Raw genomic sequence first — 57,671 nt, forward strand, 5'->3', positions numbered from 1 at the left:
TTCCGCACCTTCGACAAATCGCCCCATCTGCGCCTCTTGTTTCAGCGGGTTGATTTAGTCTAGGTGATCACGCGCGTTTTTACACGGCCTCGGCCAGAAACCAATGCCTGACGGACTTCTCCGTGCATTGAGATCAGAATCCCGAAGGAATTATTTGATAACAGTTATCAAATCAGCGAAGCCTGCTTCAGAAGACGAAATTTTATATTTTCAATTCATTTATTCGATGCGTTTGATATGCCCCGTATAAAATAAATTTTCGGCAACCTATTGAATTTCCGTAGACCATTCGTTAATCTTGATTTAAGGAAGCTAATTTTCAGACTAGTCGCGACAGTGTCCAGCGATTGCCAATAAAACGACGCTGCATTTTCGCCGGGTCGGCGCGAGGGCAGATTGCCGTACGTCCGAAATCGGACCGTCCGGACGACGCGAACTGAAACTGAGCCGAGTTGCTACATGCATGTAAGCCGGCACCAAAGGTACGCGGCTACAGGGCAAATCAACACAAGGAACTTACATTTTGACGACTCAAACGAACCACGCAGGAACACTGAACGACGCCGACGAATTGAGTCGGCCGAACCCCGATTTACTGGCAGCTATCGCTGAGCATCGCGCTGCTTCGGCCGAACATATCGCGTATGTCGTTCCGATGTCTGAACTGTGGGAGGACGTAGCGGACTCTAACGAGAAATGCATCGTCATCCCGTTGCCGGGTATTTCAGCCGGTGAAATCGACTACAACGATGAGCGTCTGTACGCGGAGGTCCGCTATTGTCCCGATGGGACTGCGCTGGAATGCATCATGATAGCTCGCGAACGTATCGCTCTGTCGGGCGTTGCAGTCCATTTGACTGCCGCCGAGCATCACGGGCGGCTGTATGTTCTGTGGGACTTCGATGACATGTGGGCATTTTCGGAATACCGATTCAATGGTGAGCTGGCAGAAGATATGTGGGTCGCGTCACGCGTCGCTGAGAGCCATTCAACACCGGGCACCCCTCATCTACAGTTGGCGGACTCGCGACGCGTTATCGATATTTCCGAGCACGTCGTAGTCGGGATTCCGGCAACCTGCTAAGGCCAGTTCGAAACCGAACGCTCAGCACGGGCCATTCGGGAGATTCTCAATACGGCCTGTCGTCGCAAAGCAGCGAAAAAAACGGACAAACCAACGTCAAAGATGCAAACAATCGAAGTTTCAGTTGATAAGCAGAAAACGCAGGATTTCGACGAGGACGACGTCCTCGAAGAGTTCATCGAACGAGTACAGCATCGCGCAGCAGAGCCCGACTCGCCGCGAGTTTTTGTCGTACCGCTGCCCAAACTGTTTGGCCTCTCAGTGGATGATGGGGAAAAGTGCGTGGTCATCCTGCTCGAGAACATGTCGCCTCGATATATCAAATTCCGGTCTGATTATCTGAGCGCCGACGTTCAAACCATGCGGGATGGCAGGAGTGCGGCGTGCCTCTTCCTGGCGGAAGGTCGTGTCATCGTCTCAGAGAAGATTATCCGAGAGGTGTGGCCCGCAGACTACGACCGCCTCATCGTTCTCTGGTTGTTCAGAAATTCGAATGCGAAGCTGTACGAATACTTCTACCACGATGACATCAACCAGGAGTTCTCGACGGCTTGCGAGATTGCGGAGTGCCTCAATGAGGCGCGCGATGAGGCGGAGGGGGAAAAAACTGCATTGGTGTTCGACAGTTTTCAGACTCTCGGCGATACGGAAGAATGACAACTCTAGGAACTGTTTCGACAATCTGATTACGGAGGCTCATGCCTCCTTTTTTTTCAAACAATAGAGCCGCTACCTCGATGAGCGCAGTCATCTAAGACCTTATACGTAGGTACCGACGCCTGAACCGGAAACCCGTCTTCGTCGCTGTCGCCATTCCTTGACGCGACCACGAAGGATGTGCGGCAGCAGCAGCCACAAACCGCTCTTGCGGTAATTCAGGCCGCTTCCAAGGTCGGAGACGTTGGAACCTTGTAGTGCCGCCTTTCCGCCACCTAGTCCGAAAGGAACCTCTGCCACTGTGACTTTGTCAACAGAGGCAAAAGATTCCCCCTCTCGGCCGCCATCCCGAACTACTAGCGGATTCGCGTGTGACTGCCTGGCGCAGTGTTCATGCAGCGTATAGAGGTGTGGTGCGCGGGCAGTGGCTCGCCACCCAGGGCGGCAAGCCGCGCCGGAGTGCGACAGGTACCACGGGCGACGGTGGTAACGCCGTCCCCCTCGGCAGGGACTACCGTTACCCCTGCGACAACAATCTGCATGTGCAGATTTGTGCACCATTAAGTTAGCGGCGTGGCGTGTTGCCTCAAGAAGGAATGTTACTCGCCTGATTGTTGTCGTTTTTCCTTTTTATCTTTTTAATGGCTTGCCGGGCGCGGAGCGACCGCCCCCCCCGGCGACCTTCAGCTTTCCCGCAACTCACACTTCGGTTGGCACATCAGCAGACCTTCGCAGGCCACCCAGAATCAGTTCTTTTACGCGCTCTGCTCGCCACGCCTTGACCCGACGCTGCAGCGTCGGTAGTTGTGCCTGACTTGCATACGCTTCTGGAAACATCGCGGCCAACTGATCCATCAATACGTTGGCCGGCACAGAGGGCTCCGCAATCAGCCATCCTTCGATTAGCGGCCACGCGTCGGCGAACGGATCCACCCGACTTCTCCACCAGTGTTTTGCCTTGGGTTGCTTTCGGTGTGTCGGACGTGCCTCACCTTCCTTCCATGCCGAAGAGAGGCTGGCGAGGAAGACGGCAACGTCTGATTCGCCTGCTGGCGCTGCTTCACCACGCACGCCGTGGGCCGCGAAGTCGCTCAATGTGTGCTGAGCCGTTCGCATCTCCTGCAGCAGCCGCACAGGATCGAGGCTTTTGAACTGCGCCTTCAGGTTCTCTTTGGTAGCGGGTTCGCCGCTGTCGTGTGCCAGAAGCCGATCGCACGGCGTCGCCGGCGCGAAGTAGACCCTGTGCACGCGCGCGCCGTCGCGCGTCTTGGACTTCAGCTTGAACGAAGGCTGGAAGAAGTTAATGTATAACCGCGATGACGCGTATAGCTGCGCCAGCGCGTTCCTGGCATCGGCGCCACTCAGCCGGCCATAACCGACCAGCCGACGTACGACGGAGCCGTTCTTCTGCTCCACCCAGGCCTGGTCGTTCTTCTTGTAGGCCCTCGAGCGCGTCTGCACAAGACCGCGACCCTTGCAGTAGTCGAGGACGCTCTGGTTCATGAACGCACTGTCGTTATCTGAGTCTACGCCAAGCATCGCGAATGGCAGCTCAGCGGCCGCCACCTTGTCAAACGCTTCGATAATCAGCATCTGGTTGCGCGTACGCATGGCCACGCATTCTGTCCAGCCGCTGGCGATGTCGGTCAACGTCAGCGTGTGGACGAACTCACCGTCTGTCTTCGAGCCGCCGCAGTGTTCGACCATGTCGATCTCGAAGAAGCCCGGTGGCGGGTCGCGCCAGTCGGCGAAGGTACGCACCGGGATGCTGCGCCGGATCGCCGAGCCACCCCCCGTGCGCCGTCTGCGCTGCCCATCGATGTGTGCGCGCGCATTGGCTAGCATGCGATCGATGGTCGCCGCGCTGACCTCAAGGAGTTTGGCCTTGATGACTGAATCCAGGTCGAGATGGCCGTGCCGTTCCATGGCGTCAACCAGCTTCGGGATCAACGCCTTCAGGCGCTTGCCGCAAACCCGGTCGGCCGCTTCCCACAACACCGTCAGCGCCTGGCGTACCGCCTCGTCGTATAACCGGTTGCGCCCGCGCGTCCCCTTTGCTGCGCCGGGCTGCTCCCGCAGCAGCCGGATGGCGTGCTTGCGGTGATACCCGGTCAGAGCCACGAACTCGTCGAGAATCCTGATCCGGTCACCGAACGTCGCGCTTCTATACTGCGATTGCAATGCTGCGACCAACTCTTTGCGTGTCGTCATGCTGATTCGCCTCGTCACCTCGCGCCGCTCCTGCCGGACAATCCGGCTGGTAGCAAACTACGTGAGGCAACAGGTCAGCACGAGTTGCAATTCTGATGAGTCAATGCGACCGGCCGTTCTGCTTGACGCTATCCAACAATGTCCCTCGCGTTCGGCATTCTCGTGTTTTTTTGAGGCCTATAGGCACCGCAAGGCGCGGACAGATTGAATCGACGGATTTCGTTTCCAGAAGCGCAATTCATCTCCGCCCTGAAGGACGGAGTTTTCTTGCGGTCCGTGGGATAAAACTCGTGCCTATAAGGTCTGTAGCGGCTCCAACGAAAAACATCGGCAAATAAAATTCGAGAGACCTTTTATGAAAACCCTAAGAACCAAATTCAAAGAAATCGCCCTCGCCTCTCCGGAGGCCCCGCCTGCGTGGATAGCGTGGGCGCTCGTCGCTGTGACTAGCGCTTTCGCATGGACGGGAGTGCCCTATCTGGTGTCATTCGCTCGAACGCTGACTTGGTAGGCAGGATTAGTCGGACGTCTTTGCCGAATGCTCGACTGCGGAGCAAAACTCCGCATCCTCCTTTCTCTTCGCGTTACAGCCAGTTGCAAAGAAAAACGAGTGCTGGATTGCCAGCAAGTCGATCCCGCGCACCGCCGACGAGTCCAGTGTCCAGCCCAGAGGTGGCAATTGCTTCGCGAGCTTGCCTTCGGAAACGATGCGGCTAGAGTCTGTCTGCGTCTCCGCACCGGGCAGTTTTTTTTGGCTGTACCAATGGTCGCCTTGCGCGGGAGACTTCGAGATTCCTGCCCCGGATGTTCCGGCCGGCGTGGATTGCGATGTCTCAACCTGATGACGCGCAACAGCGTCAACAACAGCGGCGTCAGGATCTGCCTGCGTCAAGCTCCATTGGATCAGGTGGCCGGGCTCGAGGTCAGGTCGAATAGACTCCAAAGCGGATTGAGCTCGGCCAGCCCGGGCGGCCTCCATCATCGACAACGGAGCGAATGCGGTTCCCGCCAGGCTAGTCGAATCAAACCGGTCGCCATCCACGTAAGCATGTCCCTCAAGCGGATTACTTGAGATATAGACCACATAAATCTGGTCGTTATTCACGCCGCCTTTCTTCAGCCGGCCGAGGATTTCCTTCGTTGACATTAGACCCGAGTTGTCTGCATAGCCGCCATCCGTGATTGCGATTTTGTTTGGATATTTACCGTGCGGGTCGCAGGGAGCCCCATGAGAATCGGCTTTCGCCACACTCGGCGTGAAGGAGTTTGCGCATACGTAACCAACTGAACTAACGAGCGGAAAACGCGCGCTGTCGTATGCTGCATTTGCAGCCTCATCCTCAGGGTCCAAGGCCAGGGTGTCCGGCATTGCAATTCCGACATTCGAACGGATGGCCCGCCGTCCATCAACCGCTGATGTTGAGTTGAAGACAATTATCGGGTCACGCCCGTACCGCCCAACTGGCATTGCAAAGCCACTGGAAAAGTCGTTCTGGGTGTTGTGACCGGCGGCGTCTGTCTTGAATTCCGCCCAAGCTTCGTCCCAGCTGCTTCGCAGTGCGTCGTCGCGGGCTGCGGGCACATGAACTCCCGGCATCGCGCTTAACGGCAAGTCATGCAAAACAAGAAGGTTGGCCGATTTCGAAAGGAAATCAATCGAAAAGTAACGGCTAATGATGTCACCGCTGGCGAAACTTGGATCTCCTTCGGGACCCATCCGGTGCGGGAGAATTCCCTCTTTACGTCCCGCGTTCCACACCAGGGTGCCGAGCGCTCCTCCTGAAACAGCACTTACGGCAATCACGCGGTCTCCAAACGCTCCGCCGCTAAATTCATCAGCATGCGCCAAAGTCGCGGCCACATGCTGCGCTGCCCTTATACCACCGCCCGCGGCAGACACCACTATGACAGGCCCAGCTGCGTGAAGTCGCATCCACTCTTTCAGATACGCATCAAATTGGTCATCGACATCGACTTCGGATGCCCCATAGCCGGAACCATACTTCAACCAGGTAGGCGAAAGACGCGCGACCGCTCCCGCAAGAAGGAAAAAGCAAAGCACAATGGCCCATGGTGTGGCGTACCCCAAAAAGGCAGCGCCACAGTAAAACCACGACACCATCCTTCGCGACACAGCATTGCACCGCGGTTTAGTAGAAGACAGCGCTGGCTGCGGCTTCTTCGTAGCGACTCCCGGATCCTTGGCGCCCCCCTTTGCAATCATCGCGACAAAAGCGCCCCGCCTTCTCTGGCGGTCGAGCCACTGCCTCCTGCAAAACCTCGCAGTGAGCCGGAAATTCAGAGCGACGACCGCGAGCGCGCTCAGTAACAAAGGGATGGAGCACAGCGCTATCGTTGAGTTGTATTTAAGGATGAACCTGTATGCTCCAGCGACCAGTAGTAGTTCCGAAAGCCCTATCACTATCCACGTCAGCCTGCCTTCTGGTCGCGGCAATTTGAGCAATACCACGGTTACAGCAGACGGCAGCATCCATACGATCGTCAGGACAAGGGCCGGTCCAAAGTCGAAGCCGGTAGAGGGGTGCATCGCCTTGCGCAGATAGACGCTAAGGAAAAGCGCGGTCAGCGTAGCTAGTACGAGGAGCGAAAAATCAGCGACTTGACCAAGACTCACATCTTTCTGCCTGAATCCGAGACAGATCAAAGCGACGGAGCCGAAGAACCACAACGAAAAGGCCAGCGACCATAAGCCGACCATCGAAAGAAGCGACGCCACAAACACAACCGCGGTGGCTAAAAGCCAATCGCGTAAAGGTCGAAAGGACGCCCTCAACAAGGACAGCGTTACAAGGAACATCATCAAAGACACGCCCGCGAGGGACAACGCCATATCAGGCGACGCAATCAACGGCCCCACGATGAGCACGTGCGATGCTACCGAGAGCAGTAACAGGCCTGAGATGCCTGTGCCGACCACAGGCGCTAGGCCAGCCTTTCTGAACTTCAGCAAACCTTCTTGTAATGCTCGTTGATGGTATGTCCACAAAACGGTCAGGAAGAGGAGGTTCAAAAGCACGCAGATCACCGCGTCCAGCGCAGTTGCCTCGAAGCCGCGCATTCCCTTTGTCGTGTTGAAATAAAACGCAGCGCCAAGCGCACGAAGCAGTGCCTTGGATTGGTCTGGCACGTACAGCACCAGTCCGTACGCGATCACCAATGCGGTTGGTAGCAGCAGATATTTCAGGCTAAGCGTTATGCCCGCGAGTCCTCTTTGAACGGGAAACGTCCCCCACCAGCGCAGGAACTCCTGCCTGCGCACGTAGAGAATCGCCAGCAGGCCAACAAAAACGCCGAGAATGACCAGACCGGTCGCCCAGGTAATCCCTTGAATTTTCATATCTTTATTTGAAAATCTAAAACCGGTTGCAATACGTGTGTATCTCGCTATCCAACGAAGGAGTTACCTTGAAAAGATTTCCATGGATGCCGTTCTACATCTTTGCTGCAACGGCCATCCCATTGCTCACCCTCCAGATTACCTGGCAGCTAGCTGAACAATTCGTCACTCACGCGGTTGACCCAAAGTTGCTCCTTACGGCGTGCCGCCTTTTCCCGCTTGCGGCAGCGCTTTCTGTCTGGCAAGTGTGGTACGAAGAGTATTACTTGATACCTCGCTACTCGGCGGCTTACCGACGGCGCGTCGGGCTTCCGGTCGACTGAACAACCGGCGTAAGTGAAACGCAATGCCGCAAGAACTCCAGCATCCGCCCATGGATGGCTCAGGTTGTCCTTGGGTGACCTGCCCGTGCTATCAGCGCACTACGTTGTTGCGCTGACTCACACGAGTCCGGCGGGGTACCTAGCAGCCGAAAACGCCAATGTCTCACGTAGGTGTACCGCGAGAAATCCTCGCGTGCCAGCGGTTCGATCTTCGCTCTGACATGAGCCAAAGCTGCAAGCGCAGTCCGCGCCCAATTCGACGCGCCCTCGCTTTTCTCTCGCCCACTTCAAAACGCATACTCCGTGGACACAAACGAGCCCCGCCTGCGTAGAGCGAGCCACCGCTGCATATCGGCGCCACCAACGGAATCTTTAGTCCCGAAGAAATCGGCCGTTTGAATACCTTCGTGTCACTTTCGCTGCGAACTCATCCGCCCACGGCCTGACCACCCTAGCCAGCTATCGAGTCCACGACGACAAGGAAACGTGTCAGCCTTACCTTCTCGGGAGACCAACGCAAACAAGGCACTCTCACTGGACAATCCGATGCTGTGAAAGATGGTATTGTTAAGTGATGTTGTCACTGCAAGCATAAGCCACCCAAAAATCCTGTGTATCGGTGACGTATTGACTTGGACATATGCTCCATATCTGCGCGGAATAGCGACGCCAGTTGCCGGATTTGCGACAGCGCATCAGCTTGTATGTTTTGCCTCACAATCGACGTCACCGGGGAATGTCATGGATGTAACGCTATATAAGTACATGCCGCTGAGATACCTTTCATCGCTACTCGAAGATGGACTGTATCTCGCCTTGGCCAGCAGGTTCCAAGATGAATGGGAAGGCTATTTTCCGACCGAGAGAGTGCATGTCCTCGCCCCAGACTTCGAACACATGGCACACGCGTTAGGTGAGCAGGCAGATACTGAACTCCGGGATAAAGTGTTCGCCTTGATGAATCGCTTCATGGCGGACTCGCGCGAAGGGACATTTGTCGACTGCTGGCATGAGAACGACCAGTTCTCGCAGTTCATGTGGGACGAGTATGCCAAAGGCGGCGTTTATGTGAAGACGACTGGTATGCGCATGCACGAAGCTATCCCAACTGAATTAAGTCAGCTATTCGAATACAAGGGAAGTCAGCGCAACCCGCTTTTGATGGAAATATCCTATAGAGAATCGTTGGACGATCTCACAAGCAAGGAAGCCCATCGCACTTTGCTCGAACGGAATGCGTACTGGGTCAAGCTCGATCGTTTCCTCAAAGAGAGGGAGCGCAGGCTCATCATCAAGGCATCAAAGTATGCGGTCCTCACCGGAACGCCGCTGGCCAACGCTCACCCGGTCAAGGGTATCGAGGAGTTACAGATCGAGACTCGTGGAAGGACAAAAATACACGAAGTTGACGGCGAGCTTGCCGGATTGTCTGTTTGGGCAGATCCAAAAATTCTGGTCGCCGAAGTCGGTTTGGTCGGCGAATCGAACGAGCAAACGGTTCGCGAGCTCTTTGGCAAATATGGCATCGTGGCTCCTATACGCCGGCTGGATGCCGTAATCGCTGCTGCCTCGCAGTCGCCCTTGTGACGAACAACTTATCTCGGTGCTTTCGAGGCCACGGGCGGTTGCCGGAAACGATTGACACACCACCGTATCGATAACGCATATGCGCCCACGCACTTCAGCGAGCTGCGCGCAGTGGACTTCGCCGACAGCCGTGCAGGCGAACATGCCCGCACCTTCCTTGCCGGCTGGCAAGGCAAGCTGGTGTGCGACGACTATGGCGGCTACAAGACGGGATTCCAGCGGGGCATCACTGATGCGCATTCCGGTCAAGTTTCATCCAAAAGACTTTGATGCAATTTAGCCATTTTTGCGATATCGTGAATGCAGGTCAGCGATGCGAGCATCGAACACGCTGGTCAGACACGACATATCAGTACATTCTTTCGTCACCTGCTCCAGCCAGTTTTGCTGTTCGATGCGGACCCCGACGTCGTTCCCCCCAATACGGCCCTGCGCCGCTTCGTACTCTTTGAGTTCCCGGTCGTACGCAGCTGCCAGCGTCGCACTTTTACAAATGTTGGCCCCCAAAAAAGTGCCATCGTCGGTGCAGCCGACTGTTCCCGGGGCGGTCTGCGTTGGTGCGCTCTGTATCTGCGCGAGAGGGGCTTCTGGCGTCGAACCGGCGGCCGCGGCTACAGTGTCAGAAGTGACGACCCGCTCGTTGGTCCCGAGCGCCATCCCACTGTCAGGTCTTTGCTCGGCTTGTCGCGGGTCAAGCGCGACAACCGGATTCGATGCAGCATCAGTGGGGGTGACATTTGCAGTCTGTGGCGAACTCATCGTATTGACCGGAGCACTTTCCGATGAGTGCTGCGATGGCGAGGTCAATTGGATAACCGCCATTCCGACAATGCAAATCCCAATGCCGTACAACACGCGCTTGCCGGCACGGCCAAAGTTTCTTGTGTCCGGCTCATTGTTTTTGTAGCCAGTCTTGAAACGGCGGTCGACCTTACGGGTATCAAAAAAACCTGCCATACCCACCAACCCGGTGACGACGCCCACCAAAACCAGCACTACCCCGATGTTGTCCATATTTTCTACTTTTCATTGACCTTGCCGAAGCCTATATCAACGCCGGGCAGGTGAAAACAAATTGGTCAATCTTCGATGCGACAACCGTCGGTAACAGGTTACGGCCTCGTGGCCCGCCACGTTATGGTTCGTCTCGCCCACCATTGGGCTGTCGGCATCTGACGATTCGTCGCAGAGCTTTGCTCCAACCCCGAAAAGCGCCGTATCAACGTATGGCAAGCAGCGCGTACTCAGAACAGGTGGGCTCGAACAGGCAGGCTTCACGCAGGGATATTGGCGCGAATCTCCGGTAGACACCTATCGCGCGCTCACTCGCACTAATCAGGGCGTCGGAAGGTGACAACATAGTAAGTCGCTGATTGCGCCTTGCGGCCGAACAATGCATCGAAGCATCCAGGCTGTACGTTTACGCCAATGCTATCGACCCGGTAGAACTCCCACCCATCGCGCGCGTATTCGTTCACAACTCCTTCCAGATACGCGGCAGCCTCGTTGCCTCTGTGCTCGCGAGCGCGAACAGCAACATTGGGCGGCACCTGAACCATTTTGTACTCGAATCCCATACCCTATCCCAAGCCCAAATATGGCTTGACGACATGTACAGCCGAAACTTTAGGCTTTTCTGTGAGAAACAACGTAATCACAGAACCGAAAGCCGGTTAGCCGCGAATCCTTCATAGCACTGAAAACGTTCCTGTGATATCACCGGATATTTTTCGCACTCACTCGCCGTCGATTGCTCAAACGCCTGTTCAGAAGATACGAGTTCTGGAGCCGCGAGTGCGCCACCGGCTGCCTTGAGCCGTTTCAGAAAGAGCGCGTGCTCGATTCCTTGTGCGCTGCCGCGCTTATATTCGCCGGAAGTGTTGAATTCCAACAACGAAGAAACGATCTTTTGGGAACCCGCCAACGATTGCGCGTCGTCTGTTGCGCAGTACAGAACGGTCGTCGGCCTGTTTGCTACCAGAAGAAAAGCGTACACACATGATTGCGGGGCCGCAGCGAAAAACGAAGAAGGTGCCGCCGCGGCGCCCCGAATAGCTACTGCACCCGGTAAATCGACGGGCGAAAGAAGTGCTGCATTCGTAAAACCAGCCTTGGACACAAGGTTCGCCTCATTACCCAACTGACGCGTCAACACGTCAGGCGGCAGAGCACGTAGCAACTGAACAGCGCTATCGAACCATGATATCGGCACAAATCTGTCACGCTGGCTCACAGTCCGGACTTGCCAAATGGATGTGTCCACTGTTCCCGTTGCCGGCTGGCACATTGCCACTTCATCTTCGGTGGGCCCGGGAAGCATGCACGTTGCATTAACGCCAAACGACGGAAGGTTCGCTTTCAGCCGGACGCTTCCAAGGCTTAACGTTTGCGACTTCCACTCGGCTGCCGGAACCGGTTGTGGCTCAGCTGGCGCAGGCGCCACGGCCGCCGGCATACTCGCGGCGTCGAGGGGCGCGACAACGTCAGAGTTCGTGCGTTTGTTCGCCCCGGACAGCAAAACCCCGATTGCCACCGCGCAAACCAAACCAAAATAAGCGGGCGCTTTACTTGTAGACATGGTTCTTGGATTATTATCTCGGAGTCAAATACTAACGCGCGGTTCCGAGCTTAGCCAGCGCCTCATAGCGAGAAGACCATGACTGAGAACAACGACTTTGCTACGCAAGTAGCCTTTGGTACGGACAATTTCGCCGAAAATCCTGAACAGCGCTGTCCATGCGTGCTAATCCTGGACCGTTCGGGCTCCATGGCTGGAGAGCCGATTGATCAACTGAACGCGGGACTTACGCTGTTCAAAGACGAACTCGCAGCTGACTCGCTCGCCATGAAGCGAGTCGATACTGCGATTGTGACTTTCGGACCTCCGGCACTTGAAATGCCGTTCCACACGGCTCCGAACTTCTTCCCGCCAACTCTGACTGCCCAGGGCGATACACCAATGGGCGCGGCAATCAATCTGGCGCTCGACACTCTTGAGGCACGCAAAGCCGAGTACAAAGCAAATGGTATTTCGTACTACCGTCCGTGGGTGTTCCTCATTACCGACGGCGGCCCTACGGATGCCTGGCAATCAGCCGCCGCTCGAATTCGCGAAGGCGAAGCGTCGAAGAAATTTGCTTTCTTTGCCGTCGGCGTGCAAGGCGCCAATATGGATACCCTCGCCCAGGTTTCCACTGCCCGCCAACCCCTGATGTTACAAGGCTTGAGATTCCGCGAGCTTTTCCTATGGTTGTCTACTTCCATGGCGGCTGTCTCACGTTCGACGCCGGGCACCGAGGTCCCACTCGCGGTACCCACGGGTTGGGCCTCAGTGTGAACTGGCGAGTCATTGGCGCTTCGGTTGTCGGCAGTTCACACGTTCAAACGTCAGCACCGTGTCAAGACAGCTGCTTCTATCACGTCGCGAAGGCCGCCGATGGAAGCGATTTTCTGGTCGCTCTTGCGTCTGACGGCGCGGGCAGTGCCCAATTTGGCGAAGTTGGCGCGGAGATAGCGTGCGAGACCGGCGGAAAACTCCTGCTCGCAGCGGTCGAAGCTGCCGACGGAGCACGACTGACTGTTGAACTGGTTAGCGAGTTACTCGAGGGTGTTCGTGCTGAAATCTCGAAGGCTGCGACCGTGCGGGACGTCGCGACGCGCGCTCTCGCTTGCACCTTGCTCGGCGCAGTCATCGGCCCGACACAAGCCCTCTATTTCCAGGTGGGAGACGGGGCAATCGTTGCGAGGCACGAAGGCGGACTCGCGCCTGTCTTCTGGCCGGAGTCTGGCGAATACGCGAACATGACCTACTTCGTCACGGATGCCGACGCCCCAAGCCATTTGCGCGCCGAAATTCGAAGCGCGACTGACGAGGCAGCGCTGTTTAGCGATGGCCTGCAGCGCCTTGCCCTTGTGTTCTCCGATGAAACAGCGCACGAACCATTCTTTGAACCTATGTTCAAGGCGCTGCGCGCATCAACAGATGAACAGACCGACTCGTTACGCTCAGCGCTGGAGCGGTTCCTTGGTAGCAAGGCGATAAATGAACGAACTGACGACGACAAGACATTAATTCTTGCAACGCGCGCGTTGGGGGCAGTTGATGTCAGCGGCGTTTGACGAACTTGGAAACCAGCTAAAGCTGGGTAAAAAGCTTGGCGAAGGCGGCGAAGGGGCCGTCTTCGATGCCATGCATAACGGCGAGAACGTTGCCGCGAAGATTTATTCCCAGGCACTTCCGCCTGAGCGGCAAGCCAAATTGCGGGCAATGGCACAGGTCGGTGACACGTATCTGAAGCAGATAGCAGCGTGGCCAATTAGCGTGCTGCTGACGAATAGACCCGGACCGGTAGCCGGGTTCACTATGCCGAAGTTCTCCGGCTACGAACCCGTACATCAGCTCTATGGTGTCGCAAGCAGACGCCAGACATTCCCCAAGGTCGATTTTTCGTTCCTTGTGGGGACTGCGAGAAATATCGCTGCTGCGTTTGACGCCATACACGCACACGGACACGCGATCGGCGACGTCAACGAAAACAACATCATCGTCAGCCACCAAGGGACAGTCAAACTACTCGATTGTGACTCGTTCCATGTGAACACGAGCACAGCCAGCTTTCCATGCACTGTCGGGGTTCCGCACTATACGCCACCAGAACTGCAGGGCCTCGGCTCGTTTCACGGCGTAACGCGGACCGCAAACCATGACAATTTCGGCCTTGCCGTCCTGATTTTCCAACTACTGTTTATGGCACGCCATCCGTTTTCCGGCGTACCGAAGATAGCCGGCGACTTGCCGTTGGAGCGGGCCATCAGGGAATTCCGCTTCGCATACGGCGCAGACCGGCTCGCGCGATTGAACGACATGCCTCCCAGGGCCCTGGGGTTGGACTACTTGCCGCCGGCAATGGGCGACCTTTTCTGGCGTGCATTTACGGAAGCTGGCGCAAAATACGGTCGCCCCAAAGCCAAGGAGTGGGTTGCAGCGCTAGACAGCCTGCTGCAATCGCTGAGGTCTTGCAGCACCGAGCCTCGTCACAAGTATCCGGGCCAGCTGAATTCCTGCGTATGGTGTGAACGCGACAAGCTAGGAACGCCGTACTTTACCCCTGCATCTGCGACCGGACCGTCCATCAACTTTCAGGCCATGGGTGCGAACATCAGTGCCCTTTGGTCACAGATTCAGGCGCTCAGCGCCCTGCCGCCACTACCGGTATTTACGCCACAGCCCTTCAACGTTACTGGACGGCCAGCGCCAGCATCGGTGAGCAAAGGCCTCGCCAAGACGCGGCTGACGTACGTGGCCATCTGCTTCTTTGCGTTCCTGATGTCGCTCGCTGTACCCAAACTCTGGCCGCTGTGGCTCGTGGTTGGGTCGGTCGCCATCCACGGCGTAAAGCTGCCGACACCAATCGAGTTCATCACGCGGAAAAGTGTTGTCGATAGCACGAAACGTGCGTACGAGCAGGCACTTTCGATCTACGAGAATCTGCGAACTGACCGGAGGCTTTCTGACAAAGCACGCGAGGTAGGTCAAATCAAGGCTCAACTCGATGGCTTGCCACAGGTACTCGCACAAGAGCTGAAACAACTGCAGGCATCGTTAGTTGCCCGCCAGCTGCACGATTTCCTGGACCGCCACTTCATACGCGCAGCAAGAATCGCCGGGGTGGGCGAGCAGCGCAAGCAGACACTGGTCTCGTTCGGCATCGAATCGGCCGCGGACGTTACAGAGTCTGCAATTGCTGCAATTCCAGGCTTTGGTGCCGGGCTTACCGCAAATCTTTTGGCATGGAGACGCAGAATCGAACAGCGCTTTGTTCCCGTTGCCGGCACGAGTCCGACGCCGCAGGACATCAGTGCTGTGAACAGCAAAGTGGCGTCCATGCGAACGCGACTGGAACAGCAACTTAAAGACGGCGCAATCAAGCTGCAAGAAATCCGCAACGACATCGTCGCGAGACAGAATAGCGCCAGAAGTGCGCTTGAAACGACGTCGCACGCCCTCGCGCAGGCCGAAGCTGACCTTGCAGTTATGCAGGTGCGGTGATGACGAGGCCAATCGACTTGAAAAGTAAATTTGTCTTTGTATGGTGTTTCACTGGTTTCCTGGCTTTAAGCACCGCCCTGGCGCAAGAGACGCCCATCCAGGTTGAGCAGTTTCTCAACGCTTTCCGCGGGAAGCCCGTTGGACCAGTCTCGCCTGCTCCCGCAGCGCTACCACCGACAGCGCCTCAAACGTCGATTCCCGGACAATCACAAACGGCCTGGCAAATTGCTCAACCGTCTCCCTCAGCGCAGGGGCAACCAATCTGCCCGCCTGGTGTTGACCGCGTTGGCTGCACGAGTGAGGCCAATCAAAGAGTGCCGACAGACTGCCCTGCAGGGATGGCTCCCGGCCCTTACGGCTGCATACCGACGGCGATGCCCCCAAACGCCCATCGTGTCTCATCAGATGGTCGATGGCAATGTGACGACGGCTATTTGCGGTTTGGCGCGGTGTGCATGTCGATGCAGACGCCGCCGAATGCGCATCTGACGGGGACTGGCAGCAACTGGGAATGCAACACTGGATTTCGACGTCTGGGCAACGCGTGCGTCGCCATAAATGTGCCGCCAAATGCGCATCTTGCGGATACCTGGAACGGATGGGCATGCGACTCAGGCTACCGGTCAATTGGCAACTGGTGCGTCGCCCAATAAGAATTATCCGCGGCTTGCCTGAAGGCCGAGGTCTTCAGGCAAGCCGTGGATAAATTCCCGTTCCTGACTGAAACCGGTTCGAAGAGCGTGCCGACCTGGGCGCTGCCGGACAACTTCAAGAACCACGGCAACTACGTGATCAGCCTCGCGAACGTCACGCGCTGGCTAGGTCAGCAGGTCGAGGCGCTCGGCGTTGAGATTTCCCCGGGCTCTCCTAAGGGGTTCAGTTAAACCACCGGTACACGCCTATTTGCCGACATCGCAAGATTGTCATCCAGCGCCCTAAAGATTTCAGCCCATCCGCCGATATACAGAGGACACTTGTCGGCATCGAAGTTACTGCCGCACAGTACCCTTGAAACACTTAACAGACTGCGGATGAGAATACTCGCTAAACTGACTCGAAATCCATGGCAGACGGTTGTACTTGGTGCGATTGGAACTGTAATCGTAGTCATCGCAATAGCGGTAGCTGGAGGTGAGGTCACGGCGGGCGTCCTGAAATTCAGCTTCAAGGGGATTCTGAACCAGAAATCGCCGGACTTGACCATTCCTCCCGGGTTAATCCCCGCACCAGAAAAGCAAGGTCACGAGCAATCAGCCTCATCCGACACTTTCGCCAACGTGCCACAAGTGGTCGCGCAGCCCATCTCCCTCGAGCAGCCGCAACCACAGGTCACTGCGCCTCTTGTACAGCCCGCCCCCATTCTGGCGGCAACTTCGGAGCTGGCGGTCCCGCTGGGCCGATCCGAGGTCGAAGCAATGAAACTGCTGGATGGCGTCAAGTACGCATGGAGGGTTTCCGAAGGCGGCATGACGCTTGAGTACATGCAGGACGCCTTTGGTAGTGCCAACTGGAACGTCGAAGAACGTTTTGTCGGCAACCGAGCTACATCTGCAACGCTGACGCTCGATACTCAAGCGGCTGAGATAGCCAATCTGATGTCCTCAAATTGGAGCAAACAGTTCAATACCGTTCACGACCTATGTTATGGCCGACGTTACCTGACAATGAAGCGTGACTGGGATAACAATATGCAACTGATCGATGGCAAGATTGATCAGGATGAAATCGACGTTTCCCAGCGCATTAATGTGGATGAGACGCCTCCCTGCCCATCTGCTTCAGACTGCGAGCTAGGCACCTGGTATTCGCAGCGTGCCGACTTGACGTACAAGGTTCCGAATCTTTGGTACGTCTTTGTCAGCATGCAAAAGTCCAGCTTTGTGCGTGACCAAGGACCCGACGAACACAGGCGTTTCACATACAGACGCGATCGGTGTGCGGCCAAGGTTACCTATTCGCTTGACGGCTCCGCGCGACCAAGCCAGGTTGAGCTGTTGCCGTAAGGACACGGCTAACCTGCAGCTGCTGTAAAGGGCCCGGAGGGTTTGCGAATAAGAGAATGGGCCTGCCTGGAGTGTGGCGCGTATCATCACCGCGACATTAACGCGGCAGAAAACATTCTCGCGGCGGGACGTCGCCGTCTAGCAGTAGGAATCCCCGTCCATCCCGCGCCTGGCGCCGCAGCCTCAGGCTGAGGGCCGGGGGGACGTCAAAAACCCTCGTCTAACCTAAGTGTCCTGCCGGCGCACGCCAGTAACAAAGACGTTGCCGCCACGAGAAAATGCATCGCGCCTCCAGGAGTCCCAGATCTCCACGCGGTCGAACGACTCGTCGATGAGAAGCTGACGAAGCACGGTTACATCTGTCACTCGCAGGTCGTGAGTCTCGGCAAATGCTTCGCCATTTGACGAACAGGCATAGGCGTAGTCCGCATGTAGCAAGCTGTCTATAGTCGCGTCCCGACGAAAGCGAAACCGGAGTGAGACGTCGTCTTCTATGCCTGTTGGCCCGCACTCCCAATCCTGCATCCACTCCGAATTCAGATTGGGCGAGTGAGCCACCTGCAGGACAATTCTTCCGCCGGGTACGAGGGCTTTTTTTATCCTGCGGAGGACATCGGCCATCTCTGTCTCGTCAGCGCAGTAATGAATGCACCAAGACAGCGACGCTACAAGATCGTAGCGCTCAGCCGCCTGCAGATCCTGCATCCGACCGACCCAAGCGGCATCTACACCAACCTTGCGTCGTGCAACTTGAACCATTTCCTCCGAGGCATCAAATCCTACTGCGGAAAGCCCACACTTCAACGCCTTCTCAATCAATACCCCTGTGCCGCAACCGACGTCAAGCAGACGGGCGCCGTCGCCATGCTCGCGCAGCAGATCCAGGACCAGTTGCTGGTCTCGAAAGTAGTGGTCCGGTGGCGTGTGCAGGTCGTACCGCTCCGCAAACGCATGAAAAAGATTATGCATGTCACTCGAAAAAAGACGTCAAGCCAGTGAACGCGCGTGCAGCGCGCTCGAGAACCGCCCGTCGCCGCTGTTCATCTACGGGGTCCGCTAGGCGGCCCTTCGACGATCGGAGCGGCTCCAAGCAATCTAGTAAGCGCGCCAGTTCTCGCGCCGACCTTACCCGCGACGGCTGAAGCGTAGCTAGTGCATTTATAAAATCCTTGACGGTGCCGCTTGCAGTCCACCCATAGAGAGAGTCGCGGCCTATCTTCAGCAGCTTTGCGCGGTTAGACAGCCCGGAGCCATCACATACGGGACAAACGGTGAGGTCGACTGGCGCCGCCGCCCCTGCCCTCACTGGCTTCGTCCGGGCGGCGACATCTAGCGTTGCGGCGACAAGTCCGTCCCACGACAGCCAATGATTGACCTCGGTTCCATCAATGCCTTTGCCCAGCTTTAAAAATGTTCCCAAACCCGGCCGCACCCAATGCCCCCAAAGCACGACGGTCTTCTGTTCCTTTGATAAGTCCCGCCAAGGTGCGTCATCCCAAATCCCTTCATCGATCATTCGCCGAAAAAACGGAATCATGACCGTGCGCCGGAAACCCTTCAGTTTCCCCCCTATTTCTCCAGTCAAGAAGTTTTCATCAAGCACCTTGGCCTTGGGGTTCCCGACAATCACGCGCTCCCCCGGATCGGACACAAATCCGCTTCCCTTGCAGGTTTGACAGCATCCCTCTGGACTAGTACGACTGAAGTGGGCTGGCTTGACGCGCCGTGGGCCGACGATCCTGCGGTCAAAGTCGGCGAGACGATCGCTAGCGACCGCGATCCGGTCGCCCGATGGACCGAGCAATTCGACGTATCCGTTGCCGAGCGCCCATGCATCCCGGAGTATTTCGTGCTTCGACGTGCCTCGTGCACTTTGTGGATTCAAGCGACGGCCGGTAACACGGACACGGAGCGGATCGCTTCCCCAACCCCGAAAATCATCGAGTCCCATTGAGACAGCACTGTCTCTCGCAGAATCGACCACCGACATAGGCACACTCGTGCCCCATACAGACACGGCGTCTAATAGCGGGTTGACGTAGAGCTGCGCCTTGCCGTTTCTCTCCCAAAGCCGCAGCAATTCCTCAATGGTCGCGCCCACTGGTGGCAACGTGTCCAAGGCGACTGAAGCCACCGCCTGGTCGAGATCAGCGAGATCGAGTGGTCGTTGCGCTTTTTGCGGGAAACGGAAGATTGCGGCGGCCTGAGCAAACTTTCCTTCGTCAGGCACGGAAACATCGTGTCCAAGGATCTGCCGAATCTCAGCGCGCGCAGCTTGGGCCTCAGCCAGATCTTGTGGCGACTCGCCCCGTGTCAATGCCGGAGCATTACTGCGTGTGTGCAACCTTCTGATGTCTCGCAGCGCCAGACCTGTTGCCGTTTCGCCTTCTCGCAACTCCGCCGGCGTGCCCGACGCTACGACATAGCCGCCGTTTGGGCCTCCCTGCGGCCCGAATTCAACTATGTAGTCGCAATTGGCTAAAAGGAACGGATCATGCTCGACCACGATAACCGTATTTTTTCCATCATCAACAACGTGACGCAGAGCGCGGTAAAGATGTTCTACGTCGGTCGGATGCAAACCGCAGGCCGGCTCGTCAATGACAAACACGGCGCCTTGCGTGTCTTCGACGGAAACGGCGCGGGCTATCCGCAGGCGCTGAATTTCGCCTCCGCTTAGCGTATCAAAGCTCCGGCCTAACGCCAGATGGCCTACCCCAAGTTCCGAAAGTGTGTGCAGAAGGGAACTGTCCATCCATGGAACTGCCGTGTGACCTAGCTCCGAAAGCGGCGTCATCAGCCATTCGGCCATATTCATACCCGCGACAAAAACCGACAGCACCTGACTTCCGAAACGCAAGCCTCCGCACACCGAGCACGTCCCGCCATCCTTCTCGACGCCCAAGCCTAGACAACGTTGGCAACGTCCTCGACCGGCATTGGTACTGAAGTCGGCGGCAACCAGGCCAAGTCGTCGAGCGTCATCCGTTGCGGTGAAGTCCCGTCGCATATTCTCTGCAATACCAAGATAGGTCGCGACGATGCTCCGGACGTGGCCGGCGGGAGCGGCCTGGTCAAGGGCAAAAAGACCCGTTACCTCGTCGGCCCCGTTCAGCCCCGCCCAGGTACCTTTCAAGGTCCGGAAATCATCCACGTCCGAGCGCGAGGCCGGGAGCTGGCCTCGCAATGCAGGCACGAGGGCGCCGCGGACGAAGCTGGACTTCCCTGAACCCGATACACCAGCTATGCAGGACAGCACACCAAGCGGCAACCGGACGCTCTGTTCCTTCACGGTATTGATGTTGGCGCGAAGGACCTCAAGCCACCGCGAACGCGGCGGTAATTTTCGGGTCACACTTTCTGCGGCTCCCCGTCCGTTCGCGTGCCCTACTTGCGCCTTTATGACCCGCCCCCCCGACAAACCCGCGCCAGGTCCCAACTGAACAACCAGTGCAGCTTCACGAACCAGCCGCTCACGATGCTCACTCATAACCACAGTATGGAACTGCGTCGCCCAAACGACAGCATGCGCCAAGTGAGCAAGGTCCGCCTCGTGCAACCCCCTGCCTGGCTCGTCGAGAACGAGCAGAAGTCCAGCCAGCCGACTGTTTAAAGCCGCAGCGAGGCGAATCCTTCTCGACTCCCCGTCGCTCACCTGAAGCAGGCTGCGGCTTCCGGTCAGATGCCCGAGCCCGACCTTTACGAATGATTCGGCCAAGTGAATAACGCCGTCTATCAGCGTGCGCGCCTCCCGCGCCACTGCGCCGGGCTCGATGCTCGCGTCAACTGATTCTCGCCAGTGCGCGGCTTTTTCTGCGAGCAGGGAGAACGGCGTCTCCAGAACCTCGCTAATCGACAGTCCGGCCACCCTTAGCGCACGCGCCTCTTCGCTCCATCGAGTCCCGTCGCAGGCCGGACAGCGACCAACCGTAACAAATCGACCAAGGGCCTCGCCGCTGGCACTAGGACGTCCTGCGCGCTCAAGAATTGCCGACCGAAATCCCGGGAAGGGATGCGGGCTGCTCATTTTCTTGCGCGTCTTCGGATCGACATCCGAAACTGGCTCGGCGCAGCCGTCCAGGATAAGTTGTCGAGCCCCGTGTGACAGTTTGCGCCACGGAATATCGGGATCGAAACCGCTCCGACCTCGGAGCCCTTCAATGGTCGAATGCTGAATGTTGACGTACTTATAATTTTTACTGGACCAAAGCGCCAGTGCTCCCTCGTGCATTGACTTATCTGCGTCCGCAATCAATACCGCCTCGTCGACGTTCGATGCAATACCCAACCCATTGCAGGCGGGACACGCGCCACTTTCCTCGTGTTGCGGTGAGTTGAAGGACAAAAGGTGGACCGTTGCTGCCCGATAAACGCGAGGTGAATCGGGGTGTATCCGATGAAGCCGGGTGCTGAGCCCCGATGTGAAAGCCTGACTCAATGCGGGATGGTCAAAATCAGGCAGCTCAACGAAGACGGCGCCGTTGCCCGCTGCCCATGCCTGCATCAGCAGCCCGTGCAATTTGTCGAAAGCGCTTTTCCGCAGCGTTAGCGCACCAACCTGCGCTTCTATTGTGTGCTTCACGTCAGTCCGAAGCGGCTTGAACTTCGTCAACGAAATCGAAGTGCCCGTTTCGAGTTTCTTCCCTCGATCTGTTTCGCTGAAGATCGTGGCTTCCTTGATGCCAGCGGCAATCAGACTACTCACGGCTTTCACGCCGTCAGTTGGCTGCTGAAACACGGGGACCGCCCACACAATGGCCCTCCCTGCCGCGTGTCGGACCAACCAACTTGCAAGCGCCTGCGGGGTCAAAGAGGGCACGGGCTGATTGATGTCCTCCGCGAAGGGCGCGCCGAACCTGACAAAAAGACGGCGAAGAGTACGCAGAAGCGCTGTAGAGGTCGCGACCGTACTTCGCGTCGATGCTTGAAATGCTCGCTGCCCAACAACCACCGCCGGCGGCAATTCGCCGATGAAAGCCCCTACCTGATTGACAGGTCTGTCCATCGATATTCCGACAAACCTCTGCAAGCGTTCGGACGCTACGGCCGCTATAGTCTTTTCAACGAGCGAGCTTTTTCCGGATCCCGAAATGCCAACAATAGCGGTCAGTTCATTTCTAGGTATACGAACGTCGACACATTGAAGATTGTTCGCGTCGGCTCCGATGATTTCGATTGTTCGCTTCGCTGTCATGCCGGCTCGTCATGTGCATGAAAAACACTTACACGTCTCGCATCGTAGTCGCCCGGAAACACACGAAAGCGCACAGTACACTCGCCTCTCTGATGGAGCGCCCTACGATTACTCACAAGCAACATCTCGCCCGGCTCAAGGTCGATTGGCACCGAAACGTCTAGTGCGGCCTCGTGAATCTTTTTCAGATGTAGCTCGAGTTCAGGCGGATTACGGCCTAGATGCTTCTGCGCTGCCAACAGGCTTTCGGGGTGGAAACGTATCAGCCCCCCTTGAACCATGGCCCCTTCCCATCCGAGCGGCGACATCTCGTTCATCATGGTCACGCGTTGGTGAGTCAGAAACCTGCGCCCGTCTGGATGAGACATATCCAGATGCAGAAGTAACTCGCGAATACGTGCCACGCGAAGCTGTCCGTACCCAGGAGCGCCGGGGTCTCGTTCGAGACACTGCATTGCGGTCGCCGCGGGGGGCATATCCGATGTATTGAGGTCGGTATGAAAGAAGCCGCCGGCCAATGTATGCGAAAGTGCCTTAGTCCACGGCGACATCCGAAAATGCTTAACAATTTTCCCGCCGCGGTAGCGCTTCAGCTCACGGAAGCAGGCTGCTGCAACGAGCAGTCCCGTCGTGCCTTCAGCGCAAAGAGGCAACTCCCTGACGACGACATGGTCGTGTTCACGCCATTTTTGCGCGATGCGCTTTCGTAAATCCGAGAGGCCGCCAAAGGCCACGCTATTCGACGCGACAGACGCCTCGAGAGCCATTTCAATGGCCTCAAGCGATTCAAAACTTGATTGCAACCGACTCAACTCAGCAACTTCAGACTTTTGCAGAAAGACTTCAGGTATACCGCTCATGTTCGGACCAGCCTAAAGAGCAGCTTGTGGCGGAATTGATGGTCCAGTAAGGCCCCGATGGTCGGAAAGGTGAACGGACCGCTAGTCGGGTCAAAGGTCGCCCACCCGCTTTCGCGCAACGGACGTACGCTTGGAAGAAGCCCATGAAGAGCCGCAGCTCCCATCAACCCGATAGGTTCGTGCGTATAGGTGGTTACGCCCTGAAGTTCCAGTGCTTCACGCCATTTCGGCCAAACAGGATTCTCCGAGTGGCATCCCCAAGCGATATATGCGCGGCCGTTGCGCGCCAAAACCCGCGCAACGTTCTTCGCCAGCTCACCAAGATCCGGCAGCAGGAACATAACTTCATGGCAAACGACCAGATCAATTGAGTAGTTTGGAATCAGATCCCACTGATCCGGCGACAGAAGTCTTACTACGGGTGCTGTGGACGAAAGTCGTAGTTGCGCTCGCGCCCGAGCAGCCTGGATCGGCTCGATTCCGTAAAGCTCGCACGCGCCCCAAATCTTTGCGATGCGTGCGAGCAAACCGCCGCGATGACATCCGATATCGAGGACACGGTTGGGCACTTTAGGGAAGCCATCCCGTCTAATGTTATCGAGCAGCGCCTCCCAGAAAATCTCGTTACGAGACTCCAGGAGGTCATCATCACCCGAATCGGAAAAAAACGAAGACTCGGCGACCATTGGGCCGCCTCAAGGGCAGCGTTGCGGGCGGCAAGCCCGCGCGTGTGCGTCCCCTGCCGTTGGGTCTAAGCCGAAGTGCCGGATAAACAGGTCGACGGTGTCAGCGAACGCCTTATCGAGGTCTGCGCGATCGTCGGGCCCACGCATTCCGAAGTACGGGTAATGATGCAGCATTTCACCGAACAGATCTCCGCAGTCAGCGGCGTACTTGCGGGTATCGAGAATGTGAGCGTGCCAGAACTCGTCGACGGGTCCATTCGGGCAGAGCTTCTGCTCAGGATAGCGGATATTTAGTGCCAGAAATTTGCGGTAAATGTCCTCGACTTCCTCACAGGTTTCAGCTGTCCAGCCTGACTCTTCAATCAGCTTTCGACACTGCATGGTGAAATCTATACGTGATACTTTTTCGACCGCGTGTTCGAGCGCTTGGTCGCGACGCACGAACTGCTGCGCCTCATCATAAGTTGTGAGTTGCCCCGATTGTGCCTGCATGTTGGTCTCAGCTCGTTGGTGGTTTTCCTTCGCGGAAATTGTACTTGACGGATACGTTTTTGTATCAATTGCGACATCACTTTAAATTTTATTTTTAGCGGCCAACCTCCATTCGATCAGCCTTCAAATTCATGCAAATTGAACAATTCAAGCAATGAAAAATTCGGCCGACCGATACAGATTCTCAATCCACCGCCCAAAATTAAACACCGAAGAACAATCGTGCAATCATCCCCCCTCCGAACCGCATAGCCGCCGACCTCCGGCTGCGCTACGGCCGACTCCGCGATCCAAACCTGCGCATGAGCTTTCTTCGCATGGTCAAGCTGGCAACCCGAGCCCCGAAAAGGTCAACTGGTCAAAATGGATCTTCATCGTAGGCGTCCGAAAAGCTCTTAACGGACGACCCCGCCTCATCACGAGTCTTGTGCGAATTGAACGCAACCCGACCGCGTGACCGCGCAACGCCCCTCTGCCCGGTTCCCCTCGAAATCCACCAGTAGCCGACTAAACCGCTCACGACGAAAAGTATCGATATGCCCAGCGCCGGCCAAGCGACTGCGAGAGCACCCAACATGCCGCAAGCGACTGCGGCCGCGCCAAACCAAGTGCCCCGTTTCCGCCCCATGCGCTCCCCTTCATACTCTTTTCTATGCGTCAACCACCCGAATCAGGCGCAGCCTTCCTTTCCACAATGATCGTATTAGCTTCGCTAACTGCCCATATTCAAGGCTCCGCGTTGCGTGCCGCAAAGGCACACCTGTCAAGCCGGCTCGGTGCGGGCAACCGATGTGCTCGATCCACTTTGTTCATTTGGCTTTAATGTTAAAAGATCGGCAGTCAGTACGCCATTGATGCGCGTGGCCACGCACAAAACTTAAGAGCGTCATTTCGGCGCAACTTGCGAGATTCAGTCGCTGGTCCGAGTCTTACCCGGAAAGGCGGAACGCCTCCCAAGATATCTTGCGGGACACGCCCCCTGCTCTGTTGAGCTCAGACGAACTACGCGCCTGTACGGCGCGGTCTCAATCGTCGTACTCTTCCACCATCGAACTAAACTGCGTGGCTTCGGCCGAGCCGTATCCTGGTCGAGGAGCAAACCCGCCCCAATGCACTTTGTTGGATCCCTGTGTCGCGAGGACACGTCCGCCGCGTCGCATGAAGGCGTTCAGAACCATTTTTCGTGGATGGGTGCTGTCGTCCATGGGCGCCGAGACAAAGGCTGCGAACTTTTCCGTCCCTTCTGGCTGGATAGGACCAATAAGCGCATTCAGTATGGCCGGCCCAACATTGCTGCGACTACCGTGATGCGGGATCTGAACAAAGCTGAAGTCCTGCAGCGGTAGGCTCATCGCTATCGCGTGCTCTACTGCCCACGATAGCGCTCTCACACCCGCGTCCCCCGTCAGCAGGATGCGCCGATTCTCTCCGACGTCTGCATAGAGCACTACACTGCTTTCGTTGCTGGCTGATGTGTGAGCGCCATCGCGCAGTCGCTCGTTATGCCAGGTTTCTGCAACCCACTTCTGAAATGCAGCAGAAATCGATTCCAAGGCCTTCGCAAACATACTTTTTGACGCTTTCCCGATCCACATTCCCGTAGCCTCAATCGCATCCTGATCAGGGACGGGGGTTTTCTCGAACTGCGGCAAGAGATGCAGGTAGTGAAGGCGACTCGGCGACAGTACAGTAAATGGCCCGATTGTCGTGCCCTGAAACGGGTAGTAAACCTTGGTACCGGCCTCCCACGCCATATCGAGGATTTCGCTCAGAATGTCATACTCTGGCTTGATGGCGTTGGTGAGGCCGTCGGTTGTCCAGTTTTTGTTCTCGAACAGGTGTATTGCCTCAGGCGCCAACATCCAGGGAATGTGCATCCACAGATTTGTAACCGGGATTTCCTTAAACAGTTCGCGCATCCCAGAAGCGTGATCCGCGTCTGCGTGGGTCAGTACCGCGTGTTCGACAGCCACATCATGGCCATAGTGAGCGCGCAAATGTTCGACGAGTTTTTCGCCGCTATCGGTCGTGCCGCCGTCGATCACCATCAGCTTGTAGTCGTTCTCCTCCCCGTAACGAACAATAATGGAATCTCCTGCCCGACTGGCGTCGCCAACCGGCATGAATTCGACTTCACACTTCATGTTTTCGCCCCCTCACTTGCTTCACCCTGTAATGGCTTCTCGGCCTTGTTCTGTCTTTTCGTCGGTAATGACTTCATGGATTCGAAGAGCCGCTCAGCGTAGACATACCCCATCCGCCGAACCTGATCGTCGTTGAAATGCCACCAGAAAAACAGCAATGCTATTGCCACAACGAGCGTCATACCGCCTGCGGCCCCGGGCGAGAGCAGATTGTCGGCATCGAATTTGAGCGGGCGAATCTGCGCAATCTTGCTTAATAACAGACCCAAGACAATCCCAAGCAGGCATGTCAACATCCCCACTGGACGCATCGCAAGCATGTTGCGATGGAATCCGTACGCTATGTTTTCCTTCAACAGCAGCGCGTTTGCCTTTCCGCGCGTCAACTCGCGTAGATGCCTGGTCGCTCCGATATACGTATCGTCGGCCGCGCCCGGGTTTTCCGCCTCCTCGCCTGCAGTCGGAACGACGATCTTCAGCTTCGCCTTGATTTCGTCGTGGTAGCGCTTCTTGCTGACGCCATCCAGAAAAGTGTCACGATGCCGCAGGATTAGAGTTGTTGGCATGCCGCCCCAATCTTTGACCAGTTTGTCCTCCAGTCGCTTGCCGCGACCACGGGCAACGCTGCCAAGCGCATAGATAGCCCCACAGCCCGCAACCAAGCCAAGCAGTGACGTAAGAACAGGACTCTTCGGTCCAAAAATCCAGAGCAGAGGTACCAGCAACGGCAAGACCGTCAGCAGGCCGGGAAACGTACGCGCCTTCCGGTCGTAAGGATCCCTCACGTTATCGAGGATGTCGTTCAGATTCATCGTGCGGGGTTGCTGCCACAGGCAGGCGTCGTGTTTTCTCGTCAGTATAAAGCAATTATTTCCGATGTTAACCAAAGGAGAAAATATTCCATTTTTCGATTTTATCGTTAAAAATACCCCAAATAGACGGCATAAAACACCAACATAAAACAGATACTGCAATTTTAAGTTTATATTTTGGCAACTTTTCGGGGCAGAGGCCGGAGGACAAGGACGAAGCGAGACGCACGCGTGCCCACATCTCGTGCGTCAAATGACAACGGTCGCTCCGCCCAAAACGCGTCGCCGATTACCGAACCGGTCAACACGCGACCGCCAAGCAAGATGGCCCGTGATGTACGTCGCGAATCGCGGCAAGGCCAACCGTGTCACCCGACTAATCGGGTACCCGACCCCGCGTTCGAGATCCTTGAGGCGCATGGCTTCGAGGTGGTACTGGTCAATGCGCGCGACGCGAAGAACGTGCCGGGTCGCAAGACGGATGTGAGCGATGCGCAGTGGCTGCAGAAGCTTCACGCATACGGATTGCTGCGCGCGAGTTTCCGGCCGCGGCGCGACGTGGCCACCCTGCGCTCCTATCTGCGGCAACGGGAACGCCTGCTCGAATATGCCGCGGCACATATCCAGCACATGCAGAAGGCGCTGATGCAGATGAACCTGCAATTGCATCACGTCGTAAAGGACGTCACGGGGGCCACCGGCATGAAGATCATCCGCGCCATTGTGGCCGGCGAGCGTAATGCCGAGGCACTCGTCCGACATCGCGACGTGCGTTGCAAGGCATCGGTTGAGACCATCCGCGACGCGCTGATCGGCAACTATCAGGCCGAGCACGTGTTCGAGCTGACCCAGGCCGTTTCGCTGTATGACTTTTACCAGACGCAGGTCGCGCAATGCGATGAGCGTATCGAATTCACACTCGGGCAACTGCAGACCGGCATCGAACCGCCCGCCGCGCCCTTGCCCACGGCGCGGTACCGGACCAGGCAGCCCAACGGCTTCTCCTTTGATGTTCGCCGTGCACTGTACGCCATGCTCGGCGTCGACCTGACACAGATTCACGGCCTCGGACCCTACGTGGCGCTCAAGCTTGTGGCCGAATGCGGTAATGACATGTCGCGCTGGCCGACGGCAAAGCACTTCACGTCGTGGCTGTGCCTCGCTCCGGGCAATAAGATCTCCGGCGGCAAGATCCTGTCGTCAAAGACGCGCCGCTCCTCCAGCAAGGCTGCTGCTGCGCTGCGTCTTGCCGCAGTCGCAATCGGCAAGACGGATACCGCGCTGGGCGGTTTTTACCGACGACTGTCTGCGCGGATCGGCAACGCCAAGGCCGTCACCGCCACCGCCCGCAAGATCGCGGTGCTCTTCTACAACACACTGCGCTACGGCATCGAATATGTGGATCCCGGCGCCGCGTATTACGAAGAGCGCTACCGGCAGCGGGTTCTGAACAACCTGACCCGACGCGCCGAATCACTGGACTACGTGTTGCAGGCCAAACCAGCCTGATGGCTCGAGTTTCTCAGGAAGTCTACGGCCTTCTTCGTCAAGAAAATGGATCGCCTGCCGAAGTGATCCATTCGCTGAAGAAGGCCTGGCCGGTGAGCGTGATGTGCAAGGTGGCAGGCGTCGCACGGAGCAGCTATTACGCGCTCGGTCGCCGGCCAGTGGCGCGTCGTTCGCCCGCGGCGTTGTTGATGGCGGCGCGCGAGATTCATCGGGAAACCCGCGGCAGTTACGGCAGCCGCAGGATGTCGCAGGCGTTGCGCCAGCGCGGCCATGAGGTCGGCCGTCACCGCGCACGCTCGCTGATGCGCGAAGCGCAGTTGAAGGTACGTCGAACGCGTACGCATCGTTACAGCAAGGCCAGTGGAGAGGCGCTGGTTGCGCCGAATCTGCTGGAGCGCCACTTCGAGCAGGGCAGACCCAATCAGGTCTGGGCCGGTGACATTACGTATGTGAGTACGCGACAGGGCTGGTCGTATCTGGCCATCGTGATGGATCTGCATTCGCGCCGCATCATCGGCTGGGCGTTTGCGCTGCAGGCCGACACGGAACTGGTGATCCGGGCCCTACGGGAGGCCCGCGCCAGACGGCGTGCATCGCACGGTGTGATGTTCCATTCCGACAAGGGCTGTCAGTACACCAGCGCCTACTTCGTGGATGATCTGAAGGCCAACGGCATGGTGCAGAGCATGAGCCGAAAGGGAAACTGCTGGGACACTCAGTCTAAGATCGCTTCTGAGTGTCGGACCGATCTGACCCGTGCTGGGATTGGCCAAGCTGCCTTTGCGTTGACCTGTCGATCGGATTCCGGCGTTCCCCGAGCGTTGCCGGGCTCACCGTCTGTGACCTGATAGGAGCTTTGTTCTGCACCGTGAGTGTCCTGTCCTGCGAGTGGGGTTGGCGATGCGCCCACTACAACGGATATACGCATGGAACAAAACGAAGTGATTCTGGGTGTCGACACGCACCTGGATACGCATGTTGGGGCTGTGATTAGCGACACAGGCAGGCTTCTCGGAACGCTATCGGTATCGACAGACACGGCGGGATATCTTGATCTGCTGTCATGGGCGAATTCGTTCGGCCCTTTACGCCGCGCCGGGGTTGAAGGGACGGGCACCTATGGAGCGGGATTGGCCCGCCTGCTGCGCTATCATGAGATCGAGGTGCTTGAAGTCAATCGCCCAGATCGCGCGATGCGCCGGTCCAGAGGCAAGTCCGATCCCACTGATGCTGAGAACGCAGCGCGCGCGGTTCTTTCCGGCAGAGCTACGGCTATTCCAAAGGAACAGTCTGGCGCCGCCGAAGCGATGCGCGCCGTCTCTGTTGCGAGGCGCAGCGCGGTCAAGGCCAAGACACAGGCTATCAATCAGTTACGGGCTTTGCTCGTGAGCGCTCCTCAGGAAATCCGTGAGCGTCTTCTGAAAGCGAAGACTGCAGAATGCGTTGAGGGTTGCGCACGTCTTCGCTCGTTGGGCAAAACGCCAATGTTGCAAACGCTCACGACTACGCTGCGGTTGCTGGCGAAGCGTTGGCTGACGCTGGCAGAGGAGCTCAAAGCTCTCGATAGCATGCTCGAAAGCCTGACCAGCCAGCATGCCAGACGCCTTCGCGAAAGATTCGGCGTCGGCCCTGAGACCGCTGCGGTATTGGTTGCTGTGGCGGGAGACAATCCCGAACGCCTGAAAAGCGAAGCTGCGCTGGCTGCACTCTGCGGCACAAGTCCGTTGCAGGCGTCGTCCGGCAAGACGGTCCGGCATCGATTGAACAGGGGTGGCGACCGGTCCGCAAACAATGCCTTGTGGACCATCGCGATGGTCCGCATGAGAAGCGATCCCCGGACCCGGGCTTACGTCGAGCGCCGGACGAAGGAAGGTATGTCCAACAAGGAAATTCACCGCTGCCTGAAGCGCTATATCGTGAGGGAGCTGCACCCGCTCATCCTCGCCGATCTGGCCGATTCGACGCTTGCCACTTGACATAGGAGCGTCAACGCGGTCGTGGAGCGGTTCTTTAGAAGCCTGAAAAGTGAATGGCTCAATCCAAAGGGGTACATTGACCACGCCGATGCCGAACGCGATATCGGGGCCTACATCGACGACTTTTACAACTGCCGGCGGATCCATTCGACAACAGACAGGATGCCGCCGGTGCGGTACGAAGCTTTGAGTTTTTAAAAATACCCTTTGTCGGTGTCCAGGATTACTTGATCACTACACTGGCTGACGGTTTTGTGTTTACGGACAACGGCAAATATGTGGGTCCGGGCACCGGCGAGAAGCTCGTGCGCGCGGTCACCGAAGTCCGTATAGAAGCGGCGCGTTACGCCAACCCACTCACCTTCCTGCCTGGCAACATTCCGATTAGTTCGCACATCTCGCGGCTGCTCGACAACAACGCCGGCTTCTACGCCTGCTACGTCGACCTGAATCATTTCAAGCCGTTCAACGACCAGTACGGCTACTGGCAAGGCGACGAAGTGCTCAAGTTCGCGGCTGCTGTGCTGGCAAACGTGTGCGACCCGACCCGCGACTTCCTTGGCCACGTGGGCGGCGACGACTTCCTGATTCTGTTCCAGAGCGACGACTGGCAAGAGCGCGTAATGCGTGCAATTCACGGGTTCAACGAAGGCGCACAACGCTTCTACGCGCCCGACGACCGCCTTTCCGGCGGTATTCATGGCGAAGACCGGCGCGGCAATCCGACCTTCTTCGCCTTCGTCACGATGGCGATCGGCTGTGTGCATGTCGAATCCGACAGCGGCCTGACGCTCTACAGCAGCGAGGAAATTGCCTCGGTCGCGGCGGTCGCGAAACGGCGCGCGAAGGGGGACCCACTCGGGTTTGTAGTGATCGACGCGGATGAGAGCGCCACGCTGGTGCGCGGACACATCGGTGCGTCCCGCGCCGTGCTCGACTCAGGACGACGCGCAGGCTTTCGTCAACGGACGGGTGCTGTACGTGTGCGACAGCATGACTATTGCGGGAGTGTAAGCATGAGCGCGCCGGTATTAATAGGCAGCGACAGGCCATTTCCACCGTGAGTCAATCGGTCGGGACTTTGATGCTGTCACGTGCAGTGGTCGATGCAGACCCGGACTTGGCTGACGAAACATTGAAAGACGGTCGTCAACACTTGTACTTGTTGTGTTATTTGGCCGGCTATTGAGTTTCGTCCAAAACGGAGCCGCCCTGCTTCGTTTCGGCGGATTTCCACATGCGGGATTATATTTTGGTTTGCGCCTGAACATTTACCGGATGCAGCCGATAAACAGGCTGGCCCGGCATCCGCTTCGTCCTGACGATCGCGGTGCCCCACCACACCGCGGACGCGCACTCCGTCGCGGCCGCGATTCCAGCGGAAACCCCGCTCTGACGTCCCAGCAGAATTAGGAGTTCTCCATGAAGTCCGTGCTGTTGTTCGTTTCAAACGTAGACCAGGCCCTCCCTGAGATTGAGAGAGTCACCGGATTTGTTTCGCAGATTCTTTCGCCTGCGGCACTCATCGCCAATCTGCCCGATGAGTTCGATCCATCCTCACTGATGCACGCGTCCCCGCGTGCTCCCCAGACCCTCGATGACATCACGCGTCTGCTCGTCGACGCGTGGCAACTGGCTCTGACCACGTCACGTGATACAGGTCCGGCGGAACTGAACGAGAAGGGCTACGAGCGGCCAATGCGCCCGGGTATCAACTCCGGCCTCACAGTACCTCTGGCTATTGAGCCGCCGGAAACGAGCCTCTATCTGCGTGGCAAGACTGCGCTCGGCCTCGTAATCGTTGCCGGCAGGGCCCACGGACTTGGGTTTACGCCCGACGAGATCACCCACACAATCTCGCAGGTGATGCTGGGAGTCGAGGTGCTCGCCTCGATGGAGCCTCTCGCACGGGTCACATTTGAATACACGGTCTCTATCCTGACCCTTGACGTGCCACCGCCCACCTCGAAGTGCAGCACGTCCGACTACAACATCTGTGAGCAGATCTGGCGGGATCCGACGCTTGCTCTCCTGGGTTGCGGACCAGGATTCCCCGGTGTGAACGAATACAACCGCAAACTTCTGGCCGCGGCGAGAGCGCGCTGGGGGTACACCGCGTTTATCACCAAATATCCCCTGGGCCATTTCGCCTACGCGTGGCGGGCGCACGGCAGCCTGACTATGGAATACTGGGACTCCTACTGGAGGCAAGGCATGGCTGCGGTGTTCGCGCACGAAACTGCGCACCTCTTCGGAGCAAGCGACGAATATGATGGCTCGAGATGCACCTGCGCAGGCAGTGGCTATTTCAATGTGCCGAACTTCAATTGCGACGAGTGCGAAAGCGCGCACCGAAAGCAGGATTGCCTGATGAAGGAGAATGATCGGCTTCTCTGTCCGTGGTCACGCGGGCAGATCGGGTGGCCCTACACATACGAGGTTCTCGGGCAAAGCACCTCGGCCGGGCCGGCTTTTACGGCGTTTCAGAACAGGCTCTTTTGCATGTTCAAGTCGAACGATGCGGAAAACCGGCTGCTGGTGATGTCGTCCTCTGACGCGCTAGTGTGGACGAGCGCCGATTATTTTGGCCAAACGACCCAGAGCGGACCGGCGTTCGCAGTATTCCAGAATCGACTGTATTGCGCGTTCCGCTCGAACGACGAACACAACCGCATCCTCGTAATCTCCTCGCCAAACGGCAAGTTCACGACGCCCCCGGAGATGACTGGACATAGCACGTCGGATGCGCCAGCACTAGCTGAATTCAATGGGCGGCTGTATTGCGCTTTCCGCTCGCAGTCCAGCTCCAACGAACTCTTCGTCATGTCGTCCCAAGACGGGAGAAACTGGGCCCTTACACCGAGGACAGGCGTGCGCACGAGCTCCGGCCCCGCACTCGCTGTCTTTAGGGGGAAGCTTTTCTGTGCATTCCGCTCGAACGATGACAGTAACCGAGTGCTGCTCGTTTCGACGGAAAACGGAAACGATTGGAGCGGTCCTGTGAATACGATGTGGAACACCTACGCAGGCCCGGGGCTCGCGGTCTCAAACGGCCGTCTGCTGTGCGTGTTCAGGTCCGCAGACAAGGAAAAGCGGCTACTCATCACTTCGACCACGGACGGTCAGCAATGGAGTGGCCCGCTGAACGGAAGCCAGCGCACGCGGGCCACACCTTCGGTAGTCCGGTTTGACAATATGCTCTACATCGGCTTTCAGTCGGATGGTTCCGGCAATCGGGTCCTGCTGACCAACACCCTGGGCGCCTTCGACGATCCCGACTGGGCGAAGTCGAACGAGGTACGCACTCCAGCGGAAGTCAGCAAGTGACACCAACGATATAGAGCGATCCGGCAGCCGGGGCACAACCGCCCGGCGCCGGCGCAACCGCTCTTGGCCCGGAGCACTGAGCGACGTCCTTTCCGCGCTTTGCGCGGCAGCCGCAGGCTGAGGGCGGGGAGGACGTCAAGCGTTTACTATCTCCTTGAACGCCTTGCCCGCAGTGAATTTGATAGTTTTTGCTGCCGCGATCTGAATTTCCTTACCTGTTGCAGGGTTGCGTCCAACCGTTTGTTCCAACGTGCGCAATTCTGCATATGCAGATTGTCTTCGCAGGATAAACGGTTGTCCCTGCTGAGGGGGGCGACGTTACCGCCGCGACCAAAGGTACCTTTCGCACTCCGGGTCGGCGAACCGCTCCGGGTGGCAAGCAACGCCCGCGCACCACGCCTCTATACGCCGCATGAACGCCGCGCCAGGCGGCCACACGCGAATCCCGGCCTTTCCTTGCAGGTAGCTCGAGGGCGTGATGGCCGCCCCGCACCGGAACACGGACAGCCGTGCCGGCACGTGGCAGACGTTCAGTCGACTTCTGCCCGCGACGGGCGATCACGCCCGCCGCAGCAGCATGCACACTCCAGCCGCGTCGCGATGCGTATTTCACCGCACCGATGGTCGACGTGTAGACCGGATCGATCCTGATCAGTTCGACACCTGCACGGAAGCATTTGGCTTCGAGCAGCTGCCGGTATTTTGCGTAAAGCAGGCCCGAGAGCATGCGTGCTCCCTTCGGACTGAGTTACGCCATCGTCTTCTTCATTGCCGTGAAGTCAAGGTCTTCCGCAACAACAGGCTTGCGTGCCTTCTTCGCCCACGCCACTGCCGCAGTCAGCGCGTCAGCGAGCACGGCGTTGCGCCGACCTGAGGATACATCCTCGAGCAGCAATGGGAATCGGCGCGTGCCTGGCAGGTTGCGAACGGATCGGTCTCGGTGACGGCGAGATGGTCAACGTTGAAGTCGATCCCAGTGGCGCCGTGCGCGACATCCAGGCTGCTTTTTTCCGCAGCCGGATGATTGAACGATACAAAGGCGCGCCAGCCGCGTTCATCGCGGTGCAGTCGCCAGCTCAGTGCTACATTCGCTTCGAGCGCCGTACCGAGCGCCGCGCGGTCGTAGTCGAATATGACGTCGCAGATCACAAGATATCTGTCATCGCGAGGCGACAACAGCCGGTCCGGCACACGGATCTTCAGCGCATAGGCGCCATCGGCCGTTCTTTGCAACTGGCAGAGCTGGTTACCAGCCGTTTCGTCTTTCGAGCCAACGAAGAACACCTGGTGTGAACGTCTGGCCTGCCATTCGCGCAGCCACGCTCCGCGACGGTCAAAGCGGGCCAGCTCCAGATGATGCTGCTGCCCTAAGAGCTTGCGGGTGCCAAAGCAGATGCCTGGCACGTTGGCGGCGAGCCGTGCGAGGCGACCACGCAGGTGATCCATCAACAGCCGTTGCAGTCCTTTCTTGCGGTAGTTCAGGCCACTACCCAGGTCGGTCACGACCCCAACGTCCGCGAAGCCGGCCTCGACGTAATGCTTCTCCAGGCGAGCCGCCTGCGTCTTCAGCTGTTCAGCCTGATCATGCGAAGCGACACGGGCGTCGCAGACAGTCTTGCCTGCCAGGGCGGGCGCGGTGCCTAGACTGGCACGCAACGCGTCATGAAGGTAACGTCGATGTCCATCAACCGTTCGTCCGGCCGAAGGCAGCCGCCCCTGCCGGTGCCAGCGCCGCAGTGTCCCCACCGCCACGCCCAGCGGGTCTGCCGCTTCGCCAATCGATAAGAGTCGCATCCGGTATCTCCCAAATATACCGGGTGTGGAACTCACTTTTAAACGCCAAGTTCAGATTGTGCAGCTTAGAGGCCTACTGTTGAAAACCCGTGCCGCTCTTGAGCCAGTGCCGAACGAGCCAAACCCGGCTAGGTCGCCGGGCAAGCCCGTGACTCGATCGCGTCACGTCGCTCAGAGGATTAGCAATATCCAGTCGAATGGCGGGTTCCAGAAAGAAGTGGCAGAGGATTCAGAAAAAATCGCCGCCCTGCATTTCAGAATGGCCTGCTTACGTTGCCAAGCGGTCGTATAAAAAAACATATTGAACGACCGAGTTGCGTCCAGACATACCTTACGCGAGCGGTCACAGCCTCCTCCAATCCGCAAGTTGGGTATTGCGACCGAAAGCGGTCGGTGCGCACGGTTCCAGATAACGGCCACTCCCAAGGTACGCTTCAGTGCGTCAGCCTTCTACCCCACGCCCGGTCTCATTCAGCCAACCAACGATGTTGTGCACGGTGTCGCCAGGGAGTGTTCCCATACAACTCCTTCGAGACATATCCGATATACGGGGTCGTGAGCACGTTCGGCAATTCCCCGCGAGGGGTGCTGCCAGGCAACTCGATATCATAGACGTCCACCGCAGCGCCAGCGATCGGCCCGCTCGTCAAGGCCAAAAGCAGCAGCGCGGCCTCGCCGACGATAGACCCGTTCGATCCATTGATCAGTCGGCTCGCCGATTTCATTTGGGTCATTTCGGCTTCGCCAACAACGCACTTCCCTTTACGGGAAATGAAGATTACGATGATACTTCTGATATTTTGGCAGCTTTTACTCTCAACTGATGAATAATGGGACACTCTCAAGCAGAGAAATTGGCGACACATCAGCGAATCGTCAATGTGGCCGCAAGGCGTTTTCGTGAGGTCGGACTGGAAGGCATCAGCGTGGCGGATGTCATGACCGAGGCCGGGCTTACGGTCGGCGGCTTTTATAAACACTTCGAGTCGCGCGATGACCTCGTTGTGGAAGCGTTAGCCGCTGCACTTGCAGACACTGACACTTGGCAGATTGCTCACAGGTCAAATCTTCGCAAGGCCATACTCAGCTATTTGTCGGAGGCCCACCGCGATGCGCTGAGTGAAAGCTGCGCGCTAGCGGCGCTTGTGAACGATGTCAGTCGAAGCAGCGAGGCCGCTCGCGACACCTATACCATACGTCTCAGGCGGGCATTCGAGTTTTTTGAGAAGTTGCTTCCTACGGATCTCGCCGAGAGCAGACGCCCGAAAGCCATGCTCCTCTTCAGTGCGTGCGTCGGAGCTTTGGGGCTCTCCAGAAGCGTTTCGGATCCGAAGTTCTCGAAGCAAATTCTGGCTAATGTCGCTGACGAACTGATCGGGTTATACGCTACCCAACGTGCCCGAAGGTAGCTCCATCGCCAGATGATTGGGTCGGATTATGACAGCAGTTGCCGATGCGGAGCTGCGGTCGCCAGACCTTCGACCGCCGCGACCTCAGATGACACCGTTAGTTTGAAGATGCATAAATCTGCACATGCAGATTGTCTTCGCGGGGGAAACGGTCGCCCCCGCTGAGGAGCGCAAGGTTGCCGCTGCGACCAACGTCTGGAGCAGGTTGCCAGACGGGTCGGTCTCCGTCACCGCGAGGCGGTCAACGTTGAAGTCGACTCCAACGGCGACGTCCGCCACCTCAGCCTCACCTTCCAGCCCTGCTTTTCTCCGGATTGCGTAGTCCTCTGCGATGGCCTGGGTCGTGGCTGAGTGAAGGCGAAGCCCTGCCTTGCCGGCGCCCTTCGTGAACGGATGGAAGTCGCGTATCCCGAGAGGGGCCGCCGCTCCCGCTCCCACACCCTGACCGACAGCTCGTTGCAGTAGTTCCAGAGAAAGTTCACCGCGCGTGCCTGTCTTTGAGCCGGAGGTGTAGAACGCGGGTAATCTGCTGCATATACTGATACAGTTGTTTCTCCGTTTAGGTATGCCTCGAATTCCATTTAAATAATCACGACATCTGCGCTGCGCTGTCTACACCCGCCTTTCATCCCCGGCCTGAGGTCGAGGTCTTCAGGCTACCGTCCGATAACGTGAGCAGGCGACGATGGGATGCAAGCACGCGAACTGAGTGCAAGCCCAGTTGCAGATAATCGGAGTATGCGCGTCCCGTCAGTCGCAGTTATTTCGAGCAAGAAACTGCATCGGTTGCGGGTAGGACCGATTTCAAATGCAAGTCGGTACAGGCAGGCATCGATCAGCAAGGGCCGCTACGCGGAGCAAATCCTAGCCAATCCGGCTTGAGCTAGCACACGCCGGACGATGCCGAAGTGCACACGCAGATGACGCGCGACGGTGCTTTGACGCGCATGTTTCAGCGCCTGTCTGAGTTGGGCTTGGTTACACTGCACAGGGCGGGATCGCAAAAGCGAGGGGTCTGGCTGACTACCTCGGGAGAGCAAGCCTTAAAGAGGCGTTCTCCAGTTGGAAAGCGGCTCAATCCGCAATAGACGCGATCTTGACAGAAGAGAGTGAGGTCCATATGCGCGAAGCAATGTCGGCCATATTGAACTCTAGGTCCAGCGTCAGTCGTCTGCAAGAATCGATGGAAGGTAAACTCTTCCACTTGGCCATCGTCCAAGGAACGCCGACCTGGGCACATGATGTGCGCTGCGCGAGATAAGCTACGCGCCGTCTCCAGTCTTGATAATAACGTAGCGGGCCCGGACCTCGCTGCTCAGCCCCGTGTATGCCCCATAGCCGTCACGTTGATGGCTATGGGGCATATATCTGATCGGATTTGTGCGCTTGTATTTTAACAGCAACGCTACACTGATCATCGAGGAATTAAGAACGGATCACGCGCTGGCTGCTCCACAGCAGCTGGGGCGTGTTCCAAAGCTGCAGCCCGTCCTACCCCAGTCACTCGAATGGAAACGAAACCTATCTATGAAACTCGAGAGCAACGATCTTGAACACGGCAAGCCGATCCCTGAAGGTTTCGTCTTTGCCGTCAAGAATGCCGCGAGCCGCATCGCGCTTTCGCAGAACCGCAACCCTCACTTGATGTGGAGCGATGTTCCTGCCGGGACTCAATCGTTTGTGCTGATATGCCATGATCCCGACGTTCCCAGCAAGCCCGACGATGTCAATCAAGAGGGAAAGGTCGTGCCGGCTGATCTGCCCCGGGTGGATTTCTATCACTGGTTACTGGTGAACATCCCCAGCGAGCAACACGAAATCGAACAGGGATCCCATAGCAACGGGGTCACACCTCGCGGGAAACCGGGCCCGTACCTTCCCCAAAGTCTGGCAGCATCGCTGCGCCATGGCATGAACGACTACACTGCATGGTTCGCTGGCGACAAGGATATGGCTGGGGAATATCACGGGTATGATGGTCCGTGCCCGCCGTGGAATGACACCATCGTTCACCGCTATGTGTTCACCGTACGCGCACTCGATATTCCTTGTGTGCCGCTCGGCGAGCGGTTCAGAGCAGCCGACGTGCTGAGTGCCATCAAGGGACACGTGCTTGCCGAAGCTAGTCTGTGCGGTACCTATACGCTGAACCCACGGCTCGACGTCTGACGTAGCACCTGTACGTGGCGCCGGCCTGTTTGAGGCGGCGTTTCCGTTCGATTAGTGCCCGGAACATTCGGGCACGTCGGTCGGCGCATCGGGTGTGCCACGTGCGATGCGACCATCGACTGGCAGACGATAAGGGTGATGTTATGGATATACGGATTAAAGGGACCCAGGAGTCTTCAGCGCCCGAACGTCGGCGCCTGACACCGTCTAAGACTTCGCTTGTTCAGCGCCCCGGCCTCTATTCCTTCGCGTTGCCATCGATACATTCCAAACAGGTGGCGAGATCGTTCCTCTTTTTTGACGTTACCCTTATGGTGGTTCTACGTGGACGTCTGCAGGTCGACGACGTCGCAAGTGTCGGGGATGCCGGCTTTCCGAAAGAGCTTGTGTGCGTAGCTGAAGGTGTTTGCGCTGATGTTCTCAAGGAGCCAGCCGAAACCGAGGGCGCGTTCCGGTCAATTTTCCTCGCCATTTCTTCGGACGTTCTTATCGACTTCTTCCGAATGTATCCCGATTTCGCTGGTGGAGGCGTGCCGCTCAGGACGTGCCGGAAACACCCGCTCGACAAGGCACTTCTCGAAACGTTTCGACATTGCATTCGGGGACTTTCGCAGGGTAACTCATCGAGCGAAGCGGAACTGCGTCACCGGTTAATGGGCCTTCTACTTGGGCTGGCCACCCGTGGGATCGTATTTCAGCGCCCCGACGGCGAGCGATGCGCAGAGCGAGTGCGTCTTGTCGTCCAGTCCGACATTGCGAGCAGATGGACCGCGAAGTCAGTAGGCGAGCGGCTCGCGATGAGTGAGGCCACCCTTAGGCGCAAGCTGGCCGCAGAGGGGCTGCAGTTCAAAAGCTTGTTGAGCGAGGTCCGGATGCATCACGCGATGGCACTTGTTCAGACCACGCAATGGAGTATCCAGAGAATCAGCGAAGCTTGCGGCTATGACTCGACCGCACGCTTCTCAGCCCGCTTCCGCTCGCGCTTTGGACGCGCGCCGTCAACGATGCGATAAATCACGCATAAGGCATGTGTCACATTAGCAAGCGGGGACGCAATCGTACGAAAGACGATGAGTCTCTACAAACCCGGATGTCGCGTTCGGCGCCGAGGTGATTTCCGTTCTAGCGTTATCGTGGGGTTGAGTCTACTTTTTTCGGCCCGGCGTTGGCAGTGGCGCAGGTGGTCTCCTTTCCGCTAATTGGAAGGGCCGACTTCGAGTGCTCTAGACTCCGTAAAATGACAGCAAACGACCGTTATTCAGTAGCGGAAAACCAAACAGGAGAAAATCAAATGACCGTTTCGATCTCGCGGCGAGCGCTCATGCTGCTCGCCGGCCTTGTCGGGCACGATCACCTTGGCTCAAAGCAGCGCCTATCGCCTTTTCTGTGCCGCTGACCAGCGACCTGCAGGTGCCTCCAGTCCAGAGCCCAGCTAGGGGCACGGCCAACCTAACCTACGACCCCAGCACGCGGGTCCGTCACCTGGGCGTCCCACACTACCCAACGCGTTGGGAACGTCACTGGCGATAGAGCTGGTCCCTGACGCAATCTCCGTCAATACCGTATCTCCCAACTTCCTTTACAGCGAGTCCTTCTACCCAAAAGCGGCTTATGTCGACGATGCCAAATGAAAGGACTACACAAAAATCCGGTCCGGCTGGAAGATTCGGTCGACAGAGGAAATTGGCGGCGTCATCAGTTTCCTAGCGTCAACAGACAAGGTTTCTTACTTACGCCACTATCGACTCCAACGGTGACGGGCCTTCTCCGCCAGATCGTCCTACCTGAATTCCGACTGTCCGCATTCTCCAGCGCATGCTACGAGGCAAGACATCGATTCCATGCAATGTCAGCGACGCACCAGCATCATATTGCTGCCGAAATTTTTGGGCAAATTGTGACGTACCTGCGTTGGGTGGAGATGCTTCGGCTCCTGATTGTTCGGTGTTGACGATTAGTTTATTCAACATTTCCATCTTTTTCTTCTCCCCTCACTTGTCTACAGTATCCCCCGATACGATAGCTTCCATAGTTTCGCCCGAACCCGATCTTGATCAGTTGCTCCCCGAATTTCGTTCCGCAAACGGACGCCGATGATCCAGACATATTGTGCTTCCCGTTTCGCGCAGAAAGCAATGGCGCTCATGTTTGCCTTCGCTATCAGTGTGCTAGCTGAAGCAGGGGATGTGTTGGGCCCGCCCCCGACAGGCGCGCCCGCAGCAACCGCCAGCGACGAATCGCGTGTGACCAGAACGCCAAAGTCGGGCAACCAACCTTCGTCGGAGATCCACAATACCTACGGCGCAGAGGCTGAAGCGAGAAATCGAGCGATCGTCCAGTCAGTCACGGGACGTCCTTCACCATCAACGCGGGAATGAAAGAATACCTATCCACCCTCACTAGAATTACATCGCGGTCAGGCGCGATACCGTCAATGAAATGGGCAGCTGAATGACAGGGGGTACACCAGAACACGTTGTCCGCGCGTCTATTGCCGTATTCCGTCGGGAGACGGCACCACAGGAGGTACTGATCTCCCTCGCAGTCGCATTGGTGGTGGATCGACGCTCGTCGATAGGCTGTTCGCCCTGAGACAGGTCCAAGCTTCCTCAACACAGCAGCAAACAACGGTCGAAGTTCACGAGTAAAAATGAACAGTATCCTCCCGAAGGACCACATCGCACTGCTGTTATCCGCCCGCCGGTCCAGCCTGGACCATCTGCTGGCTCAGCACGCAATGAGGTCGTTGGCAAGTATGCTCAACGACGCACTTCGTTCTCTGCACATCAGTGCTGCACAGTTTTGCCTGCTTAGTCTGTTATATCGCGACAACCATCCGACGGTCGGAGAGTTAGCCGACGAAATGCAGGCACAACCGTCCCTCGTGTCTGCGCAGATAAGCATACTCACGCGGCGAGCGCTCGTCACAAGTATGCCTGGACGAGAGGACCGTCGCAGTCGCCGGCTAGGGTTGACATCGTATGGAATGTCCGTGTTACTCGATGCCCTGCCCCTGTGGCTTAAGGTCAGTAGCGAAGCGGCCAACATCATCTCTACAACTCAGCTGCGCAGCATAGGATCGCTCGGAGCGACTGAAGCTAACCGGAACAGCCCATTTGCAAAAGGTACCGATACCTCCTCCGACCCCCACCAGTTGGCACAAGAACCATTTGATATGGCAAGCAATCAATGATGCGCTATCCATCAAACGGTACTCTGGCAGACATTTTTCGATCCAGCGAGAACCTCATTCCGGGCACGCCTCCAACGTAAATCTCTCCTGTCCGACAGCCTCGACATCGACCAACCGCGGCCCTCATCCCGCTTGATCTTGCATCAGTCAAACGACCGCAATCGCAAACGAGGCATTAGGCGCAACGAAGCTTCTCAAGCGATTATGCCAACAATGGGAGTCCGAGCTCCGCGAAGATGTCGCTGGCGGGCCGGCACCCGTTTCCGGGCACCGGACCCGTCAAACGTTAACGACTTGCTGGTCGCTGCTTTAAGCAGGAGGGGCTCAACCTGCGGCAAGAAGCAAAACGTTTGATGCCCCTAGCCTCTAAAAGTGCAGCCTACTCGACCTTAAGATCGCCCTAGTCGGAAATAGGAATTACGCGCGTTCATACGGCACCACCACCGCGGCAGGCAACCATCTTCCGGGAAAGGGCCGGACAGGTGTATGCCGGCATCCAGCGCATGTCTGTATTACGTCGAGAATTGAAATCCTGTGATCTGGACTGGTATACGATGGGCACGCATGGGCGGTTTACGCATGACGGAGCATGCAATCCGCCGTACAGGTGCAAGACAAAGAAGGCATACTTCGCCCTCGAGAAGTGGCTTTTAGTGAAGGCGGGAAGGTGAAGACAACCCACACTCGATTCGCGGTGTGCCTGAACGCATCAATGCCTGACGTGCGTTGCTCGCCGCATTTCGCCAGTCAATCTCTCTTCTCTCGAGCGAACGAAGGTAGAATCTTTCGGGGCGCGAAGGATCAAAAAGAGGAAGCGCCAATATCGCTGGAAAACATCCGTCGACCACCACGGCTCCGTCGACGTCATCCTGAGTCACCCGCTGAATGAATGAGGTTCGCACATCGTCTTCTGACAAAGGCATGCTGGGAGTGACATGAGCGCGCGTGGAGCACCACGCATCTACCTGACGAATTGCCACCTCTGGCGTCCGAAGCGCGAGTTCCGCCGAGAAATTGAGTGCCTCCATGACGCGGGTTTCGTCATGTGCATACGCTTGACGCGCCGTCAGTGCCCTACTCATCCGTTCCAGAATTTCATCGATATGGGTCCTGTGCCGGGTCGCAATCGCAGTCAAACCAAGCACAGCGTCGTAGATCACCAAAGGCGACTCTTTCCCCCCAATTCTCTCAAGATACCTGCTGATTACCTCTGGGCCAAACTGAGATGCGGCTGACCCAGCCTGCACTGCTGAGAGCATAGAACGCTCACGCGAAAGCACAAGTGACGGTGTCCACGTATGCCACGGGAAGCTCATAGCCATTTCGGATAGCCACGCTGTATCGGGCCCAGTGCACGCAAGCGAGATTAGAGCTCCCATTGCACGCACCAGATTCTGATACTCACGCAGCACGTAACGCTGGCGCATTTCCCGCTTCAATACCGCCTGCTTGTATCCTTTTCTACTAGTGTCAATCATCATTGATGCAACCGTCACCCATTTGTATGAACTTGCGGCAAAGAGATGACGCCACTTGTAGATTCGCTCAAACATCTCCCGGTCGACTGCCTCCGAGCGTCGAATCAACGAATTGACGAGCACCTGGGCATCGATGAATGCATTGGAGCGCTTGATCGAAGCCCATAGCCTCTCTCTTTTTTGATCACCCATACTTACAAGGGTATCCTTCGGGAGAGTCAGGGACGCTGGAAAGAAGGTCGCACAGCCGACAATCGTTGCTCCATCCATGAATATGACCGGACCGGTCGTGTCAATGACGACCACGTCCCGGCATTCTCCTCCGAGGCCCCTGACTGTCGATGACAGTGCAATCGCCAGTTCACCGTCGCGCTCAAGCGCAAGGCCAATGGCGATACGTTCGGTTATCAATCGTTCAATTGAATCTAGTTCTTCTGCATAGGCTTTCGACCGTTCGCCAGTGATAGTCTTCAAACTATTGCCTCACTTTCCGATTCTTCTTAAACCAAAAAAAACGTACCGTCTTACGACACGAGATTGACCGACTGCCAATTAGGATTGTAATCGACATCCTTATTTTGGTCTCTCGTTCTAGCCGAAAACATGGCTGACGAAGGTGACCGGTGAGCAAACGAGCGCGACACTCGAGACGGGACCATCGGACTCGGCGCCAATGCTCAAGCGGAGGAGATTGGAGGTGGTCCCGTTCGGTTAGGACAGTTTTTTCGCTTTTAAGCGGAACGCTCGGCGGTCAACGCTGCCGCCTTAATCGAGGGCAGCATCGCGAAGTAAGCTTCGTCCTGAGTCTTGTCCGACAGACTTGAATGAGACAGTTGCTGGTTGCACCACGCCAGGAAGTTAGCGATCGGATTCCTTGCCTCGCCGCCGGACTCATATGCCTTCATATACGTCTTCGTACTTCACGCTGCACCGGAGTCGTTCGTTGACGTCCTTCCCGCTCTCAGCCTGCGGCTGCCGCGCAAGGCGCGGGAAGGACGGGGATTCCTACTTCCAGACGGCGGCGTCCGCATCTGTCGTCCGCCCAATGGGTAGCCACCGCTTCCGTGAAGTCCCGATGATCCGCTGTCTTGAAAGATTAATTGCTTCGCACAATTGATCTTCCCGCAAAAAACACGTCGACCTTAGTCGCACATGCCGCCACACCTCGCTCACTCATCCCATGCACTCTAGCTCCGCTCTTAGGGAAAAAATCTCTGAAATAAAAACGAACTCAAGCTTTTTGGAAATTGGTTCCATCGCTACACAACCCGGTGAAATTTTACCCCCAGACAACAACTGTAAGGAAATGCTGATCCCGCCGTCCACATAACGGACAGACAGGTTGAGATTTTCAGATTGACGAGGAAATTTGACGACACCGGAGATAAGTTTCGTCCGCATTCGGGCCTCACTTCCCACATTTTTCAAACACATGACGGATTGCTCCCGTGAGTTGACGGCAGGTGAGATTTCGCGATCACCAGGTTCGCCAGCGCGAACGGGCTGAATGACTGCGCCGCGTTCTCGGCCAACCCCTTGTAGCGGACCTTGCGGTGACGAAACAGATTCTTCACAACATGAAACGGATGCTCGATCCGCGCGCAGGTCTGCGCCTTGGTTCGCTCACCGCGGTCATCAGGTCCTTCAACGGACCTTCCCGCATCGTCTTGATCTTTCCGCGCTTGGCCGCCACGTGCCACTTCACCGGCTCGCGCTTCATTTCGTCACGTCTGTCCACGCCGATGTAGCCCGCATCGCCGAAGGCTTCTTGCTCATGCCCGTGCGGCAGGGCATAGGCCTGCGACACATCCGACACGTTGACCGCCGTGCCCACAGGCTGTGCACCGGGCCCGACTCGGCGTCGACTCCGGTGTGGGCTTTCGTCCCGACGTGCCACTCATCACCCTTCTTCGTCTGATGCATCTGCGGGTCTCGGCTCTTCTCAGCGTTCCTGGCCGACGGCGGGCCCTCGATGGTCGTCGCGTCGACCAGTGTGGCTCCTTCATCATCAGCCCACGCTCACACAGCGAGATGCCGATCTCGTCGAACAACCTTCGCGTCAGGTCATGCTCGACCAGCAAGCGACGGAACTTCAACAGCCTGGTCGCATCCGAACGCGCGCCCGACAGCCGGATCGATGCCGGCGAAGGCCCGCATCGCAATGCTGTCGTACAGCCCGTCTTCCAGCCCCCTCCGTCCGACGACCCGTTACTGCTACAGGAAGTAGATCCGCAGCATCCGTTCCAGGCAGCCCAATCCGTCCAAGTTCGGTGTCTTGACACAGAATTGAAATGAGGTAAATTATTATAATCCAGAATACAATTCGCTCTGGTGGAACAATCTGGAATCTGCCCTCTTCGATTTCTTCCTCGACGGCTAACGGTAGCCGATGTGAGACAACATGGACCGGCTTCAGGCAATGCAGGTTTTCACAAAAGTGGTCGAGATGAACAGCTTCTCCCGGGCAGCGGATGCGCTCAATCTGCCCCGTGCTTCTGCTACGACTATTATCAAGAAGCTCGAGGCGCATCTACAGGTTCATCTCATCCAGCGAACAACGCGACGCTTGAACCTGACTCCGGAAGGGGCAGAATACTATGAACGTTGCGTTTGCATTCTTGCTGAGATTGATGAAACGGAAGGCTCATTTGCAAAGACGGGAATGGGACCCCGAGGAAAACTTCGATTGGATATGCCGGCGTCAATCGGCCGACTTATCGTGATACCACGCATCGGAGACTTTCGGAAGCGGTATCCGCACGTCGAACTCATGCTCGGCTTTGGTGACAGGCCCGTTGACCTGATCCAGGAAGCTGTGGATTGTGCGATTCGAGTCGGCGAGCTCCGGGACTCTGGACTGGTCGCTCGGAGGCTCGGCAACCTTCTAACACTAACTGCCGCCAGTCCCGGTTACATTCGCCGATATGGCGCGCCACAGGTTATTGAAGATCTTCATGAGCATATGGCCGTGCAGTATTTCTCGAACAGCACCGGACGGAACACTCCGTTTAACTTCATGGCGGCAGGACATTCATCTGATGTCAAAATGAAGGGAACCCTGTCGGTGAATGACGCTGATGCCTATGTAATGTGCGGTGTCGACGGCGAAGGCATCATTCAGAGTCCTAGGTTCATGCTCGCCCCGTATCTAAGCAGTGGGGAACTTGTCGAGGTGCTGCCAACGTGCAAACCTCGCTCTATGCCTATCGCAGCCGTCTACCCACGCAATCGCTACCTCGCGCCAAAAGTTCGCGCTTTCGTTGAATGGATAACGGTATTGTTCCAAGAGTGCCCATTGATGTCGGAAGTGGTGGACGTGAATGAACGCGGCTCGACGAGTCACCTTGTCAAAAGTGCCTACCCTGCTACGCACCGCACTCCCGGAGATTTTGGGTCAACGCCTCTGGAGGCGACGCCTGAAAACTATGACTGCGCCTAGCGTCGGAATGGCCGTTGCCAATATTCGGCGTGAAGCGAGTCCGATTGGCAACTGACCCAGTTTTCCGATCTGCCGCTCGTAGAGCCGTCGTTCAGAAACTCTTAGAACATGTAGCTGCTAGTCGCATTCAATCCTACGCGGTAAAGCCTTCCACGCTTCGCGTCCCCGGCCGCACTGCGAAATTCTTCGAAAACTCTGGGAATCTTATCCGTCTCCAAGGTCCGCGGGACAACATTTGGCTTTGACGACCAAATCAGACTGGAGTGCTGTCGGGGGCTATGTCACTAGTAAGGACAGCGCGCGGCCGAACACGGAAGACGGCGCCGCGAACAGGCAGCCGCACCCCGGTAGACTGAGCGCCCACTGAAGCCCTCGGTCGGCAGTAGTGGGCGACCGCGGTGACGCAGGACAATGAACTCACAGCCTCCTGTCAACAGAGAGACGCGCCCAGCATCGACCTGAACAGACTGGCCGTACATCTCGATCCGCGTCAACAGTACCCACCGGGCGCGACTGTGTGTCGAACAGCTCCTTAGCTCGAAGCGGCAGATTCCGCATGGAAAGGACAATTACCTCATCATGAGTACGGCCTGGTGTCGCAGCGGGATGTGAACAGACACTGGGGTTCCGTTGCCAGGCTCGATGTCAATCACCAGCAAAATCGCACGAGTCACCGTTGCGTGCCGCCGCTTGATCGAAGCCGCAGGCGTCGTCCCTGCCGTGCAGCTCGCGCGCCGTTGCGGTGCATTCCAGCGTCATTGCGGCGTTTCGCGCAACATTGGTCAGCGAGGCCTGAACGATGCGAAAGACCGTGGTCGCATACGCATTTGACAAAACAGGCTCGCTGCCCTTGTTGCGAAACTGGCAGGGAATACATTTGGTCGACTAAAATCCTCGACCAACCAGTCCAGCGCGGCGGCCTGCGGTTCGCTCGCGGCGTCGCGCAGCATTGAGACTTCCCATTCCCTCAGTTCGCGCATCTCATCGGCTTTTCTCGTCGCTTCCCGGTCACCGGCAAGCCGGATCCTGCACAATGAAACGTCTATCTTCAGCGCGGCAAACAGTTGGCCGGGTTCGTCGCGAACTTCCATCGCGATCAGTTTTCTCTCCTCTTCGCGAATCGCCACCATGTAGCCCGACAACCTGCGCAACTGTTGACGAGACTCGAGCAGATCCTGCACGAGACGCTTGAGCTCTGGAATGTCGCTCCGGTCGATGCGAATCGCGGCCCCATCATCGTAGGCGACGAAACGGGCCGTCGTCATTGTCCAGAGTATGGAATCGGTCCGCCGCTGAAATCGAACTTCCCCCCTCTGGAAGCTCTTCTCATTTCGCGAGTGTCGCAGCAATCTCTGGCATTCGGCCGGGTCCACGATGCTGGTGATCGCGTCCTGGCGCGCGTCGAGACCGAACATCTTGCGCCCCGGTTTGTTCGTGTCGAGAATTCGTCCGCCAATCTCCTGCGTGGGCCGCCGGCCTACCTGTCCGCGCTGAACACGGACATCATTCGCAGTGCAGAAGTAAGCCGAGCAGTGCGATCTCGTCACTGGGCAGAACTTCATGGTGGTGCTCTCCAAGTTCACGAAGTGACTGCACCAGTCGTCTGACCAGAGATGGATCATCCCCAGCCAAGGGCCAGCCGTACATGAGATATGCCAGAGCGAGGGCGTTGCGTTGCGCACACCATCGATCAAACAGCGTCAGGCATATCTGCTCTACGAACGCCAATCGCTGACTCCTCGCGTCCTGAGGTGGCATTCCAGTCGCAGGTTCAGACTGACGATGCGGCTCGTCGCGAACTGGCAGAACCACAGGAAATCGGTCGGTCTTCGTTTGCATGCCAGATAGCGGGTAGCGGGTGTGTGGTGGAACGGCATCTGCGTAGCGGCGGACGTGGCTGCGACCGGTATGACCGCACGGCTGCCCCAATCTTCATTACTCCAGCCCGCGCCAGCGGGACCTGCAGGCGGGGCAAACCTGCGCGTGTTCGGCTACTGACGGGCGGCTGACTCCTGACCCAGTGCAGCCAGGATGGAATTGGTGATTTGGAGGAGTGCCGAATGATATTCGGCCGATAACGCCACATCGTCCATCAACGACATGGCATCTTCGATGCCATGTCGAAATGACCGGATGACCTCGCCTCGCTGCAAGGTCGTCAGTTGTGGCAAGGCTGCATCAAAAAACTTCCCCAGCACCATAGCCCGCGCCCCAAGCATGCCAATGGTCTTTGTGTTGGCCGTCACGAGCCTGCTCATGTGGTTCAGCGTCTCCATAGAATTGTCCAATTTTCAGCCCTCTCAGAATGCCTGCCAGTCTACTGCGGTGGCATCCGGCGCGACCACGGTGCTCCTGGCTGCGGTACTGAGTGGCGTCATTTTGGCCGTCGCTGTACGTGAAGGCGCGCGAACTGCCGGTGCCGGTCGATTTGGTTCACTCTGCGGGATGACCACCCGGGATGCGGATGGTCCCGTATCAGCGATCCTGAAGATGGCCACCGCGTCACGCAGCCCCTGAGCCTGCTGGGCCATTGACTGAGCCGCCGCAGCAGCCTCTTCAACCAGGGCGGCATTCTGCTGGGTCACCTGATCCATCTGGCTGACCGCCTGGTTCACCTGCTCAATGCCGGAGCTCTGTTCTTCCGAGGCCGACGAGATTTCGCCCACGATGTCGGTCACACGCTGTACCGACTGAACAATTTCGTTAATCGTACTACCGGCTTCCTCAACGAGCTTCGATCCGGCGTTCACCCGACTCACCGACTCGTTGATCAGATCCTTGATTTCCTTAGCCGCAGTGGCGCTACGCTGGGCAAGCGTGCGGACCTCGCCGGCCACGACGGCAAACCCCCGCCCCTGCTCCCCGGCACGCGCCGCCTCGACCGCAGCGTTGAGTGCGAGAATGTTGGTCTGGAAGGCAATACCCTCGATCACGCTGATAATCTCGGACATTTTGGCTGAGCCGCCAGATATCCCCTGCATCGTCTCGACGACACGGCCGACCACCTCACCGCCCCGACGCGCGTTTTCCGACGCGGTGTTAGCCAGCGTGGTTGCCTGCCTTGCGTTGTCCGTGTTATGGCGGACCGTGCTGGTCAGCTCTTCCATGCTTGAGGCTGTTTCCTCGAGTGACGTCGCCTGCTCTTCCGTGCGTTGAGACAGATCGGTGTTGCCTTGCGCTATCTGCTGGGATGCTACGCTGACCGAACCAGCCGAGCGTCGGACTTCGCCGATGACCTCTGCCACACGCCCCAGCAAGGCATTGAAAGCGGCGGCGGTATGACCGATTTCGTCCATGCGTTCGACTGGGGCTGCGTTGGTCAGGTCCAACGATTGACTCACATGCTGCAACGTCTGCTGGATGCGGTTCAGCCCCGCGGTGATTAAGCGGTAAAGCTGGATGCCCGAACCGCCGCTCACCACCAGGGCGGCGAGAATACTACTAATCAGCAGCCAGAAGGCCTGCGAATAGGCTACATTATTCTCATCCCGCACCCCCTGGCTGAGCTTGTTGTTGTACTCCACGTGGTGCATGAGGGTCTCTTTCAGTGCATTACTCGCGCTGCTCAATGCGCCACCGTCGAGCAGGATGGGCTTCGCGCCCTCCACATCTCCCGCGCGAGATTTATCAAGGAAATTTTGTCGTGCGGACCGATAGGTGGCCATGGCCGCCTTGTCCGCCGCCAGAAGTTTCCGGTCGTTGTCATCCGAGATATCGTCCCGTTCGTAAGTCGCGATATGACCGTCGAAGCTGCTATCGAGAGCGGCCATCGCTTGCTCTATTGAACTCTTGAGAGCGCTGTCTGCGGTGAGGAGATGTCGATAACTGAGCTGCGTGAGATTGCTGGCATCACCCCTGGCGCCGATAAGCTCCTCGATGCTGGGAATAATATTGACCTGTACGTATTCGAAGCGCTGTTGTGCCTGGTTGAGCCTCCAGAGACCGTTCAGCCCCACCAAAATCAAGGCGAGAAAGGCTATGGTCAACGTAAGGATCAAACGCCTGGAAATCGTCATGATATGTCCGCGAGTCTAAGAGAGATGCGCCGGTTTGCAGTTGTCGGTATACGTCGCAAGCATGGCGCTCCTGTCGGCGATGCTGACTGGTGCCATCTCCGGATTCATCGACGCGGCAAAGTGGGTATGCGAACATTCAGTGCCGTCACCCTGACAGACATCCAACCTGAACATTGGAACGGAAGCTTTCAGATCGTTTGCCTATGACTGAAGCGAACTGGCAGCGACCACCGCCCTTACGACCAGCGCGACGTTCCGCTTTGTGACTTCCAGGCCGTGAGCGTTCGTCCGACTGTCGACGACGCCGTCGCTCACATGTCGTCATGTTTCACTTGCACCCCGTTTGCTTGATGTTATCGGTGCAGCACTCGCACGCATAACACTGAACCAACTTGCAATGACACGGCCAGAGTGTGTCACGTGCTCGCACCCAGATAAATCGCAGAATAAGAAAACACCATTCGGTTCAAAAAAATAATCGGATTGGATATTTTTGTGACACCGCAAGGGAGAAGGAATCGCCTGCTAGATGCACGACCATGATCTTGCAGAATCGATAGTTCTTTGATGCGAAACTGCCGCTGACCTGGACAAGAAGGATGTCTATAACAGTTACGATCGTAGGCTCGACACGTTCCGGCAATTCCTCATGGAAGCTGGAACGAGTAAGCCGGTTGTTCTGGTAGCCGACGCCTTGACGCAGTCAGCCACGTCTCTCTGCCGTCGTTAGGCACGGTGTTTCGCGTGTCGTCGTAGGGGTAACAGGGGCAACGCCGACCTGCTCGAGCTGTTCAACGGCTTGCCCGATCTGCATGCGGTCGCCGTCGTCGAAAACGACAAACCGGAGGCGCCAATCAACCGACGCAGTTCATCGACCATTACGCCCTGCCGTATCACCGCGAACTGTTCAGCAAGCGGTCTTCTGCGCAACAACTCAAAAGGGACGCCCTGGGGACAAGAGCGTCTCGTCGAGGCGCGGTGGCGGGATGGGCCTCTAAAGACATTGCGAGGATCAGAAAGTCGAACGCGCTTCCCGCGGAAACGCGGTGTACAGGCGCGCTGACATGACTTGCGTTTCTTCGACGATGCGCCGCGGCATCGAGAACTCTTGACCCGCCACCAGCGGTCGGCCCCCCGCATTGGTCCGCTCGAACAGTTCGACGCTGCGGCGATATTCGAGGTCTAGCGTTGGCGGCTAAGCGTGGACCGCCGAATATCAAGCTCGTCGTCCGCTTGGCCAAGACTTCGATGCCACGACGCAACGATCGTCCAATGGAGATGCCGAAGCTCCTCGCTCACGCGGTGCAGTATTACGAAAGAAGCTTACCGAATATAAGGCTCTTAAACTCCATTAGTGGCGCGTCGCTCTTTTCGGCGCGCATCCGCAAGAGGGTACCTTCCCAGCTATTCAATATGAAACCAGCCAAAGACGCTGCGGGAAATTGACTGCCTATCGCCCCCTCTTCCTGCGCTTGCGCAATGCATTTCTCAAGCGCCTTGCTCCAGGTTCTGAAATGCGTGGTCAAACTTCCCCGTATCAGCGCACTGTGGTCCGCCGCCTCGGCGCTGAAATTGCCAAGTACGCAGCCGCGGGTATAGCCAGACGCCCGGAACGCCTCGATCCGGTTGTCGAAGTAAGCCTCCAAGCGCGCTAGCGGCGCGAGCTCCAGTTTGCGCAAGAAATCGTGCAGCTTGCCCAGTGCACGATCGGAATATGCATCGATCACTTCGGCTCCGAACGCCTCCTTGCTGGAGAAATGATTATAAAAGGAGCCCTTGGGGACGTCGGCGCCCTCGACGATGCTCTGAATCCCCGTGGCAGCATATCCCTCAGCGTGAATCTTCTGCAGTCCCGCCTGGATAAGATTGTGCCGGGTATCGGGCCTGGGCTTCGGGCCCCTTCGGTTGGCTGGGAGAGACGTCACTTCAAACCCCTTGACTAATGAAAGATGACCGGTCATATTTAAGACGACCGGTCATACGACAATTCAATTGTCGTTGTTTTGGGGGCGCACGTCAAGAAAGCGTCTTGTAGGGCCCGTTTCAGCGGGGCCCGCGCCTAAAAGCGCGTCTACATCCGGATCGATGGACTTTGCGCCCAATGACAACACATGTTTTGCAAGGAAAACCAAAGTGATTTCAAAGCTTAATGTGAAAGTCCCCGCAGAAGGCGGAATTGAGCTCGGAGCGTGGCTATTCCTGCCCAATGGGGATGGCCCCCACCCCGCGATCACCATGGCCCATGGCTTTGCGGGAGTCAAGGAACAAGGCCTTGAGCGGTTCGCCCAAGCATTTGCCGCGGCGGGTTTCGTCGTGCTTGTTCACGATCATCGCAATTTCGGGGCGAGCGGTGGCGCGCTCCGCGGAGACGTCGATCCATGGGTGCAAATCAGAGATTGGCGTCGCGCAATCTCCTATCTTGAGACCCGCCCGGAGGTTGATCGGGAACGAATTGGTCTGTGGGGCACGAGCTATGCCGGCGGACATGCTCTCGTGCTTGGCGCCACCGACCGACGCCTGCGCTGCGTCGTTTCACAGGTTCCAACGATCAGCGGTTACGAGCAGGGATTGCGGCGGGTTTCACCTGACGCCTCGCCCGCCTTGGAGCATGCTTTCAACGAGGATGAGAGAGCACAGTTGCGCGGAGAACCACCGCGCCGACAGGCGGTTGTAAGCGCCGACCCCTCTGTTGCTGCCGCCTACCGCTCCCAGGACGCGGTCAATTTCTATCTCCAGCCTGTTCCGACTGGCGTCTGGGAAAACAACTTCACCATTCGCTCGACGCGGGGTGCGCGTATGTACGAACCCGGTAACTGGATTACGCGCGTTTCGCCAACACCGTTGCTGCTGGTCGTCGCGCGCGATGACAGGCTGACGGTCACCGACCTGGCGCTTGCGGCTTACGAGCGTGCGCTGGAACCGAAACGGCTCGCCCTGATACCAGGCGGGCACTTCGATCCTTATCTCGGCCAGTTTCCACTGGCGGAAGCTGCCGCAACCGAATGGTTTCGCGAGCACCTGCTCAATCCGAACGCGAGCCGGCCGTAGTGCGCATTGAGGCCCGCTACTCTTTCGCCGCGGCCAATTGAGACTCTCTCACAACAGCAAGAGGTATGATGATGACTGGATTGGACACTCCGAACGCCAACCTTAAATGGGATGTGCTTTCGATAAGGCGCAAGGGCCTCTCGCGCGATTTGCCTCCCGGCAAGGAAGAGCTGAAGTGGGTGGCGAATTCGGTAACGCTAATCCACGGTGAACGTGACGCGGTTCTCGTGGACACTTTTCTCACGATCGAGCAATCGCAGACTCTGCTCGATTGGCTCGTCGCGAGTGGCAAGAATCTGACCGCGATCTACATCACCCACGGACACGGCGACCATTTCTTTGGCCTTCCATTGCTTCTGAAGCGATTCCCGCACGTCAAGGCAGTCGCGGCACCCGAAATCGTCAAGGCCATGCATGCGCAAATATCGCCCGACATGGTCGAGAACTTCTGGGGTCGGCTTTTCCCTGGCGAGATTTCAGACCGCCTGTTGGTCGCCGAGCCGCTGGAAAACAATGAGCTGGAGCTGGAAGGGCACAAACTTATCGCGGTGAATGCCGGGCGGACCGATACGGCTCATTCCACTTGCCTGCACGTCCCATCGATCGGACTAATCGTCGCGGGGGATGCGGTCTACAACGGCATTCATCCGTATCTCGGCGAGACCGATGCACAGAGCCGGCTTGAGTGGATTTCCACGCTCGACAAGCTTGATGCCCTGAAACCGAAGGCGGTGATCGCTGGACACAAGGTGCCGGAAAACGGCGATGATCCCCGCTGCATTGCCGAGACGCGACAATATCTCGTCGACTTCGACCACCTGAATGCAGCAACATCGACCGCACGTGAGCTCTACGATGCGATGCTGCAAATCTATCCCGATCGCGCCAACCCCGGCTCACTCTGGAGCGCAGCGAACGCCGTGAAGAAGGACGCATAGAGGCGCCCCTGGGGCTGAGACCGGCAAAACCGTGCGGGCCTTGCATCCCAAGACGATCGCGTTGGAAGCTTGTGATGACTCATACCCACAACACCGCGCCGACGCAGTTTGTCGAGGCCAACGGAATCCGTTTCGCCTATCGCCGCTTCGGCAAAGCCAACGGCGTGCCGCTCGCCTTTAGCCAGCACTACATCGGCGCCACGGATCATTGGGACCCGACGGTGACGGGTGGCTGGGCTCGCGACCGGGGGGTGATCCTGTTTCAACAACGCGGGCGTCGCCAGCAGCTCCGGCAAGCTCCCGACGACGTTCGAGCGGCTGGACGCTGACGCCATCGCCTCCATCAAGGCGCTGGGCCTCTGAAGCGAGTTGACGTATTTGGCTTCTCGATCGGCGGCATGGTCGCGCAGGAAATCACTTTACCGGCACCCGATCTCGTTCGCAGGTTGATCGTCGACGGCACAGGTCCGCGCGGCGGTCAGGGAATGGAGTTGCTGACCCAGGCTGCAGGGCAGCTCTTCGGCGCCACCTTCGATCCGCCCGAGCATGTCTGGCTCGCGTTCAAATTCAGTCCGTCCGCGGCAGGCCAGGCGGCGGGACGAGAGTTCCTGAAGCGCACGCATCTTCGGCAAGAGGGCCGCGATCCCGAAGTGAACGACAATGTGTCGCCCGCCCAGGTCGAAGCGATGGGCAATTGGGGCGTACAGCAAAAGGGGGCCTACAACTATCTGAAGACGATCAAGCAGCCAACACTCGTCGTGAACGGCAGTAACGACGTCATCATGCCCACGGTGAATTCTTTCACACGGTGAACTCTTTCATCATGCAGCAGAACCTCCCGAATGCGCAGCTGATCGTCTACGCCGACTCCATTCACGGCGCGCACCACCAGTACCCGGAGCTCTTCGTCGGTCATATCTCGATGTTCCTGTCCGATTAAGTCACCTCAGCGTATTCACCCGAAAGACAAGGCGCATGAACGCCCACCCAGTCGTACTCATCACGGGGGCGCTCACCGGCATCGGCTGCGCAACCGCGCTCGCATTCGCCCAGGACGGTTCGCGCGCCGATGTCCGCCGCGAAGACGACGTGCGCAGTATCGCTGACAAAACGGTCGAGTGGTTTGGCCGCTTAGATGTCGCCGTCAACAACGCTGATACCGAAGGCCATCCCGACCCATTGACCCAACAGTCCGCCGAGACCTATGCCACTACGTTTGATACGAACGTGCTCGGCACTATCTTGAGCCTACCACGCCTAACTACGGCAGAGACAGATGACCGCCTACTCCAATGCGCCGGTTATCAAAACAACCCGCTTCCCCATTCCAGCTTCTAAAAAGAATTGCTGAGACATGTTGGACGCAGGAGCGCAGCTACTATAGACGTTCGTATGGTTCAGATCGGGGGCTGTTTCGCGTCAAAGAATTCACGACTCTGCGGGACCTTGTTCGTGTATTCCGGGGCCATCCTGTCGATCTTGCAATATGACACAAACATCCAATCTCCATTGTTAGCTTAGGATGAATAGAGTTATTAAAATCTGCGATTTATCTGAATGTGAGCACATGGCAGAATTTGGTCGGGACCATGCCGTCACAAGTTGTCAATCGGCCAGTCTACATGTACGGGTGCTGCCTCGATAACTGACGCACGACGATATGTGAGCTGCTCTCGTTGGCAGTCAGATGACCGACCGCGGCCTCGCAGAAACGGAGCAAGAGCGTCGACCTGGTCAACAGGCGGTCACGCAGATGGATGAAGTCATGCAGCAGAATGCCGCGCTGGTTGAGGGAGCTTAGTCGATGGCCCAGCAGGTCCAGGGGGCTGTGTGACGCGGTGGCCTTTTGTGAAGGGAATCCTTATCACCCGTTGCTTCCAGGCTATCCATGGAGAATAGGTTGATTTTAAACAGA

41 protein-coding genes and 11 pseudogenes (1 of these 52 running past the window's edge) are annotated in these 57,671 nt (G+C 57.4%); 29 read left to right on the plus strand and 23 right to left on the minus strand.

Features of this window, described 5'->3' with window-relative positions; genetic code table 11:
• Nucleotides 1-523 precede the first annotated feature (523 nt).
• The gene (locus tag BM438_RS39575) at nt 524-1,084 is read left to right on the plus strand and encodes a hypothetical protein (protein ID WP_093645988.1); all 561 of its coding nucleotides are present in this window, start codon (nt 524-526) and stop codon (nt 1,082-1,084) included.
• A 102-nt stretch (nt 1,085-1,186) separates the two neighbouring features.
• Nucleotides 1,187-1,741 carry a hypothetical protein gene (locus BM438_RS39580; RefSeq protein ID WP_093645990.1) on the plus strand — a complete coding sequence of 185 codons (555 nt, stop codon included), beginning with the start codon at nt 1,187-1,189 and terminating at the stop codon, nt 1,739-1,741.
• 699 nt (nt 1,742-2,440) lie between these two features.
• Here BM438_RS39580 and BM438_RS39585 read toward each other — a convergent pair.
• Entirely contained in the window at nt 2,441-3,952 is a 1,512-nt protein-coding gene (locus BM438_RS39585; protein WP_093645993.1) for an integrase catalytic domain-containing protein, read from the minus strand.
• Nucleotides 3,953-4,469: 517 nt separating this feature from the next.
• Complete coding sequence (locus BM438_RS39590; protein ID WP_093645995.1) at nt 4,470-7,310, minus strand: hypothetical protein; 2,841 nt, start codon at nt 7,308-7,310, stop codon at nt 4,470-4,472.
• Between the two features lie 1,064 nt (nt 7,311-8,374).
• Here BM438_RS39590 and BM438_RS39600 point away from each other — a divergent pair.
• Both BM438_RS39600 and BM438_RS39605 read left to right on the plus strand, forming a co-directional pair.
• Nucleotides 8,375-9,220 (plus strand): hypothetical protein, encoded by an 846-nt coding sequence (locus tag BM438_RS39600; protein ID WP_093645999.1) that lies wholly within the window; start codon nt 8,375-8,377, stop codon nt 9,218-9,220.
• 75 nt (nt 9,221-9,295) lie between these two features.
• Nucleotides 9,296-9,454, plus strand: a pseudogene (locus tag BM438_RS39605) (IS66 family transposase); the annotation flags it as partial.
• Between the two features lie 42 nt (nt 9,455-9,496).
• Here BM438_RS39605 and BM438_RS39610 read toward each other — a convergent pair.
• The 4 genes from BM438_RS39610 to BM438_RS46465 all read right to left on the minus strand — a co-directional run bounded on the left by BM438_RS39610 (nt 9,497) and on the right by BM438_RS46465 (nt 11,453).
• Entirely contained in the window at nt 9,497-10,234 is a 738-nt protein-coding gene (locus tag BM438_RS39610) for a hypothetical protein (protein ID WP_093646002.1), read from the minus strand.
• A gap of 205 nt (nt 10,235-10,439) precedes the next feature.
• Entirely contained in the window at nt 10,440-10,619 is a 180-nt protein-coding gene (yidD, locus tag BM438_RS47110) for a membrane protein insertion efficiency factor YidD (protein WP_425270762.1), read from the minus strand.
• Complete coding sequence (locus tag BM438_RS39620; protein ID WP_093646004.1) at nt 10,552-10,797, minus strand: DUF4177 domain-containing protein; 246 nt, start codon at nt 10,795-10,797, stop codon at nt 10,552-10,554. Before BM438_RS39620 ends, yidD begins: the two co-directional genes overlap by 68 nt.
• 77 nt (nt 10,798-10,874) lie before the next feature.
• On the minus strand, nt 10,875-11,453 hold the full coding sequence (locus BM438_RS46465; protein WP_244179556.1) for a hypothetical protein: 579 nt from the start codon (nt 11,451-11,453) through the stop codon (nt 10,875-10,877).
• Nucleotides 11,454-11,876: 423 nt separating this feature from the next.
• Here BM438_RS46465 and BM438_RS39630 point away from each other — a divergent pair, with 423 nt between their 5' ends.
• The 6 genes and pseudogenes from BM438_RS39630 to BM438_RS39655 all read left to right on the plus strand — a co-directional run.
• Nucleotides 11,877-12,557: a vWA domain-containing protein gene (locus tag BM438_RS39630; RefSeq protein WP_093646008.1), complete on the plus strand. Its 681-nt coding sequence runs from the start codon at nt 11,877-11,879 to the stop codon at nt 12,555-12,557.
• Nucleotides 12,554-13,339, plus strand: a complete 786-nt coding sequence (locus tag BM438_RS39635) for a PP2C family serine/threonine-protein phosphatase (protein WP_093646075.1) — start codon at nt 12,554-12,556, stop codon at nt 13,337-13,339. Before BM438_RS39630 ends, BM438_RS39635 begins: the two co-directional genes overlap by 4 nt.
• Nucleotides 13,323-15,269 (plus strand): helix-hairpin-helix domain-containing protein, encoded by a 1,947-nt coding sequence (locus tag BM438_RS39640; RefSeq protein ID WP_093646011.1) that lies wholly within the window; start codon nt 13,323-13,325, stop codon nt 15,267-15,269. Before BM438_RS39635 ends, BM438_RS39640 begins: the two co-directional genes overlap by 17 nt.
• 701 nt (nt 15,270-15,970) lie before the next feature.
• Nucleotides 15,971-16,138: pseudogene (locus BM438_RS39645) on the plus strand (electron transfer flavoprotein-ubiquinone oxidoreductase); the annotation flags it as partial.
• Nucleotides 16,139-16,300: 162 nt separating this feature from the next.
• Nucleotides 16,301-17,272 (plus strand): hypothetical protein, encoded by a 972-nt coding sequence (locus BM438_RS39650; protein ID WP_093646015.1) that lies wholly within the window; start codon nt 16,301-16,303, stop codon nt 17,270-17,272.
• Nucleotides 17,273-17,299: 27 nt separating this feature from the next.
• Nucleotides 17,300-17,464 (plus strand): annotated as a pseudogene (locus BM438_RS39655) (zinc ribbon domain-containing protein); the annotation flags it as partial.
• A gap of 33 nt (nt 17,465-17,497) precedes the next feature.
• Here BM438_RS39655 and BM438_RS39660 read toward each other — a convergent pair.
• The 7 genes from BM438_RS39660 to BM438_RS39695 form a co-directional block, all read right to left on the minus strand.
• A complete protein-coding gene (locus BM438_RS39660) occupies nt 17,498-18,241 on the minus strand; it encodes a class I SAM-dependent DNA methyltransferase (protein ID WP_093646018.1) in 744 nt (247 codons plus the stop codon).
• A gap of 1 nt (nt 18,242) precedes the next feature.
• On the minus strand, nt 18,243-22,277 hold the full coding sequence (locus BM438_RS39665) for an excinuclease ABC subunit UvrA (protein WP_143131835.1): 4,035 nt from the start codon (nt 22,275-22,277) through the stop codon (nt 18,243-18,245).
• Between the two features lie 185 nt (nt 22,278-22,462).
• A complete protein-coding gene (locus tag BM438_RS39670; protein WP_093646022.1) occupies nt 22,463-23,326 on the minus strand; it encodes a TauD/TfdA family dioxygenase in 864 nt (287 codons plus the stop codon).
• On the minus strand, nt 23,323-24,012 hold the full coding sequence (locus BM438_RS39675) for a class I SAM-dependent methyltransferase (protein WP_093646024.1): 690 nt from the start codon (nt 24,010-24,012) through the stop codon (nt 23,323-23,325). Before BM438_RS39675 ends, BM438_RS39670 begins: the two co-directional genes overlap by 4 nt.
• Before the next feature lie 9 nt (nt 24,013-24,021).
• Nucleotides 24,022-24,504, minus strand: a complete 483-nt coding sequence (locus tag BM438_RS39680) for a glycine-rich domain-containing protein (RefSeq protein WP_093646026.1) — start codon at nt 24,502-24,504, stop codon at nt 24,022-24,024.
• A 1,025-nt stretch (nt 24,505-25,529) separates the two neighbouring features.
• Nucleotides 25,530-26,648: a ComEC/Rec2 family competence protein gene (locus tag BM438_RS39690; RefSeq protein WP_093646031.1), complete on the minus strand. Its 1,119-nt coding sequence runs from the start codon at nt 26,646-26,648 to the stop codon at nt 25,530-25,532.
• Entirely contained in the window at nt 26,645-27,460 is an 816-nt protein-coding gene (locus tag BM438_RS39695; protein ID WP_244179557.1) for a hypothetical protein, read from the minus strand. The genes BM438_RS39690 and BM438_RS39695 overlap by 4 nt, the downstream gene beginning before the upstream one ends.
• 324 nt (nt 27,461-27,784) lie before the next feature.
• Between BM438_RS39695 and BM438_RS39700 the strand changes: the two genes are divergently transcribed.
• The 6 genes and pseudogenes from BM438_RS39700 to BM438_RS39725 all read left to right on the plus strand — a co-directional run bounded on the left by BM438_RS39700 (nt 27,785) and on the right by BM438_RS39725 (nt 34,272).
• Nucleotides 27,785-28,969, plus strand: a complete 1,185-nt coding sequence (locus BM438_RS39700) for an IS110 family RNA-guided transposase (RefSeq protein WP_244179558.1) — start codon at nt 27,785-27,787, stop codon at nt 28,967-28,969.
• On the plus strand, nt 28,969-29,817 hold the full coding sequence (locus BM438_RS39705; RefSeq protein WP_244179559.1) for an IS3 family transposase: 849 nt from the start codon (nt 28,969-28,971) through the stop codon (nt 29,815-29,817). The genes BM438_RS39700 and BM438_RS39705 overlap by 1 nt, the downstream gene beginning before the upstream one ends.
• A 78-nt stretch (nt 29,818-29,895) precedes the next feature.
• Nucleotides 29,896-30,945, plus strand: coding sequence for an IS110 family RNA-guided transposase (locus BM438_RS39710; RefSeq protein WP_093646033.1), 1,050 nt, complete (start codon nt 29,896-29,898; stop codon nt 30,943-30,945).
• A 12-nt stretch (nt 30,946-30,957) separates the two neighbouring features.
• Nucleotides 30,958-31,143: pseudogene (locus BM438_RS39715) on the plus strand (integrase core domain-containing protein); the annotation flags it as partial.
• 41 nt (nt 31,144-31,184) lie between these two features.
• A pseudogene (locus BM438_RS39720) lies at nt 31,185-31,868 on the plus strand (diguanylate cyclase domain-containing protein); the annotation flags it as partial.
• 499 nt (nt 31,869-32,367) lie between these two features.
• Complete coding sequence (locus tag BM438_RS39725) at nt 32,368-34,272, plus strand: sialidase family protein (protein ID WP_093646037.1); 1,905 nt, start codon at nt 32,368-32,370, stop codon at nt 34,270-34,272.
• A gap of 135 nt (nt 34,273-34,407) precedes the next feature.
• Here BM438_RS39725 and BM438_RS39730 read toward each other — a convergent pair.
• From BM438_RS39730 to BM438_RS39740, 3 genes and pseudogenes are all read right to left on the minus strand, one after another.
• Nucleotides 34,408-34,509, minus strand: a pseudogene (locus tag BM438_RS39730) (HU family DNA-binding protein); the annotation flags it as partial.
• Nucleotides 34,510-35,685: 1,176 nt separating this feature from the next.
• Nucleotides 35,686-36,066, minus strand: a pseudogene (locus BM438_RS47115) (IS607 family transposase); the annotation flags it as partial.
• A 467-nt stretch (nt 36,067-36,533) separates the two neighbouring features.
• On the minus strand, nt 36,534-36,800 hold the full coding sequence (locus BM438_RS39740; RefSeq protein WP_167378529.1) for an NAD(P)-dependent oxidoreductase: 267 nt from the start codon (nt 36,798-36,800) through the stop codon (nt 36,534-36,536).
• Nucleotides 36,801-36,920: 120 nt separating this feature from the next.
• Between BM438_RS39740 and BM438_RS39745 the strand changes: the two genes are divergently transcribed.
• From BM438_RS39745 to BM438_RS46475, 5 genes and pseudogenes are all read left to right on the plus strand, one after another.
• Entirely contained in the window at nt 36,921-37,475 is a 555-nt protein-coding gene (locus BM438_RS39745; RefSeq protein ID WP_244179562.1) for a TetR/AcrR family transcriptional regulator, read from the plus strand.
• A gap of 1,527 nt (nt 37,476-39,002) precedes the next feature.
• Nucleotides 39,003-39,644, plus strand: coding sequence for a YbhB/YbcL family Raf kinase inhibitor-like protein (locus BM438_RS39755; protein ID WP_093646047.1), 642 nt, complete (start codon nt 39,003-39,005; stop codon nt 39,642-39,644).
• A 143-nt stretch (nt 39,645-39,787) separates the two neighbouring features.
• Nucleotides 39,788-40,657 carry a helix-turn-helix transcriptional regulator gene (locus tag BM438_RS39760; protein ID WP_093646049.1) on the plus strand — a complete coding sequence of 290 codons (870 nt, stop codon included), beginning with the start codon at nt 39,788-39,790 and terminating at the stop codon, nt 40,655-40,657.
• 1,742 nt (nt 40,658-42,399) lie between these two features.
• Nucleotides 42,400-42,591 (plus strand): annotated as a pseudogene (locus BM438_RS47120) (MarR family transcriptional regulator); the annotation flags it as partial.
• Nucleotides 42,592-42,636: 45 nt separating this feature from the next.
• Nucleotides 42,637-42,837: a hypothetical protein gene (locus BM438_RS46475; RefSeq protein ID WP_244179563.1), complete on the plus strand. Its 201-nt coding sequence runs from the start codon at nt 42,637-42,639 to the stop codon at nt 42,835-42,837.
• Between the two features lie 650 nt (nt 42,838-43,487).
• Here the strand turns inward: BM438_RS46475 and BM438_RS39770 are convergent.
• The 3 genes and pseudogenes from BM438_RS39770 to BM438_RS39775 form a co-directional block, all read right to left on the minus strand.
• Nucleotides 43,488-44,789, minus strand: coding sequence for a hypothetical protein (locus tag BM438_RS39770; RefSeq protein ID WP_093646054.1), 1,302 nt, complete (start codon nt 44,787-44,789; stop codon nt 43,488-43,490).
• Between the two features lie 257 nt (nt 44,790-45,046).
• Complete coding sequence (locus tag BM438_RS45770) at nt 45,047-45,220, minus strand: hypothetical protein (protein WP_167378530.1); 174 nt, start codon at nt 45,218-45,220, stop codon at nt 45,047-45,049.
• 519 nt (nt 45,221-45,739) lie between these two features.
• Nucleotides 45,740-46,562, minus strand: a pseudogene (locus tag BM438_RS39775) (IS5 family transposase); the annotation flags it as partial.
• 154 nt (nt 46,563-46,716) lie between these two features.
• Between BM438_RS39775 and BM438_RS39780 the strand changes: the two are divergent.
• Entirely contained in the window at nt 46,717-47,754 is a 1,038-nt protein-coding gene (locus BM438_RS39780; protein ID WP_093646081.1) for a LysR family transcriptional regulator, read from the plus strand.
• 782 nt (nt 47,755-48,536) lie between these two features.
• Here the strand turns inward: BM438_RS39780 and BM438_RS39785 are convergent.
• The 3 genes from BM438_RS39785 to BM438_RS46810 form a co-directional block, all read right to left on the minus strand.
• Nucleotides 48,537-49,316, minus strand: a complete 780-nt coding sequence (locus BM438_RS39785) for a sensor histidine kinase (protein ID WP_143131836.1) — start codon at nt 49,314-49,316, stop codon at nt 48,537-48,539.
• A gap of 429 nt (nt 49,317-49,745) precedes the next feature.
• Complete coding sequence (locus tag BM438_RS39790) at nt 49,746-50,030, minus strand: hypothetical protein (RefSeq protein WP_244179564.1); 285 nt, start codon at nt 50,028-50,030, stop codon at nt 49,746-49,748.
• A gap of 24 nt (nt 50,031-50,054) precedes the next feature.
• Nucleotides 50,055-51,770 carry a methyl-accepting chemotaxis protein gene (locus tag BM438_RS46810; RefSeq protein WP_093646060.1) on the minus strand — a complete coding sequence of 572 codons (1,716 nt, stop codon included), beginning with the start codon at nt 51,768-51,770 and terminating at the stop codon, nt 50,055-50,057.
• Nucleotides 51,771-52,539: 769 nt separating this feature from the next.
• Here BM438_RS46810 and BM438_RS47210 point away from each other — a divergent pair.
• Nucleotides 52,540-52,688, plus strand: a pseudogene (locus BM438_RS47210) (CBS domain-containing protein); the annotation flags it as partial.
• A 392-nt stretch (nt 52,689-53,080) separates the two neighbouring features.
• Here BM438_RS47210 and BM438_RS39800 read toward each other — a convergent pair.
• A complete protein-coding gene (locus tag BM438_RS39800) occupies nt 53,081-53,731 on the minus strand; it encodes a TetR/AcrR family transcriptional regulator (RefSeq protein WP_093646062.1) in 651 nt (216 codons plus the stop codon).
• 124 nt (nt 53,732-53,855) lie between these two features.
• Between BM438_RS39800 and BM438_RS39805 the strand changes: the two genes are divergently transcribed.
• From BM438_RS39805 to BM438_RS39825, 6 genes and pseudogenes are all read left to right on the plus strand, one after another.
• Entirely contained in the window at nt 53,856-54,818 is a 963-nt protein-coding gene (locus BM438_RS39805; RefSeq protein WP_208620751.1) for an alpha/beta hydrolase, read from the plus strand.
• A 65-nt stretch (nt 54,819-54,883) separates the two neighbouring features.
• The gene (locus BM438_RS39810) at nt 54,884-55,756 is read left to right on the plus strand and encodes an MBL fold metallo-hydrolase (RefSeq protein ID WP_208620752.1); all 873 of its coding nucleotides are present in this window, start codon (nt 54,884-54,886) and stop codon (nt 55,754-55,756) included.
• A gap of 74 nt (nt 55,757-55,830) precedes the next feature.
• The gene (locus BM438_RS46490) at nt 55,831-56,085 is read left to right on the plus strand and encodes a hypothetical protein (RefSeq protein ID WP_244179565.1); all 255 of its coding nucleotides are present in this window, start codon (nt 55,831-55,833) and stop codon (nt 56,083-56,085) included.
• Nucleotides 56,086-56,154: 69 nt separating this feature from the next.
• Nucleotides 56,155-56,568, plus strand: coding sequence for an alpha/beta hydrolase (locus BM438_RS46495; protein ID WP_244179566.1), 414 nt, complete (start codon nt 56,155-56,157; stop codon nt 56,566-56,568).
• A 163-nt stretch (nt 56,569-56,731) separates the two neighbouring features.
• Nucleotides 56,732-57,007, plus strand: a pseudogene (locus tag BM438_RS39820) (SDR family oxidoreductase); the annotation flags it as partial.
• 637 nt (nt 57,008-57,644) lie between these two features.
• Nucleotides 57,645-57,671, plus strand: the beginning of a protein-coding gene (locus BM438_RS39825; protein ID WP_093646069.1) for a hypothetical protein. The gene runs 264 nt beyond the window's last position; the window shows 27 of its 291 coding nt (coding positions 1-27); its start codon is at nt 57,645-57,647; the stop codon falls past the right edge of the window.

The organism is Paraburkholderia aspalathi (genome assembly GCF_900116445.1).
GTDB lineage: Bacteria > Pseudomonadota > Gammaproteobacteria > Burkholderiales > Burkholderiaceae > Paraburkholderia > Paraburkholderia aspalathi.

Excerpts from the sequence above, each read along its gene's own strand:
- BM438_RS39590 (WP_093645995.1), bottom strand. The coding sequence starts at position 7,310 with ATGAAAATTCAAGGGATTACCTGGGCGACCGGTCTGGTCATTCTCGGC.
- BM438_RS39725 (WP_093646037.1), top strand. The coding sequence starts at position 32,368 with ATGAAGTCCGTGCTGTTGTTCGTTTCAAACGTAGACCAGGCCCTCCCT.
- BM438_RS39805 (WP_208620751.1), top strand. The coding sequence starts at position 53,856 with ATGGACTTTGCGCCCAATGACAACACATGTTTTGCAAGGAAAACCAAA.
- yidD (WP_425270762.1), bottom strand. The coding sequence starts at position 10,619 with ATGCATTGTTCGGCCGCAAGGCGCAATCAGCGACTTACTATGTTGTCA.
- BM438_RS39710 (WP_093646033.1), top strand. The coding sequence starts at position 29,896 with ATGGAACAAAACGAAGTGATTCTGGGTGTCGACACGCACCTGGATACG.
- BM438_RS39630 (WP_093646008.1), top strand. The coding sequence starts at position 11,877 with ATGACTGAGAACAACGACTTTGCTACGCAAGTAGCCTTTGGTACGGAC.
- BM438_RS39700 (WP_244179558.1), top strand. The coding sequence starts at position 27,785 with ATGGCCCGTGATGTACGTCGCGAATCGCGGCAAGGCCAACCGTGTCAC.
- BM438_RS39660 (WP_093646018.1), bottom strand. The coding sequence starts at position 18,241 with ATGCATAATCTTTTTCATGCGTTTGCGGAGCGGTACGACCTGCACACG.
- BM438_RS39790 (WP_244179564.1), bottom strand. The coding sequence starts at position 50,030 with ATGGAGACGCTGAACCACATGAGCAGGCTCGTGACGGCCAACACAAAG.
- BM438_RS39585 (WP_093645993.1), bottom strand. The coding sequence starts at position 3,952 with ATGACGACACGCAAAGAGTTGGTCGCAGCATTGCAATCGCAGTATAGA.
- BM438_RS39640 (WP_093646011.1), top strand. The coding sequence starts at position 13,323 with ATGTCAGCGGCGTTTGACGAACTTGGAAACCAGCTAAAGCTGGGTAAA.
- BM438_RS39705 (WP_244179559.1), top strand. The coding sequence starts at position 28,969 with ATGGCTCGAGTTTCTCAGGAAGTCTACGGCCTTCTTCGTCAAGAAAAT.
- BM438_RS39665 (WP_143131835.1), bottom strand. The coding sequence starts at position 22,277 with ATGGACAGACCTGTCAATCAGGTAGGGGCTTTCATCGGCGAATTGCCG.
- BM438_RS39690 (WP_093646031.1), bottom strand. The coding sequence starts at position 26,648 with ATGAAGTGTGAAGTCGAATTCATGCCGGTTGGCGACGCCAGTCGGGCA.
- BM438_RS39760 (WP_093646049.1), top strand. The coding sequence starts at position 39,788 with ATGGATATACGGATTAAAGGGACCCAGGAGTCTTCAGCGCCCGAACGT.
- BM438_RS39785 (WP_143131836.1), bottom strand. The coding sequence starts at position 49,316 with ATGAAGTTCTGCCCAGTGACGAGATCGCACTGCTCGGCTTACTTCTGC.
- BM438_RS39800 (WP_093646062.1), bottom strand. The coding sequence starts at position 53,731 with ATGACCGGTCATCTTTCATTAGTCAAGGGGTTTGAAGTGACGTCTCTC.
- BM438_RS39680 (WP_093646026.1), bottom strand. The coding sequence starts at position 24,504 with ATGCAGGCACAATCGGGGCAACTCACAACTTATGATGAGGCGCAGCAG.
- BM438_RS39670 (WP_093646022.1), bottom strand. The coding sequence starts at position 23,326 with ATGAGCGGTATACCTGAAGTCTTTCTGCAAAAGTCTGAAGTTGCTGAG.
- BM438_RS46495 (WP_244179566.1), top strand. The coding sequence starts at position 56,155 with ATGGTCGCGCAGGAAATCACTTTACCGGCACCCGATCTCGTTCGCAGG.
- BM438_RS39610 (WP_093646002.1), bottom strand. The coding sequence starts at position 10,234 with ATGGACAACATCGGGGTAGTGCTGGTTTTGGTGGGCGTCGTCACCGGG.
- BM438_RS39650 (WP_093646015.1), top strand. The coding sequence starts at position 16,301 with ATGAGAATACTCGCTAAACTGACTCGAAATCCATGGCAGACGGTTGTA.
- BM438_RS39780 (WP_093646081.1), top strand. The coding sequence starts at position 46,717 with ATGGACCGGCTTCAGGCAATGCAGGTTTTCACAAAAGTGGTCGAGATG.
- BM438_RS39580 (WP_093645990.1), top strand. The coding sequence starts at position 1,187 with ATGCAAACAATCGAAGTTTCAGTTGATAAGCAGAAAACGCAGGATTTC.
- BM438_RS46810 (WP_093646060.1), bottom strand. The coding sequence starts at position 51,770 with ATGACGATTTCCAGGCGTTTGATCCTTACGTTGACCATAGCCTTTCTC.
- BM438_RS46490 (WP_244179565.1), top strand. The coding sequence starts at position 55,831 with ATGACTCATACCCACAACACCGCGCCGACGCAGTTTGTCGAGGCCAAC.
- BM438_RS39740 (WP_167378529.1), bottom strand. The coding sequence starts at position 36,800 with ATGACCCAAATGAAATCGGCGAGCCGACTGATCAATGGATCGAACGGG.
- BM438_RS45770 (WP_167378530.1), bottom strand. The coding sequence starts at position 45,220 with ATGAAGGCATATGAGTCCGGCGGCGAGGCAAGGAATCCGATCGCTAAC.
- BM438_RS39695 (WP_244179557.1), bottom strand. The coding sequence starts at position 27,460 with ATGAATCTGAACGACATCCTCGATAACGTGAGGGATCCTTACGACCGG.
- BM438_RS39755 (WP_093646047.1), top strand. The coding sequence starts at position 39,003 with ATGAAACTCGAGAGCAACGATCTTGAACACGGCAAGCCGATCCCTGAA.
- BM438_RS39810 (WP_208620752.1), top strand. The coding sequence starts at position 54,884 with ATGATGATGACTGGATTGGACACTCCGAACGCCAACCTTAAATGGGAT.
- BM438_RS39675 (WP_093646024.1), bottom strand. The coding sequence starts at position 24,012 with ATGGTCGCCGAGTCTTCGTTTTTTTCCGATTCGGGTGATGATGACCTC.
- BM438_RS39620 (WP_093646004.1), bottom strand. The coding sequence starts at position 10,797 with ATGGGATTCGAGTACAAAATGGTTCAGGTGCCGCCCAATGTTGCTGTT.
- BM438_RS39600 (WP_093645999.1), top strand. The coding sequence starts at position 8,375 with ATGGATGTAACGCTATATAAGTACATGCCGCTGAGATACCTTTCATCG.